Below are 54,826 nucleotides of genomic sequence, written 5' to 3'. Positions count from 1 at the left end.
CCCGCGCATGGCGCCTGGTGAAGTTCGTCGACGCGCAGATGCTGACCCGCACCCAGTGCACGGTGTGCAAGGGCCAGTTCGTGACCGAGCCCTACGAGAACGAGCGCCACTACCAGTGCGGCCTGTGCAATCCGCCCGCACGCGCCGGCAAGAGCAAGAGCGCCGGCTCGCTGATGCTGCACTGATGATCTGCACTGCGCATCGCACCCGCGATGCCGCCACAGGAATCCAGGAATCTAGACCGTCCCGCCGCCTGCCCTGGCGGCGCAGTCCCTGGCGAACTGCGGCAGTTTCTCGCCCGGCAGGGCGCGGCTGAAGTACCAGCCCTGCACCAGCAGATCGCCCTCGAAGCCCAGGGACTGCAACTGCGCCTCGGTCTCCACGCCCTCGGCCACCACGTTCAGCTGCAGCGCCTCGCAAAAGCGCAGCAGGCCGTCCAGCACCAGCTCGCCCTTGGCATGGCCGCTGGCCACGACGAAGCTGCGGTCGATCTTGATGGCATCCACATCGAACTGGTGCAGGTAGCTCATGGACGAGAAGCCGGTGCCGAAGTCATCGATGGACACCTTGGCGCCCAGCGCATGGATCTGCCCTATGGCGCGGCGGATCGCCTCCACGTCGCCCACCATTTCTTCCTCCGTGATCTCCACGCCGACCTGCCCCCTGGCCTGGGCCAGCAGCAGCATCAGGCGTGAGCAGTGCTCGGGCGAGGTCAACGTGGCACCCGACACATTGATGCTGATCGGCATGGCAAAGCCCTCCTGGCGCCAGTGCCGGCTCTGGCGCACGGCAGCGCCCGCCACCCACAGGTCCACCTCGCGCATCAGCCCCGCATCGGCCAGCCAGCGCAGGAAACTGCCGGGCTGCTGCAAGCGGCCCTGCGCGTCCCGCGCGCGCAGCAGGGCCTCGCAGCCCAGGCACAGGCCGCTGCGGTGCGAGACCTGGGGCTGGAATTCCAGGTGGAACTCGTACTCGCTGATGCGCCGGATATGCGCCAGCATGGTCTCGCGCCGGGCCTGCGCCTGGTGCGCCTGCACCAGCGGATCGCGCACGATCAGGCCGGCCTCTTCGGGCAGGCGCGAGAACGTGGTGTCCAGCGCGTGCAGCACGATGGCACCGTCGTCCTGGCCCAGCCGGTCGATGGCCCGCACGTAGGGCGCATAGATCAGCGCTCCCAGGGCCGTCAATGCCAGTTGCAGCACCACGGCCGCCATGTCCCCGCCCGTGCTCACATAGGCATTGAAGACCACGGGCGCAGTCAGCGGCAGCACCATGGAGGCCGGAGCCACCCAGCCGGCCTGCACCACCGTGACGGCCACGACCAGGTTGATGGCGGGTACCGCGAGAAACGGCACGAGCAGGCGCAGGTTCAGGATGATCGGCAGCCCGAACAGCAGGATCTCGTTGACGTTGAGCAAGGAGATGGGCAGCGCCGCCAGCGCCAGCACGCGAAGGCCCCGCCCCCGGCAAAACAGCAGCACGGCCAGCGCCAGCGACAGCGTTGCACCGGAGCCGCCGATGAAGACGAAGGAGCCCATCAGCCCGCCGCTGAGCGCCCAGGGCGCCTGCAGCCCCTGCGCCACGGCGGCGGCATTGGCCACCACCGCCTGGTCCAGCACCTGGAAGAAGGGCTGCATGGCGTAGTACCCCTGGACGCCGAAGAACCAGAGCACGGAATTGAGCAGTGCCAGCGTCAGCCCGCTGCGGTAGGGGTTCTCTGGGCCCGCGATGGCCAGCGGCAGTTCGGCCCGCGTGATATCCGGCAGCACCTGTTGCAGGCCCAGCAGCAGCAGCACGAGCAGCACGGCGACAAGGGCGCCGGGAACGACGAGGTTCATGACCTCGCGCACGTTCTCGCTCACGAAGCCGGTGCGCGCGATGCGCGTCCAGCGCAGCCGGCTCAGGCGCGCCATCAGGGGCACGGTGATCAGGGGGGAGGCGATGGAGATGAACAGCACCAGGGTGGCCGCCGCGCGCGGATGCTCGCTCAGCAGATAGATGGCCATCTGCACATGCGCGAAGCACAGAAAGGTCACCGGCAGGCGCGGCAGCCGGTGGCGTATGGAGAGCATGTAGCCGATGGACGCGGCCACCAGCAGTGGCAGGATGCTGCCGATCTCCGCGTGCAGGCCCGCAAGCACCCGCACCACGGGTTCGGGCTGGCCGGACATCTGCGCCAGCGCCGACAGGATGAGGAACAGGGCCGAGACCAGCAGACAGGGAACCAGCCAGAGCAGACCCTCGCGTATGGCCCGCATGGAGTTGGCACCGGCCAGCCTGGCCAGGCGCTGTGTCAGGAACAGTTGCACGTCCGGAAAGCCGGCCCGTGACCTCTTGTTGCCCATGGCTCCCACCCTTTTCTTCCCGGCAGAAGTCAGGCGCTCCTGTCCGGAGCACATCGTACAACGCCGGCCGCAAAGGGCTGTTGCGGCCTCCAGAGAGCAGGATCAGCCCGTGTTGCGCACCCCGGCCGCGATGCCGTTGATGGACAGGTGGATGCCGGTCTTGATGCGCTCATCGGTCTGGCCTGCGCGCCAGCGGCGCACCAGCTCCACCTGCAGATGGTGCAGCGGATCGATGTAGGGGAAGCGATGGCGTATGGAGCGCGCCAGCGCTTCGTTGTGGGCCAGGCGCTGCTTGTCGCCCGTGATGCGCGCCAGCGCATCGACGGTGCTGTGCCACTCGGCCTCGATGGCGCTGAAGATGCGCCGGCGCAGGCGCGCGTCCGGCACCAGGTCGGCATAGCGCGAGGCCAGGTTCAGGTCGCTCTTGGCCAGCACCATGTCCATGTTGGACAGCAGGGTACGGAAGAACGGCCACTGGCGGTACATCTTCTGCAGCAGGGCCAGCTGGGCCTTGCCATCCTTGCCCGGCTGGTCGATGAAGGCCTTGACCGCGGCGCCAAAGCCGTACCAGCCCGGCAGCGTGAGCCGGCACTGGCCCCAGCTGAAGCCCCAGGGAATGGCGCGCAGGTCCTCGATCTTCTGCGAGGGCTTGCGCGAGGCCGGGCGCGAGCCGATGTTCAGCTCGGCAATCTCGCGGATGGGCGTGCTGCTGAAGAAGTAGCTGGTGAAGCCGGGGGTCTCGTACACCAGGGCGCGGTAGGCGCCCATGCTGGCGTCGGACAGGAAGGCCGCCGCATCCAGGAAGGCGCGCGTGGCCGGCTTGGTCGGCTGCAGCAGCGTGGCCTCCAGCGTGGCGGCCACCAGGGTCTCCAGATTGCGCCGGCCGATCTCGGGGTTGGCGTACTTGGAGGCGATGACCTCGCCCTGCTCGGTCAGCCGGATCTGGCCGCGCACCGTGCCCGGGGGCTGGGCCAGGATGGCCTGGTAGCTGGGGCCACCGCCCCGGCCCACCGTGCCGCCGCGGCCATGGAACATGCGCAGGCTGATGCCATGGCTGTCGGCCAGCTCGTCGAACAGCTCGACCAGCGAGATCTCCGCGCGGTACAGCTCCCAGTTGCTGGTGAAGATGCCGCCGTCCTTGTTGCTGTCGCTGTAGCCCAGCATGATGTCCTGCTCGCCGCCGCTGCGCTGCACCATGGCCGCCACGCCGGGCAGCTGGAAGTAGCGGCGCATGATGGGCGAGGCGCTGCGCAGGTCGCCAATGGTCTCGAACAGCGGCACGACGATCACATCGCAGATGGCGCCGTCGTCCAGCGTGCCGCGCAGCAGCCCGGCCTCCTTTTGCAGCAGCAGCACTTCCAGCAGGTCGCTGACCGATTCGGTGTGGCTGATGATGCAGTGGCGTATGGCCTCGGCGCCCAGGGCCGCGCGCAGGCGGCGCGCGGTCTCGAAGATGGCCAGTTCGCCGCGCGCATGCTCGGAATAGTCGGCGCCCACCACGCGCAGCGGCCGCGCCTCTTCCAGCAGGCGCACCAGCAAGGCGCACTTGGCGTCTTCCTGCAGGCCCGAGTAGTCGGGCTCCAGGCGCGCGGCAGCCAGCAGCTCGGCCACCACTTCCTCATGCTTGTCCGAGCTTTGGCGCAGGTCCACCGTGGCCAGGTGGAAACCGAAGACCTGCACGGCGCGCATCAGCGGGCGCAGGCGCTGGGGCGCCAGCACCTCGCCGTGGTTGCGGCTCAGGGAATCATCGATGACGCGCAGGTCGGCCAGGAACTCCTCGGGCGAGGCATAGGCGTTCTGCGGCGCCACAGCATGGCGCGCAGCCTCGCCGCCCGTCAGCCCCTTGAGCGTGGCAGCCAGGCGCGCGTAGATGCCGGTGAGCGCGCGGCGGTAGGGCTCGTCGGAGCGGTGCTCGTTGGTGTCGGGCGAGCGCTCTGCCAGCGCCTGCATCTCGGGCGTGACATCGGCCAGGCGCTGGGACAGCGACAGCTCGCCGCCCAGGTAGTGCACCTCGCGCAGATAGTGGCGCAGCGCCACGTCGGCCTGGCGCGACAGCGCCAGCTCCAGGCTCTGGGCCGTGACATTGGGGTTGCCGTCACGGTCGCCGCCGATCCAGTGGCCCATGCGCAGGAAGCTGTGCACGGGCAGGGTGTTGCCCAGCTCCTGCTCCAGTTGCGCATACAGCTTGGGGATCTCGCGCAGGAAGGTGGCTTCGTAGTAGGACAGCGCGTTTTCGATCTCGTCGGCCACGGTGAGCTTGGAGTAGCGCAGCAGGCGCGTCTGCCACAGCTGGCTGACACGGGCGCGCAGCTGGGCCTCGTTGCGTTCCAGCTCGCGCGGGGTGAGCGCGTCCTTGGCGCTGTTGTACAGCTGGGCGCGGGCCACGATGTCCTCGCGTGCGGCCAGCAGTTGGGAGATGTCGCGCTCGGCCACCAGAATGCTCTGGCGCTGCACTTCCGTGGGGTGGGCCGTGAGCACGGGCGCCACATAGCTCTTGGCCAGCGTCTGCGCCACGGTACCGGCCGAGATGCCGGCCCAGCGCAGGCGCGCCAGCGCCACTTCGATGCTGCCTTCCTGGGTGTTGCCCGCGCGCTCGTGCACGGCGCGGCGGCGGATGTGGTGGCGATCCTCGGCCAGGTTGGCCAGATGGCTGAAATAGGTGAAGGCGCGGATCACGCTCACCGTCTGGTCCGTCGTCAGGCCCTTGAGCAGGCGCTTGAGAGCGCGGTCGGCGGTCTCGTCGGCATCGCGGCGGAAGGTCACCGACAGCTGGCGCACCTGCTCGATCAGCTCGAAGGCCGCCACGCCTTCCTGCTCGCGGATCACATCGCCCAGAATGCGCCCCAGCAGGCGTATGTCCTCGATCAGCGGCAGGTCCTTGTCCGTCTTGCGGACAGGCTTGTCATCACGCCTGTCATCTCGCGCATTGCTCTTGCGGGGGGCGGTGGCCATCAACGAATCTCCTGGAATCGGTCAGCGTATCGGTTTGCTTGGGCTTCGGTCCTGGTGCCGGGTTTACTGCGGCGCAGCATGCTAGCATCCCGCGCTCCCCCCGAGGCACCTGATGAACACCAAACCACTTCTCCCCCACTCCATCGTGATCGCCACGCGCGAGAGCCAGCTGGCACTGTGGCAGGCCGAGCATGTCCAGGCGCTGCTGCGCGCCCGGGGCATGAAGTGGAATTGCTGGGCATGACCACCAAGGGCGACCAGATCCTGGACCGCACGCTGTCCAAGGTCGGCGGCAAGGGCCTGTTCGTCAAGGAGCTGGAAGTGGCGCTGGAAGAAGGACGCGCCCACATCGCCGTGCACTCGCTCAAGGACGTGCCCATGGAGCTGCCCGAAGGCTTTGTGCTGGCCTGCGTGATGGAGCGCGAAGACCCGCGCGACGCTTTTGTCTCCAATCGCTACGCCACGCTGGCCGAGCTGCCGCAGGGCGCCGTCGTCGGCACATCGAGCCTGCGCCGCCAGGCACTGCTGCAGGCCCTGCGCCCGGACCTGAAGATAGAGCCGCTGCGCGGCAATGTGAACACCCGCCTGCGCAAGCTGGACGAAGGCCGCTACGACGCCATCGTGCTGGCCGCCGCAGGCCTGATGCGCCTGGGCCTGGCCGACCGCATCCGCGCCAGGTTCGAGCCCACCGGCATGCTGCCGGCCGCAGGCCAGGGCGCGCTGGGCATCGAGGTGCGCGCCGACCGCCAGGACCTGATCGACGCGCTGGCCCCGCTGGCCCACCAGACCACCTGGCTGACCGTGACCGCCGAGCGCGCCGTCAGCCGCTGCATGGGCGGCAGCTGCTCCATGCCGCTGGCGGCGCACGGCACATTCGACGGCCGGCAACTGCGCCTGGACGCAGCCTGGGGAGACCCGCAAGGCCGGCTGCCGCTGGTGCAGGTGCACGCCGATGCCACCGTCACCGACTTCGCCAGCGCAGACGCGCTGGGCCAGCACGTGGCTGCGCTGCTGCAGGCGGCGGGCGCCCAACCGGCCCCCAAGCTCTAGACGGCACGCCCACATGCCACCGCGCATACTCGTCACCCGCCCGGCCCATGACGCAGCCGCGTGGGTGGATGCGCTGCAGGCCCGGGGCCTTCCGGCCCAGCCGCTGGCGCTGATGGCCATAGGCCCCTGCCGCGATGCGGCCACGCAACAGGCCTTGCAGGCCGCCCGCAACGCGCTGCGCGAAGGCCCGGGCTACCGCGCCGTGATGTTCGTCAGCGGCAATGCCGTCCAGCATTTCTTCGGCACCGACCCCGCACGGCTTGCGGCCTCCACCCGCGCCTGGACGCCCGGCCCCGGCACGGCCCAGGCGCTGCTGGCCCTGGGCATTGCGCCAGCACAGATCGACGGCCCGCCACCGGACGCCGCCCAGTTCGAATCCGAAACGCTATGGCAGCGCGTGCATGACCAGATCCATGCGGGCGACCGCGTGCTCATCGTGCGCGGCGACAGCCAGACAGGAGCGCCCAGGACCGTGCCGGCCACGGCAGGCGCCGGCCGCGATTGGCTGGCCGCCCGACTGCGCGAGGCCGGTGCCCAGGTCGAAATGCTGGCCGTCTACCAGCGCGAACTGCCTGCCTGGGATGCAGCCCAGACGGCACTGGCACGCCTGGCGGCCGAAGATGGCTCGCTCTGGCTGCTCAGCAGCGCCGAATCCGTTGCCAACCTGCAACAGCTCTTGCCGGGCCAATCGTGGCAAAAGGCGCGAGCGCTTGCTACGCACGAGCGAATCGCCGCCCAGGCCAAACAACTGGGATTCGGATATGTCAAGCAATGTCGGCCGGCTCTGGAGGACGTGGTTGCGTCGATAGAATCGACGCCATGAGTTCCGACGCAGCGCAAGACCGCCCCACCCCGCAGGACCTGACGCCCCCAGCCTCCGCCGCAGCATTCGCTGCCGGCTCCGCCCAAAGCAGCCCCGCTGCAGACCTGCGCAGCGGCTCCTCTGCCCTGGTCCTGGGCGTGGGCGCCGTGGCCGTGGCGGCGCTCATTGCCTGCGGCATGCTCTGGCAGCGCCTGGGCAATATCCAGGAACAGTTGGCCCGCCAGTCCGCGCAGTCCGGCTCCCAGTCGGTCGAGGCCCGCACCCTGGCGCGCGACGCCCAGGACCTGGCCCGCGACAGCGCGGCGCGCACCTCGGTCATGGAAGCGCGCATTGCCGAGCTGTCGCTGCAGCGCACGCAGCTCGACGAACTCCTGCAAAGCATGTCGCGCTCGCGCGACGAGAACCTGGTGGTGGACATAGATTCCTCCATCCGCCTGGCCCAGCAGCAGGCCGAGCTGTCCGGCAGCCTGCAGCCGCTGGTGGCCACGCTCAAGAACGCCCGCCAGCGCATAGAGCGCGCCGCACAGCCCCGTCTGGCTCCCGTGATGCGGGCGCTGGACCGCGACCTGGAGCGGCTGGCCCGCATGAGCGTGACCGACACCGCCGGCCTGCTCACCCGCATCGAAGACCTGGTGCGCCTGGTCGACGAGATGCCCCTGCTCAACGCCGTGGCCCAGCCACGCGCCAGCCGCCATCGCGGCGTGGCCGGCCAGACGGCCCGCCAGCCCGAGCCCGCCGCCATCGAGGGCAGCCCCACCGAGTGGAGCTGGTGGCAGTCCTGGGGCGAGCGCGGCTGGACGGCCGTGCGCGAAGAGGCCCAGGACCTGCTGCGCGTCAGCCGCATCGACCACCCGGACGCCATCTTGCTGGCGCCCGAGCAGGCCTATTTCCTGCGCGAGAACCTCAAGCTCAAGCTGCTGAACTCGCGCCTGGCCCTGCTGTCGCGCCAGTGGGATGCGGCGCGTGCCGACCTGGCCGCCTCGGGCATGGCCGTGAACAAGTACTTCGATCCTGCCGCGCGCCGCACCCAGATCGTGCAGGCCCAGCTGCAGCAGATCCAGGCCAATCTGCGCACCACCGAACAGCCTGCGCTGCAGGAAACCCTGGCGGCGCTGGCAACAGCCGCCGCAGGCCGCTGAGCAGCCGGGAGACAGACGAATGCGCGCTGCACTGTGGTTGATCGGTTTGTTCGGCATGGCCGTTGCGGCCGCCTTGTTCGCGGGCTCCAACCAGGGCACGGTGACCCTGTTCTGGGCGCCCTACCGGCTGGACCTGTCCCTGAACCTGGCCATTGCCATCATCGTGCTGGCCTTCGTGCTGCTGTATGCCGCGCTGCGCGCCCTGGCCGCGCTGCTGCAGATGCCGCACCAGGCGCGGCGCTGGCGCAGCCAGCAAAAAGAGCGCGCCATGCACCACAGCCTGCTGGAAGCCCTGTCGCACCAGCAGGCCGGCCGCTTCCTGCGCGCACGCAAGTCGGCACTGGCAGCGCTGGCGATGGAGGAGTCCCTGGCCGAGGCCCATGCCGCCGTGCCACACGGCACGCGGCTGCGTGCGGCCGCCCACATGGTGGCCGCCGATGCCTCCCACGCCCTGCAGGACAGCCCGCAGCGCGACCACCACTGGCGCGAAGTCCTGGCCAATGCACCGGCCCAGGGCAATGCCCAGGAGCAGGAAATGCGCGAAGGTGCCCAGATGCGCGCCGCGCGCTGGGCCCTGGATGACCGCGACGCAGCTGATGCGCTGCGCCGCCTGGCCGAACTGCCCCAGGGCGCGGCACGCCGCACGATTGCGCTGCGCATCCGCCTGAAGGCCTCGCGCCTGGCCGGCCAGACATCGACGGCGCTGGACACGGCGCGCCTGCTGGCCAAGCACCGCGCCTTCTCGCCAGCGGCTGCCGCCAGCGTGGTGCGCGGCCTGGTGCTGGAGAGCATCAACGAGGCGCGCGACACCACGCAGCTGCAGCACTTCTGGCTGTCGCTGGACGGTGAGGAACGTGCCATGCCCGAGATCGCGCTGCCGGCCGCATCGCGCCTCATGGCCCTGGGCGGCGAGGCCGCGCAGGCCCGCGCCTGGCTGCTGCCCGTGTGGGAACGCCTGCTGTCCCATGCCGGCCCGCGCAGCGAATCGCATCTGCCGCGCCTGGTCCAGGTGCTGGAGCCCTGCCTGGACGGCCTGGACGGCACCTGGCTGGCACGCATCGAGGCGGCCACCAACAGCCACCCACGCGAACCCCGCCTGCAATACCTGGCCGGCATGGCCTGCGTGCAGCGCCAGCTCTGGGGCAAGGCCCAGCAACTGCTGCTGCGCGCTGCGCCCCATCTGCAGGAAAGCGCACTGCGCACCCGTGCCTGGCAGCGCCTGGCCCTGATGGCCGAGCACCGGGGTGATGCCGACGCAGCCGCCGCCGCCTGGAAGCAGGCGGCGCAGGCCGTGGTCATGCTGCCCGCCGATCCCGCCCGGCCCTGAACTCCTGCAGTCCGCGCGTAACGCTGGTACTGCGGGCACGGGTGCTGCGGCCTTCATCTTTTTTGAATTGAGCCGTCAATACCGCTGAACTCTTTTGGATTTGCCGCTTCCTACACTGCACGTTGTCCGCAGTGCACGAAGTTCTCGCAGAGCGCACCGCACCCTTTTTGCCATCCAGGGCCCCTTCACAGGGGCCCTGAACGGTTCCAAAGCCTGCCGCCATCCATGACAGAGTCCTCAGCCCGCGCCAACGCGCCAGCAAAATCCTCCTCCAGAGCCACGCGCTATACCGGCGTGGCCATGGCCGCCCACTGGGTGCTGGCACTGGGCCTGATCGCCGCCCTGGGCCTGGGCTGGTACATGACCGGCCTGCCGTTCTCCCCTTCGCGCCTGAAGCTGTACAACTGGCACAAGTGGCTGGGCGTCACGCTTTTGTCGCTGAGCCTGCTGCGCCTGCTCTGGCGCGTCACCCACCGCCCGCCCGAGCTGCCGCCCGCCGTGGCCCGTGCCATGCCGCAATGGCAGCACTGGGCCCACAACGGCACCCACCACGCCATGTACCTGCTGTTCTTCGCCGTGCCCCTGCTGGGCTGGGCCTACAGCTCGGCGGCCGGCTTTCCCATCGTCTTCCTCGGCATGCTGCCCCTGCCTGACTTCGTGAGCGCCAACCCCGAACTGGCGGAAACCCTCAAGCCCCTGCACGGCTGGGCGGCCTGGGCCCTGGTCGTGCTGATTGCCATGCATGTGGGCGCCGCCCTCAAGCACCAGTTCATCGACCGCGACGGACTGATCTCCCGCATGCTGCCGGGCCGCGCCTGAACCTTTCGCCAACCTCTCGCCAGCCAGGGCCGGTGTCCATCCGGCCCCAGCCACCCCCTGACCGGACCTTCCCGACCCCTAGGAGTCTCGCCATGCGCTTTTCCTCCACGCTGACCACCATCGCCCTGGCCGCTGCGGCCCTGGCTTCCCAAGCGGCACTGGCCGAGCAAAAGCTCGTGCCCGCCCAGAGCGCCGTGAACTTCACGGCCAAGCAGATGGGCGTGCCCCTGCAGGGCCACTTCAAGAAGTTCGATGCCCAGGTCCAGTTCGACACGGCCAAGCCCGACACCAGCAAGATCCGCTTCACCGTGGACACCGGCAGCGCCACCATGGGCGCCAAGGAAACCGACGCCGAACTGCCCAAGGCGGATTGGTTCAACGTCGCCAAATTCCCGCAGGCCGTGTTCGACTCCACCGCCGTCAAGGCGCTGGGCGGCGGCAAGTACCAGGTGGACGGCAAGCTCAGCATCAAGGGCCAGGTCCAGAACGTGAGCATTCCCGTGCAACTGGCCCAGTCCGGCACCACGACCACGGCCACCGGCACGCTGCCGCTCAAGCGCCTGCAATTCAAGATCGGCGAAGGCGAATGGGGCGATACCTCCATGGTGGCCGACGAGGTGCAGGTGCAGTTCAAGCTGGCACTGACCGGCGTGGGCAAGCTGTAAGCCGCGTCCCTGCCCAAGATCGGCCATTTTCTTTCCCGTTTCGTGCAACCCCAACCTAGGAGTTCTTTCATGCGCACTTCCGTGTTTGCCCTGGCCATTGCCGGCCTGTTCGCCACCGCTGTCCAGGCTGCTCCCGCAACCTACGCCATCGACCCGACGCACACCTTCGCCACGTTCGAGATCGACCACAACGGCGCCTCGACCAACCGCGTGCGCTTCGACAAGAAGAGCGGCACCGTGGAATTCGACCGTGACGCCAAGGCCGGCAAGGTCGAAGTCGTGCTGGAAATGGAATCGCTGAGCTCGGGCACTGCCGCCTTCGACAAGCACCTCAAGAGCGCCGACATCTTCAACGTGGCCAAGTTCCCCCAGGCCAAGTTCGTCTCCGACAAGTTCGTCTTCGACGGCGACAAGCTCAAGGAAGTCACCGGCCACCTGACCATCCTGGACAAGACCCAGCCCGTGACCATCAAGGCCAACAAGTTCACCTGCTACCCCAACGCCATGCTGCAAAAGCGTGAGACCTGCGGTGGCGACTTCGAAGCCGTGATCGACCGCACCGCCTTCGGCGTGAACTACGGCGTGGACTATGGCTTCCCCAAGCAAGTGCGCCTGGTGATGTCCATCGAAGCGGTCAAGCAGCAGTAAACCCGTATTCGCCGCAGTGCCTTTCAGGGCGCTGCCGCCCAAAGCCCGTGATCCGCAAGCCGGTCACGGGTTTTTTTTTGCCTTTTCTGAATTCCCGGAAAAGACCTTGCCAATGCCCTTCATTCGCACCTGCTCCACAGAGGCACAGCGAGCACATTGGCGGCCTTTGCAAATGCATCAAATTGATAGCGATTTCACGGTCATTGAGAAGTCGCAGCATAACGATTCCTCGATATCGATAGATACAAATAGACATACTCCAAAAAACTTACTTTAAATTTCATTTTCCGATCACTCCCTGGCATTCACCCATGAAGCAGATCTCCATTGCCCCCGCCGTTGTCGCCGCCATTGCCGCCCATTCATTCCCAATGGCCGCCAATGCCCAGAGCATCACGGTCGCTCCGGCTGCCGCCGTCGCGGCAACCGCGATTCCGGTGGACAACCCTTGGAGTCTGTTGGCCCTTGCCGTAGGGCTGGCCATGGCTGCCTGGCTGGTGCTGCGCAACCGGCAGCACCGGGCGCTCTTCATGGCGCTGTGCACCAGCGCCATCGTGTGCGCCACGCTGTGGCACAGCCCCGATCTGCGTGCCCAATTGACGGGCAGCTTTACCAACCCGGCGGGTGAGACACGGCCATTGCTCGTTGCGCAAATTGTCAATGGCGGCAATATCAATGGATTTTCTGCAGAAGATTTCACCAATGATTCCGGTGTGGCACTCAAAATCACCGCCATTCAGCCACCGAATTTGAATCAGTGTTTTCCCTCGGGCTTCACCCATCTCATGCCGCCAGGGGCACCGCCCGCATCGCCCCCGCCTCTTTGCGCCGTGGGCAACACCATTGCGCCCAATGGCACATGCCGGGTGAATGTGGAAACCATTTGCCGCGCCGAGGCAGCCCAGGCCACGGCCGGCGCCAGCCCCACCACGCTCAGCGTTCCCGGCGCGGGCCTGTCATTTGCCGCAGGCAGCGCCGGCACGGTGAACGTCAGCAACAGCGGCGGCTCGGCAGCGCTCAATGTGCAGGCCACCATTCCCGCAGGCAGCGGCATCACCATCTCCTCCAACAGCTGCGCGGCAACGCTGCCTGCGGGCTCCAGCTGCGCCATCACTTTGACGGCACCCGCGGCGGAAGGCCCGACCACGGTCAGCATTGCCGGCAGCAACGCCGCAGCCACCACCACCCCGGTCACCGTGACAGGTGGCCCGGCCCCGACCACCACGCTGAGCATTCCCGCCACGCCGCTGTCGTTTGCGGCGGGCAGCACGGGATCGGTGACCATCACCAACAGCGGCGGCGCAAATGCGCTCAATGTGCAGGCCAGCATTCCTGCAGGCAGTGGCATCACGGTGTCCAACACCACCTGCCCTGCCGCCCTGGCACCCTCTGCCAACTGCACGATCACGTTGACCGCGCCCTCGGCGGAAGGCCCGACCGCCATCGGCTTCGGCGGCAGCAATACGGCGTCCACTTCCGTGCCGGTCACGGTGTCGGCAACCGGCACGCCCACCACGCTGAACATTCCGGCGACGTCCGTGTCCTTCGGAGCGGGCGGCGCCGGCTCGGTGAGCATCACCAACAGCGGCAGCGCACCTGCGCTCAATGTGCAGGCCGGCATTCCAGGGGGCAGTGGCATCACGGTGTCCAACACCACCTGCTCCGCCATCCTGGCTCCCTCGGCCAGCTGCACGATCACGCTGACAGCCCCCTCGGCGGAAGGCCCGACCTCCATCGGCTTCGGCGGCAGCAACACGGCTTCCACGTCCGTGCCCGTCACGGTGACGACGGCCGTCCTGCCCGCCACGCTGACCATTCCCTCGGCGTCCCTGTCCTTCGGAGCGAACGGTGCTGGCTCGGTGACCATCACCAACAGCGGCAGCGCACCTGCGTTCAATGTGCAGGCCAGCATTCCGGCGGGCAGTGGCATCACGGTGTCCAGCACCACCTGCGCCGCCATCCTGGCTCCCTCGGCCAATTGCACGATCACGTTGACTGCCCCTTCGGCCGAGGGCCCGACCAACATCGGCTTCGGCGGCAGCAATGCGCCCGCCGCTACCGCACAGGTCACGGTCACCGCACCCGTCGCGCCAACCGCGCCTACCGTTCCCCCGGCACCCGTGCTGTTCGGCGCCTACGGCGCAGGCTCGGTGACCATCACCAACAACGGAACGGCGCCTGCGTTCAATCTGCGGGCCATCATTCCGGTCGGCAGCGGCATCACGGTGGCCTCCTCCACCTGCCCGGCGTCACTGCCGGTGGGCGCAAGCTGCACCATCACACTGACGGCGGCAGGACCGGAAGGCCCCACGAACATCGGCGTTGGCGGCAGCAACACGCCGGCCACGACGGTGCCTGTCACGGTAACGACCCCTGTCACGCCGACTACGTTGAACATTCCCACCGCCCCCGTGTCCTTCGGCACCGGCGGTGCAGGTTCGGTCACCATCACCAACAGCGGGAGCGCACCTGCGTTCAACGTACAGGCCACCATTCCGGCTGGCAGCGGCATCACGGTGTCCAACACCACCTGCGCCGCCATCCTGGCCCCCGCTGCCAGCTGCACGATCACGCTGACGGCCGCTGCGGCCGAAGGGCCGACCGCCATCAGCTTCGGCGGCAGCAACACGCCAGCCACGAACGTGCCTGTGACAGTGACAGCCCCCGTCGCGCCGACTACGCTGGACATTCCCACCGCCCCCGTGTCCTTCGGCACCGGCGGTGCAGGTTCGGTGACCATCACCAACAGCGGAAGCGCACCCGCGTTCAACGTACAGGCCACCATCCCGGCCGGCAGCGGTATCACGGTGTCCAACACCACCTGCCCCGCCATCCTGGCCCCCGCTGCCAGCTGCACGATCACGCTGACGGCCGCTGCGGCCGAAGGGCCAACCGCCATCAGCTTCGGCGGCACCAACACACCGGCGACGACGGTGCCGGTCACGGTGACGGTCCCCGTCACGCCGACCACGCTGGACATTCCCGCCGCACCCGTGTCGTTTGGCACCAGCGGAGCGGGCACGGTGACCATCACCAACAACGGGCCCGCACCGGCGTTCAACGTGCAAGCCACCATTCCGGTCGGCAGCGGCATCACGGTGGCGTCCAGCACCTGCCCCATCTCCCTGGCCCCCGGGGCCGACTGCACGATCACGCTGACGGCTGCGGCCGCAGAAGGCCCGACCGCGGTCATCTTTGGCGGCAGCAATACGCCCACCACGACCGTGCAGGTCACGGTGACGGTGCCCGTTCCCACGGCCACGCTTTCGATACCCAGCGCTCCGCTGTCGTTCGCTGCGGGCGGCTCGACAACGGTCCTCATCAGCAACACCGGCGCTTCTGCAGCCTTCAACGTGACCGCCACGGCGCCAGCCGGTAGCGGAATCACCGTGCAGTCGAACACGTGCGGTGCCGCACTCGCCTCTTTGGCCAGCTGCGGCATCACCCTGACTGCGGCCGCCGCCGAAGGCCCCACGGCCATCAGCTTCGGCGGCAGCAACACGCTGGCCACGACCGTGCCGGTCACGGTGACGGCGCCCGTCACGCCGACCACGCTGGGCATGTCCACCACGCCCGTGTCGTTCAACACAGGAACAACGGGCTCGGTGACCATCACCAACGACGGTGGGGCCCCTGCGCTCGACGTTCAGGCCACGATTCCGGCAGGCAGCGGCATCACGGTGTCGGCCAACACCTGTGGTTCATCGCTGGCAACGGGGGCCAATTGCACGATCACGCTGACTGGAGCCACGCCGGAAGGTCCGACGGCCATCAGCTTCGCTGGCAGCAACACCACGGCAACGTCAGTGCAGTTCACCGTGACGGCGCCCAGCACCACGACCACGCTGGGGATCTCCGCATCGACCCTGACGATTGCTACTGGCGGCACGGGCTTCGTGACCATCACCAACACGGGATCGAATGCCGCCGCCAATATCGGCGCCACCATCCCCGGCGGCAGTGGGCTGTCCGTTTCCGGCAACACCTGCGGGCTGTCGCTGCCGGCCGGGGGGACTTGCACGGTGACCTTCACCGCAGGTTCGGACGAGGGGCCGACCAATGTCACCATCCAGGGCAGCAACACCGACACCGCAGCCTTGTCGATCACGGTCTCGAGCATCATCGAAGTTGGCGCCTACCACCTCGATGGCAGCTGTGGTGTGCTTGGCGTCCTTGGCCCCGGCTTCACCCTCACGGCAGGCTCTGCGCCGCTTCCCGTCGGCACCACGGTGACCATCATCGGTTCGGGAGTTGCCAACATCGGTGTGTTCAGTGTGACAGGAGGCACAGCCAACGTGTCGGTACTTTCCGCAACCTCCCGCCAGGTCACCCTGACCTCGGCACTGCCGGCAGGGGCCACGATCGCGTTCAGAACCACGCTGTCCATCAGCGTCGCCTTCACGCTGAATGGCTCGACGACGCTGCCCAACGGCTATGCGGGCACAGGCGGGAAGCCCGCTGGCAGCGTGAGTTCCACGCTCATTCTCTGCAGCGCCACCTGATTGCAGGCGCTGCGGCAACACCCGGAAACCTCAGCGTCGGCAAGGCGGGGCCTCGAAGGCCCCGCCTTTTTTCTGTCCATCCCGCACCACGCCTGCCAGCCTGCGCACCCCTTGCTCTATGGCCTGCGGCTGCAGGCTCGCATAACCCAGGACCAGCCCGGCGCAGGACTGGCGGCGATGGGCATCACCGGCCGCATAGAGCGGCGAGATGGGGCGAACGCCCACGCCACGCTCTCTCGCCAACCGCACCAGGGCAATCTCATCGCGCTGATGCACGGCAGGCACCCAGGCCACCACATGCAGGCCGGAGGCCGAGCCTTCGACCTGCACCGCGCCCGGCAGGTGCCGCTCCAGCGCCTGCAGCAATGCCGCCCGCCGGCCTTCGTTGCGACGGCGGGCGGCGCGCACATGGCGCTCGTAGCTGCCGTCCTCGATCAGCGCGGCCAGCACCAGCTGGTCCAGGCGCGGCGCATGCCGGTCGGCCAGCCGCCGGGCTTCCCGGAACACGGGCACCAGGGACGGCGGCAGCACCAGGTAGCCCATGCGCATTTGCGGCGATAAGGCCTTGGAGAAAGTGCCGACATGGATGACGCAACCCACCTCGTCAATGGACTGCAGGGCGTCGATGGGGCGCAGCCCGTAGCGGAATTCGCCGTCGTAGTCGTCCTCCAGAATCCAGGCACCCGTGGCGCGCGCCCAGGCCAGCAGTTGCTGCCTGCGGCCTATGGGCAGCACGCCGCCCAGCGGAAACTGGTGCGAGGGCGTGACATAGGCCAGCCGCGCCTGGCGCCCGGCCAGCGCCGAGGTATCCAGGCCCTGTTCATCGACGGCCATTTCCTGCAGGCATGCGCCCTGGGCCTCGAACACGCGGCGCGCCATCAGGTAGCAGGGCTCTTCCATCAGCACGGTCTCGCCCGGATCAACCAGCACGCGCGCACACAGGTCGATGGCCTGCTGCGAGCCCTGCACCACCACGATCTGTTCGGCCGAACAGACAAGCCCCCGCGCCCTGCGCAGATAGCCTTGCAGCGCCATGCGCAGCGCCGGCTCGCCTTCGGGCGCGTCGTAGGACAGGGAAGACTGGCGCTGCACGATGGCGCGGTTGTAGGCGCGCCGCCAGGCCAGCGTAGGAAAGTCGTCAAAGGCCAGGGCGCCGTAGAGAAAGTCGATCGGGGCCGGCCCACCATCGCCTGCTGCCGGCGGCAGGGCTGACGCCAGCGCATCCACCCGCTGCCCATAGGAAGACAGCCGGGGACGGCCATGCTGCTGGGCCGCTGCCGGCATGCTGCGCGCACGGCTGCGCTGCGCCGCGCCAGCCGCCACGCGCGCCCTGCTGCCTGGAGCGGTCTCCAGATAGCCTTCGGCCGCAAGCTGCTCATAGGCGGCTGTGACGGTGGTGCGCGACACGCCCAGGTCCAGCGCCAGGGCGCGGGTGGAGGGCAGGCGTGCGCCCACGGCCAGGCTGCCGTCGGCCACCTGTGATTTCAGCCATTCGTGGAGGGTGCGGGCGCCGGGCGCTGCACCGGCATGGCGGGTGAAAGCGGATTTCAACTGGTCTGCCAAAAAATCACAAAACTGGATTTTTCATTGTGCCAGGGATGGTGGATAGTCCGGTTTCCCCCGATGCCGGCACACCAGCCCAGGAAGCGCCCATGTACACGCCCGCCCATTTCTCCCTCACCGATTCCGACAGCCTGCACGGCCTGATCCGCAGCCACCCCCTGGGCACGCTCGTCACCCAGGCCAACGGCGTGCTGGACGCCAACCACCTGCCGTTCCTGCTGGATGCGGACCCAGGGGAGATGGGCACGCTGAGCGCCCATGTGGCCCGCGCCAATCCGCTGTGGCAGCAGTGCCGCGACGGCGCCGAGGTGCTGGTCGTCTTCCGTGGTGCCGAAGGCTATATCTCGCCCAGCTGGTATCCGAGCAAGCACGAGACGCACCGCCTGGTGCCCACCTGGAACTACGAGGCCGTGCATGTGCACGGGCAAATCAGCATCCATGACGACGAGAAATTCGTGCGCGGCCTGGTCGGGCGGCTCACGCGGGTCCATGAGGCATCGCAGGCCCAGCCCTGGAAGATGTCCGACTCGCCGCGTGAATTCATCGACGGCATGCTGCAGGCCATCGTCGGCCTGCAGATCCGCATCACCCGCCTGGAGGGCAAGGCCAAGCTCAGCCAGAACCGGCAGGCCCGCGACCTGGACGGCGCCATCGGCGCGCTGCGCGAGCGCGGACAGCAGCCGCTGGCCGGTGCCATGGATGCGGCGCCGCGCATCTAGCGCCAGCCACCCTCACACAGATTGCCAACCGCCGATGTACACATCCACCTTCACCTTCGCACCGGGCGAATACGACGCGCCATTCCATGCCCTTGACGGCCGGATCGCCGAGATCGCCCGCGCCATCCCCGGCTACCTGGGCGAAGAGGCCTGGGAGAACCCCGCCACGGGCCAGGTCTCCAACGTCTACTACTGGCAGACCTGGGAGGCGCTGCAGCAACTGATGCGCCACCCTGCGCATATCGAGGCCAAGCAGCAGCAGGCGCGCTGGCTCAAGGGCTACCAGGTGGTGATCGCCCAGGTGGTGGGCAGCTACGGCGACGGCGGCATAGCGCACCCGCTGGCGACCACTGCGCAAGGCACTGCGCACCCGGCTCGCTGACCGGACCCGCTTTTGGCCCGATGATGGCGGCCATGCGATGGCGTTTTGATCCTGTTTCCCTGGCGTGGGCGGTGGCCCTGTTTGTCTTGCTCGTGCTGCTGGCCACCGTCGGCGCGCACTGGGGCTGGGTGCGCAGCTTCTTCGGCGACGTGATGGCCGTGGCCTGGGTCTATGCCGTGTTCAAGACCGTGATCGCCGCGCGCGTGCTGCCGCTGGCGTCGGCCGCGCTGGGCGTGGGCCTGCTGGTGGAGCTGGGCCAGGTCCTGGCATCGACCTTCCAGTTGCACATTCCCAACCGAGCGCTGCGCATCGTGCTGGGCAGCACGGCCGACTGGTGGGATGTGCTGGCCTATGTGATGGGTTTTGCAGCCGTGCTGGCGGTGGAGGCTGCGTTCCGTGGCCGCAGGCGCCCCGTCTTCACGGCATAAACCCGCAGCGGTCCGCTACGGCTCTGGAACAAGCTCCTCGACAACGGATTCGCAGTGGATTTTCAGCCGCCCATAGTGGGACAGCTGCAAGAACAGATGCTGCGCTCTTGCTGACGAAGGCCTCTTCGTATCCCGCTGCAGCACTTCGCAGCGGTCCAGGCAGTCATCCATCTCTGCGGCTGCGTCGCGCTGGACGTTGGCAAAGTACGCCTGCACGGCAGGAAAGTTGACGATCCGCTCCAAGCGAATGGCTACCCTGGCCTGCGGCCTGTCGAGCACGGCATAGAGAAAGAAGCACAGTTCCACCCTCCGGGCCGCCACATCCAGGCGCACCTGCTCCAGCAATCCATCGTGGTACTGGTACTGCAATCGATGGCTCCGTGCCGGATCAGGCCCGTACAGCGCAACCGCCGGCCTTGAGCACCCGCTTCGTCGAGGCCGGATACCGCTCCAGCTTGTCCGCCGGCCGACGCGGCCTGGCCACCAGCTCGCCACCGCAGTTGGGGCAGGCGCCGTGCAGCACATGATCCGCACAGCCGGCACAGAACGTGCACTCGAAGGTGCAGATACGAGCCTCGGCAGACTCTGGCGGCAGGTCCTTGTCGCAGCATTCGCAGTTGGGTCGAAGCTCAAGCATCGGTGCACTCCGGGTGGGGTCCATGAAGACTAGGCATCCTAGTGGATGTGCTCTGACGGGGAGCGGTCCTCGCGCTCCATCTGCAGCGTCGTATGGTGCAGGTCGAAGCCGGCCTGCAGCCTGTCTTCGATATCGCGGCGCACCTGCTCGCCGTCCGCGCCGGGCAGCAGCACCACATGGCCGGTCAGCATGGGCTTGCTCTGCGTGACCGCCCAGAGGTGGACATCGTGGATCGCTGCCACGCCCGCCGTGCCCGCAATCGTCTCGCGCACGGCCTGCAGGCTCATTCCTGAGGGCACGCCTTCCAGCAGGATGTTGATGCACTCGCGCAGCAGGGTCCAGGTCCGCGGGAACACCATGAAGCCGATGCCCACGGCCACCGCCGAGTCGATCCACCGCCAGCCCGTCAGCCAGATCAGCGCGGCACCGGCGAGCACGCCGACCGAGCCCAGCATGTCCGCCCACACCTCCAGGTACGCGCCCTTCACGTTCAGGCTCTCGTCCTTGCCGCCAGACAGCAGGCGCATGGAGAGCAGGTTGATCACCAGGCCCACGGCCGCCACCGCCATCATGCCCAGGGACTGGATTTCTGCAGGTGCCGACAGCCGGCGGTAGGCCTCATACAGGATGTAGAAGGCCACGCCCAGCAGCACCAGCGCATTGATGGCGGCAGCCAGGATCTCGAAGCGCGCATAGCCGTAGGTGCGCAGCAGGTCGGCTGCCTTGCGGCCGGCGCGTATGGCCACCAGGGCCAGCAGCAGCGCCATCGCGTCGGTCAGCATGTGCATGGCGTCGGAGATCAGGGCCAGGCTGCCCGTGACCATGCCGCCGATGATTTCCACCACCATGAAGGTGCCGGTCAATCCGAAGGCAAACCAGAGGCGGGATTCCGGCAGGGCACGCACGTCGCCGTGCTGATGGCTGTCGCTCATGAGATTCCTTGACTTGAAAACGGTTGTGAACAGAGGGCCGCTGCATCGATGGCGTCCATGGCAGGCAGGGGCACGGACCTCCATGAGAAAGCGTGAAGTGACTTGAAGGTCAAGTGCTGCCGACAACTGGCACCGCAGGTGGCCCAAACACCGCAGCGCGCATATCCCTGCATCCATCGCAACATTTCATTTAGGTAAATTGATTACGAATAGTAGAATCACATCATCCACCAAGGAGACATTCGATGAACACAAGCGCCCGTCCCGACCTGTCCACACTGCCACCGCCCGCCGCCGTGCAGCAGCTGCACCACTACGCCTACAAGGCCCGCGATGCCGAGGAGACCCGCCACTTCTACGAGGACATCCTGGGCCTGCCGCTCTATCACATCATCCAGAGCGACTACGTGCCCAGCACGGGCGAGTACTGCCCCTACACGCACTTCTTCTTCCGCCTGAAGGATGGTTCGTTCATCGCCTTCTTCGACATCGGCGACGACGAAAAGGCCCTGCCCTCGCCCAACACGCCGCTGTGGATCAACCACATCGCCTTCCGCGTGGACACCGTCGAGGAACTGGAGAACACCAAGGCCCGCCTGGTGGCGCATGGCATCGAGGTGCTGGGCGTGACCGACCACCACATCTTCAAGAGCATCTATTTCTTCGATCCCAACGGCATCCGCCTGGAGCTGTCGGCCCAGCTGGCCGACGAAGTGCAGATGGCGCGCGAAAGCACCACCGCCCACGCCCGCCTGAACGAGTGGACGGCACGCAAGGAGCAATGGCGCAAGGAACGCGCCGAAGGCAAGGCCGCCCAGCCGCTCAAGCCCCAGAGCAACGACCGGCCCGAGTTCGTGCCCGATGCAGCGGCCTGAATAAAACCCGGCGAACAGGCAGGCGGACGGGGTCGGTAGAATCCCCGTCAAACCGTCATCCATTTCGCATATGCAGACGGCATCCCTTCAACGGATGCCGTTTTCATTTGCCAAACGCCATTCGCACAATTCCCCGCAAGCAAGCCATGAGCGACACCATTGCCCAGCCAGGCCTCGACAGCCTGTCCAAATCGTTTGAACCCGCAGCCATCGAGGCCCAATGGGGTCCTGAATGGGAAAAGCGCGGCTACGGCGCAGCCGGCGTGCGCGGCACGGGCCAGGCAGATGCATCCCAGCCATCGTTCTCCGTCCAGCTGCCGCCGCCCAATGTGACGGGCACGCTGCACATGGGCCATGCGTTCAACCAGACCATCATGGACAGCCTCACGCGCTACCACCGCATGAAGGGCCACAACACGGTCTGGGTTCCCGGCACCGACCACGCGGGCATCGCCACCCAGATCGTGGTGGAGCGCCAGCTGCAGGAGCAGGGCATCGCCAGCCGCCACGACATGGGAGCGACGCCTCCCGAGGCGCGCAAGAACTTCGTGAGCAAGGTCTGGGAGTGGAAGAACCAGAGCGGCAACACCATCACCGGCCAGATGCGCCGCATGGGCGACAGCGTGGACTGGAGCCGCGAGTACTTCACCATGGACGACAAGCTGTCGTCCATCGTCAACGAGACCTTCGTGCGCCTGTACCAGCAGGGCCTGATCTACCGTGGCAAGCGCCTGGTGAACTGGGACCCCAAGCTGATGTCCGCCGTCTCCGACCTCGAGGTCGAGAACGAGGAAAAGGACGGCTCGCTGTGGCACATCGCCTACCCGCTGGCCGACGGCTCGGGCCAGCTCGTGGTGGCCACCACGCGCCCGGAAACCATGCTCGGCGACGCGGCCCTGATGGTCCACCCCGAGGACGAGCGCTACCAGGCGCTGATCGGCAAGACCGTGATCCTGCCCCTGGTGGGCCGCGAGATCCCCATCATTGCCGACGACTACGTGGACCGCGAGTTCGGCACCGGCGTGGTCAAGGTCACGCCTGCGCATGACAACAACGACTACGCCGTGGGCCAGCGCCACGGCCTGCCGATGATCTGCGTGCTGACGCTGACGGCCACCATCAACGACGAGGCGCCCGAGAAGTACCGCGGCATGGACCGCTTCGTGGCGCGCAAGGCCATCGTGGCCGACCTGGACGCGGCCGGCCTGCTGGTCGAGACCAAGAAGCACAAGCTCATGGTGCCCATCTGCACGCGCACGGGCCAGGTGATCGAGCCCATGCTGACCGACCAGTGGTTCGTGGCCATGAACAAGGTGGGCGAAGGCGATGCCACGGGCAAGTCCATCGCGCAGAAGGCCATCGATGCCGTCTCCAGCGGCCAGGTGCAGTTCGTGCCCGAGAACTGGGTCAACACCTACAACCAGTGGATGAACAACATCCAGGACTGGTGCATCTCGCGCCAGCTGTGGTGGGGCCACCAGATTCCCGCCTGGTACGACGAGGACGGCAAGGTCTACGTGGCCCGCACCGAGGAAGAAGCCCGCGCCCAGGCCCCCGGCAAGACGCTCACGCGCGACGAGGACGTGCTGGACACCTGGTACTCCTCGGCCCTGGTGCCGTTCTCCACCATGGGCTGGCCGAACCAGACCGAGGCGGCCGACGATGACTACAACCTCTACCTGCCCAGCTCGGTGCTGGTCACGGGCTACGACATCATCTTCTTCTGGGTCGCCCGGATGATCATGATGACCACGCACTTCACGGGCCGCGTGCCCTTCCGCCATGTCTACATGCATGGCCTGGTGCGTGACGCCCAGGGCAAGAAGATGAGCAAGTCCGAGGGCAACGTGCTCGACCCCGTGGACCTGATCGACGGCATCGACCTGGACACCCTGCTGGACAAGCGCACGCAGGGCCTGCGCCGCCCCGAGACCGCGCCCCAGGTGCGCAAGAACACGCAAAAGGAATTCCCCGAGGGCATTCCCGCCTACGGCGCCGACGCGCTGCGCTTCACCTTCGCGGCCCTGGCCTCGCTGGGCCGCTCCATCAACTTCGACAGCAAGCGCTGCGAGGGCTACCGCAACTTCTGCAACAAGCTGTGGAACGCCAGCCGCTTCGTGCTGATGAACTGCGAAGGCCATGACTGCGGCCTGCTGCCCCACACCAAGGAGCAATGCCAGGCCGGCGGCGAGTTCGCGGGCTACATGCAGTTCAGCCAGCCGGACCGCTGGATCGCCTCGCAGCTGCAGAAGGTCGAGGCCGAAGTGGCCAAGGGCTTTGCCGAATTCCGCCTGGACAACGTGGCCAACGCGCTGTACGACTTCGTCTGGAACGAGTTCTGCGACTGGTACCTGGAAATCGCCAAGGTGCAGATCCAGACCGGCAACGAGGCCCAGCAGCGCGCCACGCGCCGCACGCTGATCCGCACGCTGGAGGCCATCCTGCGCCTGGCCCACCCCATCATCCCGTTCGTGACCGAAGCCCTGTGGCAGAAGGTCGCCCCGGTCGCCGGCCTGCCCGGCGAGTCCGTGGCCGTGGCCCGCTACCCCGAGGCCCAGCCCGAGAAGATCGACGAGGCCGCCATCGCCTACGTGGGCCGCATCAAGCAGATGATCGACGCCTGCCGCACGCTGCGCGGCGAGATGGGCGTGTCGCCCGCACAGCGCCTGCCGCTGCTGGCCGTGGCCAGCTCGGCCGATGAGTCGCAGTTCCTGCGCACCAATGCCGCCGTGCTGCAAAACCTGGCCAAGCTCAGCGAGGTCAAGGTGTTCGACGACGAGGCCGCCTGGGCCGAGGCCGCCCAGGCCGCCCCGGTCTGCGTGGTGGGCGAGGCGCGCCTGGCGCTGTTCGTGGAGATCGACGTGGCCGCCGAAAAGGCCCGCCTGTCCAAGGAAGCCGCACGCCTGGAAGGCGAGATCACCAAGGCCAATGCCAAGCTGGGCAACGAGGCCTTCGTGGCCAAGGCGCCCCCGGCCGTCATCGACCAGGAAAAGAAGCGCGTGGCCGACTTCGGCGCCACGCTGATCCGCATCCAGGAACAACTCGCCCGCCTGGGTTGAAAGATCCGTTTATGAGCACCCAGACCCGTGTCCGCAAAGCCGTGTTTCCCGTTGCCGGGCTCGGCACGCGCTTTCTGCCCGCCACCAAGGCCTCTCCCAAGGAGATGCTGCCCGTGGTGGACAAGCCGCTGATCCAGTACGCCGTGGAAGAGGCCTACGAGGCCGGCATCCGCGACATGATCTTCGTCACCGGCCGCAGCAAGCGTGCCATCGAGGACCATTTCGACACCGCCTACGAGCTGGAAAACGAGCTGGAGAACGCCGGCAAGCAGGCCATGCTGGAGCTGGTGCGCAGCATCAGCCCCGCCGACATGAACTGCCTGTTCGTGCGCCAGCCGCGCTCGCTGGGCCTGGGCCATGCCGTGCTGTGCGCCGAGCCGCTGGTGGGCAACGAGCCCTTTGCCGTGCTGCTGGCCGACGACCTGATGGTGGGCGAGCCTGGCGGCCCCGGCGTGATGGCGCAGATGACATCGGCCTTCCACAAGCAGGGCCGCTCCCTGCTGGCCGTGCAGGAAGTGCCGCTGGAGCAGACCAAGCGCTACGGCATCGTGGCTGGCGAGCCGGCCGGCGGTTCGCTGATGCGCATCGAGAAGATCGTGGAAAAGCCCGCGCCCGAGAAGGCCCCCTCGCGCATGGGCGTGGCTGGCCGCTACGTGCTGACACCGACCATCTTCGAGGAGATCCGCAACCAGCCCAAGGGCGTGGGCGGCGAGATCCAGCTGACGGACGCCATCGAACGCCTGATGGCCCATGAAGCCGTCTACGCCTTCCAGTACCAGGGCAAGCGCTACGACTGCGGCAGCAAGGAAGGCTTTCTGCAGGCCACGGTGGAACTGGCGCTGCAGCACGAGGACGTGGGTGCGAGCTTCCGCGAATACCTGCAGGGCCTGAGCATCTGAGGCCGGGCCTCAGAGCCGCCCTGCCCCATGCAAAAGGCCTGCGAAAGCAGGCCTTTTTCTTTGGAGCGAACCGCGGGCAGCCGCTCAGCGCCGGCGCAGGATATGGATGAACTCCGCACCCACGGTCTGCTGCTCCACCAGTTCATTGCCGGTCTGCTTGGCAAAGGCCTGGAAGTCGCGCAGCGAGCCCGTGTCGGTGGCCACCACCTTGAGCAGCTGGCCGCTGTCCAGTTCGGCCAGCGCCTTCTTGGCCTTGAGAATGGGCAGCGGGCAGTTGAGCCCGCGCGTGTCGATTTCCTTGTGAATTTCCATCGGATGCACCTCTTGAGCCTGGGATTCTAGGCGGCATCGCGGCTGAGGCCGGCAGCAGTGTCTTCATCAGAGCGACTCGCTTCAGCCTCCTGGGCCTGCTCGGCACGCTTCCAGAAGTCACGGATCACAGGATCATGCCCCCGGCTGCGCAGCCACTTGGCCAGCGCCATGCCCGTGCCCGAAGGCCAGGCTTGGACTTTCTCGGGCTCCAGCAGGCGGTATTCCAGCAGCTCGGGCGACAGCCGCACTTGGCCGCTGGCGCGCACATGGAAGGCGATGATCACCTGGTTCATGCGCAGGAACTCATGCACGCTGATCAGCTCCAGCGACTCGGCCTGCAGGCCGGTTTCCTCCGCCACCTCGCGTGCCACGCCCTCCTCGGGCGACTCGCCGGCTTCCATGAAGCCCGTGATCAGGCCGAAGACCTTCTCGGGCCAGGCCGCATTGCGCGCCAGCAGCACCTTGCCGTCCAGCTCCACGATGGCGGCCAGCACCGGCGTGGGATTGTTCCAGTGCGTCCAGCCGCACTCGGGGCAGCGCAGGCGCGATACATCGCCGCCGTCCTCGGCCTGGATCACCCACTGCAGGGGCGTTGCGCAGTGCGTGCAATAGCGGGTTTCATAGTGCATGGGGCTGTTCCTGGTTTTTTGCTGTCCTGGCTCAATGCAAACAGGAAGGCCCGCCGGAAGGCGGGCCTGTCGCTGTGTCAGGCGGGGAAGACGCCCGTGGACAGATAGCGGTCGCCGCGGTCGCAGACCACGAAGACGATGGTGGCGTTGTTCTCGCGCTCGGCAATCTGCTGGGCCACCCAGCAGGCGCCCGCCGCAGAGATGCCGGCAAAGATGCCTTCCTCGCGCGCCAGGCGGCGCGCCATGTCCTCGGCATCGTCCTGGCCCACGAGCACGGTCTCGTCGATCAGCGAGGCGTCGTAGATCTTGGGCATGTACTCCTCGGGCCACTTGCGGATGCCGGGGATGCGCGAGCCCTCGGCCGGCTGGGCGCCCACGATGCGGATGGCCGGGTTCTTTTCCTTGAGGAACTTCGCCACGCCGGTGATCGTGCCCGTGGTGCCCATGGCGCTCACGAAATGCGTGATCTCGCCGCCGGTCTGCTCCCACAGCTCGGGGCCCGTGGTCTCGTAGTGGATGCGCGGATTGTCGGGGTTGCCGAACTGGTCGAGCACCACGCCCTTGCCCTGGGCCACCATCTGGTCGGCCAGGTCGCGCGCGTATTCCATGCCGCCGCTCTTGGGCGTGAGGATCAGCTCGGCGCCATAGGCCTTCATCGTCTGGGCACGCTCGATGGACAGGTCCTCGGGCATGATCAGCACCATCCGGTAGCCCTTGATCGTGGCGGCCATGGCCAGCGCAATGCCGGTATTGCCCGAGGTGGCCTCGATCAGCGTGTCGCCGGGCTTGATGTCGCCGCGCTCTTCGGCGCGGCGGATCATCGACAGGGCCGGCCTGTCCTTGACCGAACCGGCCGGGTTGTTGCCTTCCAGCTTGCCCAGCACCACGTTGCCACGTTCCTGGCGAGACTGCGCACCGATGCGCTGCAATGCCACCAGGGGCGTGCGGCCGATGGCGTCTTCGATGGTCGGATAAATTTTCATAGCCTCACACTGTGCCATAATTCGCCCCTGCGCTAAGTAGCCCGGGTGGTGAAATTGGTAGACGCAGGGGACTCAAAATCCCCCGCCGCAAGGCGTGCCGGTTCGATTCCGGCCCCGGGCACCAGAGATTACGTAGCCGAAAAAGCAGTCCCCTGCTTTTTCGGCTATTTCTTTTCCGGCCGCTGTCTTCACAGCGTCCGCACAAACCTCAAGCCCCTTTGCATCCAGCCGTGTTCAACGGCTGCACTGCATTTCAAGGCCTTCCAGCCTGCACCGATCCTGCGTCCTCATGCCTTGGGCGGGATGACGCCTGCGCGCTTTTCTCCGCACCGGGCCCAACCTGTGTACAACTTTGGCATCAACCGCCTCTCAAGGCCTGCCAGGCCTGGGCCTTGGCCCATGCTGAAGCCCGCTTGAAGCAGCACCATCCCAGCCCGCAGGCAGGGCTGCAGCCCTGCGTCAAATTCAGTACCTTCCCTCTGAAAACCGCCACTTGCACCACCGTCATGCAGCCCTTGCCCAGCGCGGGCACCAGCCCGGTGCGCCCACGGTTCGGGCCTGTGAAAGCCCATGAAAAAAGCCACCCTGAGGTGGCTTTCTTTCTCCACAGATCCATTGAACAACCCTGTGGATAATCAGTGAACAGCAAGTGAACGAGGCGTCCAAGTGCTTGCATTCACTGGCCGCAGGCTAAGCTGCCTGCAAATCAGGCAACCTCCAGATCCAAGGGAAAACCCTCGATTCGGAAGGCGCCTGACCCACCTCGCCTCAGGCATCCGTGCGGCGGATCTGCGCGCGCCCTGCCGCCGTGATGTGCCATTGATGGCTGCTGTCCACTTCGACCAGTCCACGCTCGCGCAGCCTCTTGGACAGATGCTCGCGCGCCGCGCTTTCCAGCGACACGGGCTCGCCCATCTCCAGCTTCTTGAGCACTTCGAGTTCATCCACCGTCGGCTCGTACACGGGTGCGTGATATGTGGTTTCGGCCATCGCTACTCCTTCGCTATTCAAAGTCTCATGCCCCAGGACTCTCGGGGGCACGGACCCAAACATAGCCTTGGCCCGGGAGCCGCGCAATCGGTGGCCGCACCTTTTTTCGAGTTGTGGGCGATGATTGCACGCTTTGCGGCGGCGTCCCACAGGCGCCAGGGCCAGGCCCCGGCCTGACAACGGGCGATCCACGCTCTTGCCGCACCCGCCCCATTGGCCGCTCCCTCACCATCTGACCCAGGAATTCAGGTTTTCATGCTGTACGCCATCACCGCCTTGTTCGCCTTCCAGTTGCTGGGGGAGGCCATCGTCCAGCTCACGGGGCTGCCGCTTCCGGGCGCGCTCGTGGGCACGCTGCTGCTGCTGGCGGCGCTGCTGCTGCACGGCCGCCTGCCCGAGTCGCTGGAGAAGGCCGCCGGCGTGCTGCTGCAGAACATGATGCTGCTGTTCATTCCCGTCATTGCAGGCGTGATGCTGGAGTTCGACCGGCTGTCGCGCGAATGGCAGCCCTTCGTGCTCGCCTGCGTGGCCGGTGCGGCCATCACCTTCCTGGCCACGGCCTTCACCTTCCGCTGGTGCCTGGAGCGCCAGCGCGCCCGTGAAGCGGCTGCCAGCCAGGGAGACAAGGCATGAGCGCGCTCACCCCCCACTGGCACAGCGCCTGGCAATCGCTGTCCGGCAATGCATCCACCGCCCATCTGCCCTGGCTGGTGCTGACCATGGCCGTCTACCTGGCGGCCATGGCGCTGTACCGCCGAAGCGGCAACCATCCGCTCCTGATTCCCGTGTTCACGGCTGTGGTCGTCATCGTGGGCGTGCTGCTGGCCACGGGCACCTCCTATGCCAGCTACCGCAGCGGCGTCTCGCTGCTGGGGCTGCTGATCGGCCCGGCCACCGTCGCGCTGGCAATTCCGCTGTACGCCCAGCGCGAGCGCATCCGCGCGCTGTGGCTGCCCATCAGCGTGGCGCTGGCCGTGGGCTGCGTGGTGGCGCTGCTGTCGGCACTGCTGATCGGCTGGAGCCTGGGTGCCACGGTGCAGACGCTGGTGGCGCTGGCGCCCAAGTCGGCCACCATTCCCATCGCCCTGCCCATGGCCGAGCGCTTTGGCGGGCCGGCCTCGCTGGCGGCCGTGGCCGTGGCCATCACCGGCATTGCGGGCACGATGATGGCGCCGCTGCTGATCCGCTTGGTGCGCAGCGATGACCCGGCCGTGCAGGGTTTTGCCCTGGGACTTACAGCCCACGCCATTGGCACGGCACGCGCGCTGCAGGTGAATCCGACCATGGGCGCCTTCTCGGCCCTGGCCATGGGCCTGAACGGCGTGGCCACGGCCGTGGTCATGCCGCTGTGCCTGGCCGTACTGCCCTGGTTTTGAGCGCGATTGCGGGTTTTCCCCAGAGACACCCCCACAAGCCTGTGGACAAGCGCCGCCAGCAGCAAGGATAAGTCAGTTAAGTGACTGTCATCGTTGAACAATCCAAAGCCTGCTTAATTTTCAGGCAGGCCGGTGCTCCCTGGCGCGCTGCTGCAGCCATGAAGAGAACACGCGCAGGGCGGGCGCGGGCTGCGCATCGGGCGCCAGGGCCGGCGTGACCAGGTAGTAGGCGCGGTTGCCGCGCAGCGGCTGCGGGCAGGCAATGATGAGGTCGCCGCGCGCCAGTTCCTGCTCGATCAGCATGGGTGGCATCAGCGCCACGCCCAGGCCCTGGCTGGCCGCCACGGCCAGCATGGAGAACAGCTCCAGCCGCATGCCATCCAGCGCGCGCGGCGCGGCCACGCCCATGGCATCGAACCACTGCTGCCAGCCGTAGGGCCGCGTGCTTTGCTGCAGCAGCGGCATCCGGGCCACGATGTCCGCCCCCACAGGCAGCCAGGCGCGGCCCGGCTCGCGTGCCTGGGCCGTGGCCAGCAGTTGCGGGCTGCACACGGGAACGACCTCTTCGTCCATCAGCCATTGCGCCTGCACGCCGGGCCAGCGTGCCACCTGCTCGGGCGTGCCTGCATAGAGCGCGGCGTCGAACACGGTATCGGCAAACAGGAAGGGCCGCGTCTGCACGTCGATGTGCACCGTGACCTCGGGATGCTCACGCGCCAGCTGCGGCAGGCGCGGCAGCAGCCAGCGCGTGGCGAAGGTGGGCACGGCAGCCAGGTTGAGCGGGCCGCCTTCGCCCTGGTGGGCCATGATGTCCAGCGTGTCGCGCTCCAGGCCGTGCAGCCAGCGCGAGACCTGCTGGGCGTACTGCGTGCCCGCCTCGGTCAGCAGCACGCCGTGGCGCGTGCGCCGGAACAGCTGCACCCCCAGGAACTCCTCCAGCGCAATGATCTGGCGCGATACCGCGCTTTGCGTGAGCGACAGTTCCTGCGCCGCACGCGTGTAGCTGATGTGCCGGGCGGCCGATTCGAAGCAGGCAAGGGCTTGGGTGGATGGCAGGGCTCTACGCATATCTCATAAATTCAATGCACTTCAGAGCCTCACATCATAGGGAATAACCCGCAACATGGAATCCATACATGCGCTTTACGCATTCATGGATGAACAAACATCGTTTGCGCCGGGCCCAGGCCCGCTTCTAAGATGCGTCGCAACAACGCTCCATGGCCACAGCCTGCCCGGCTTTGGCATATGGCAGCGACCCGCCTTTGACCTCTTTGTTTTTTGGAGAAACCACGCCATGGCCCGCAACAGCTTCCAATGGGATGACCCCTTCCAGCTCGACCAGCAACTGAGCGAAGACGAGCGCATGATCCGCGACGCGGCCCATGCCTACTGCCAGGAGAAGCTGGCTCCCCGCGTGCTGGAAATGTTCCGCCACGAAAAGTCCGACGTGAGCATCTTCCGCGAGATGGGCGAGCTGGGCCTGCTGGGCCCCACCATCCCCACGCAGTACGGCGGCGCGGGCCTGAACTATGTCAGCTACGGCCTGGTGGCGCGCGAGATCGAGCGCGTGGACTCGGGCTACCGCTCCATGGCCAGCGTGCAAAGCTCGCTGGTGATGGTGCCCATCAATGAATTCGGCACCGAAGACCAGAAGAACAGGTACCTGCCCAAGCTGGCCAGCGGCGAGTTCATCGGCTGCTTCGGCCTGACGGAACCCGACCACGGCTCCGACCCCGGCAGCATGTCCAGCCGCGCCTACAAGGTGGACGGCGGCTACCGCCTCAAGGGCAACAAGATGTGGATCACCAACAGCCCCGTGGCCGACGTGTTCGTGGTCTGGGCCAAGGAAGTGACCGAGGACGGCCATGTGGGCGAGATCCGCGGCTTCATCCTGGACAAGGGCATGAAGGGCCTGTCGGCCCCGGCCATCCACGGCAAGGTGGGCCTGCGCGCCTCCATCACGGGCGAGATCGTGATGGACGACGTCTTCGTTCCCGAGGAAAACGCCTTCCCCGAGGTGCGCGGCCTCAAGGGCCCCTTCACCTGCCTGAACAGCGCACGCTTCGGCATTGCCTGGGGCGCCCTGGGCGCAGCCGAGTTCTGCTGGCACACGGCGCGCCAGTACACGCTGGACCGCAAGCAGTTCGGCCGCCCCCTGGCTGCCAACCAGCTGATCCAGAAGAAGCTGGCCGACATGCAGACCGAGATCACCCTGGGCCTGCAGGCCGCGCTGCGCGTGGGCCGCATGAAGGACGAGCACCAGAACGTGATCGAGATCACCTCGCTGATCAAGCGCAACAACTGCGGCAAGTCGCTGGACATCGCCCGCATGGCGCGCGACATGATGGGCGGCAACGGCATCAGCGATGAGTTCGGCGTGGCCCGCCATCTGGTCAACCTGGAAGTGGTCAACACCTACGAGGGCACGCACGATGTGCATGCGCTGATCCTGGGCCGGGCTCAGACCGGCATCGCAGCGTTTTCGAACTGAAGCTCCCCCTGAGCCGCTGCGCGGCTTCCCCCTCTCTACTTGCTCCGCAAGGGAGGGGGACGACGCCCTCGCCGCGAGGCGGCTCTTGCTCGGCGTCTCTCGCTTGGGCAGCGTCCGTCTCGCACGCTATGGGGGATGGAAGCTCAAGCACTCAGCTGAACTACCAGCGGCATCGGGCGCGCTCATATTTCTTCCCTCTCATGTCCTCCACATCCTCCTCGCCGGCCGCATTGGCTGGTATCAAGGTGCTTGATCTTTCCCGCGTGCTGGCCGGGCCCTGGTGCACGCAGACGCTGGCCGACCTGGGTGCCGATGTGATCAAGGTCGAGCGGCCCGTGGCCGGCGATGACACGCGCCACTGGGGTCCTCCGTTCCTGGCGCGCGACGATGGCCAGGCCACGCAGGAGGCCAGTTATTTCACGGCCTGCAACCGCAACAAGCGCTCGGTCACCATCGACATGTCCACCCCCGATGGGCAGCAGCTGATTCGCCAGATGGCGGCAGGGGCCGATGTGCTGGTGGAGAACTTCAAGGTCGGTGGCCTGGCCCAGTACGGGCTGGACTACGAAAGCCTCAAGGCGCTCAACCCGCGCCTGATCTATTGCTCGGTCACGGGTTTCGGCCAGACCGGCCCGTATGCCGAACGCGCGGGCTACGACCTCATGGTGCAGGCCATGTGCGGGCTGATGAGCATCACCGGCCATGCCGATGAGGCGCCCGGAGGCGGCCCTCTCAAGGTGGGCGTGGCCGTGATCGACGTGTTCACGGGCCTGTATGCCAGCAATGCCATCCTGGCTGCGCTGCATGCGCGCCAGGCCTCGGGCCGGGGCCAGCACATCGACATGGCCCTGCTCGACGTGGGCATGGCCGTGCTGGCCAACCAGGCCGCCGGCTTTCTGGCCACGGGCGAATCGCCGGGCCGTGCCGGCAACATCCACCCCAGCCTGGCGCCCTACCAGGACTTCGCCACGGCCAACGGCAACGTGCTGCTGGCCATTGGCAATGACGGGCAGTTCGCGCGCTTTTGCGCCGCCGTCGGCGAAGCCGGCTGGGCGCAGGACGAGCGCTTTGCCACCAACACCGCCCGCGTGCGCAATCGCCAGGCGCTGCTGGAGCGGATGGTGCCCCTCATGAAGACACGCGGCACGGCCGAATGGATTGCGCTGCTGGAAGACAAGGCCGTGCCCTGCGGCCCCATCAACACCATCGCCCAGGCCTTCGACGACCCGCAGGTGCGCGCACGCGGCATACGCGTCGAGCTGCCGCGCGAGGCCGGCGACGGCATCTCGCGCATCGCCGGCGTGGCCAGCCCCATGCGGCTGAGCGATACCCCGCCCGTGCTGCGCAGCGCACCGCCCTCCCTGGGCCAGCACACCGATGAAGTGCTGGGCGAGCTGGGCATTGCGCCCATGGCCATCCAGGCGCTGCGCTCGCGCGGCGTGGTCTGATCGCCAGCGCCGCGCAACACCTCCTCCACATTTCTCAGCCCAAGCACCGCCATAAGAATGTCCTAAAGAATCACGCCCTCCCACCCGTCGGTGCCTCACAACAAACGTCCACAACATCCATTCAAGGAGACAACACCATGACTCACACCTCCCGCATCGCGCTCGCCGGCATCCTCGGCGCCCTCGCGCTTTCGGGCGCAGCCCATGCCCAGGGCTACCCCACCAAGCCCATCAAGCTGCTCGTGCCCTTCGCGGCCGGCGGCACCACCGACCTGATCGCGCGCATCGTGGCCGAACCGCTGGGCCGTGCCCTGGGCCAGCCCGTGGTGGTCGAGAACAAGGGCGGCGGCGGCGGCAGCATCGGCGCGGCCGAGACGGCGCGCTCCCAGCCCGATGGCTACAGCCTGGGCATCGCCACCGTGTCCACCACGGCCACCAACCCGGCGATCAACCCCAAGATCCCGTACAACGTGCTGACCGACTTCACGCCCATCGTGAACATCGCGGCCACGCCCAACATCATTGCGGCCAACCCCAAGTTCGCGGGCAAGAACTACCAGGAGTTCCTGGCCGAGGTGAAGAAGAACCCCGGCAAGTACTCCTACGCCTCGCCCGGCAACGGCAGCATCACCCATCTGATGATGGAGATGTTCAAGCTGTCCACGGGCACCGACATCACCCACGTGCCCTACCGTGGCAGCGGCCCCGCGCTGAACGACGCCGTGGCCGGCCAGGTTCCGCTGATCTTCGACAACCTGCCCTCCGCCCTGGGCTTCGTCAAGGAAAAGCGCCTGGTGCCCATCGTGGTGGCCGCCCCCCAGCGCCTTGCCGCCCTGCCCGATGTGCCCACCTTCAAGGAAGTGGGCCTGGCCCCCGTCAACCGCATGGCCTACTACGGCATCGTCGGCCCCAAGAACCTGCCGCGCGACATCGTGGACAAGGTCAACGCCGCCACGCGCAAGGTGCTGCAGGACCCGGCCATCAAGAAGCGCATCGAGGAAACCGGCTCGCTGATCGTGGCCGACACGCCCGAGCATTTCTTTGAAGAGATCAAGGCCGAACTGGCGGTCTACAAGGATGTGGTGCAAAAGCAGAACCTGACGATGGATTGAGCCTGCGCGTCACCCACTGACCATCCCCGCCACGGCGGGGATTTTTGTTGGAGGGCTCGAAGGCTGGAGCCGCCAAGCGACATCCCAGCAACCTGCCTCCTTACCTGTCTTTTACCCTGCGAGATACAATGTATCTCACCCCTTTTTGCAGAAGCACACCATGGCAACCACCACCATGATCCACGTGCGCGTGGATGAAGAGATCAAGGCACAGGCCGCCGAAACCCTGGCCGGCATGGGCTTGACGGTGTCGGATGCCGTACGTGTCTTTCTGATGCGCGTGGTGGCCGACCAGCAATTGCCCTTCGACCTAAGGGCACCCAACGCCGAGACGCGCGCAGCCATGCAGGAGGCACGCACCATGCGCAAGGCACGCTTTGCCACCGCGGACGATTTGCTCCATGACCTCGAAAAAGGCAGCGAGCAGTAAGCGCGCAGTCCTTCCCCGCGCATCGGACCGGACCAAGGCTTTCGCCAAGGACTGGGTCCGGCTGTCGCATTCCGGCCGCCATGACATGAAGCGGTTGAAGGAGGCCATGCTGCTGCTGATTGCCAACGATGCCCCCTGGAGCCTCAGTGGCTGGACCATGCCCTCACCGGCGACTGGGCCGATCACAGGGAGTGCCACGTGGGGGGCGATTTCCTGCTGATCTACCGGCTCGATGGCCAGGGCGCCAACGAATCAATCATTTTCGTGCGAGCCGGCACGCACGCCGAGCTGTTCGACTAAGACACACCCAGCAACGCCTCGCACACCTCACACAGGCGCTCAGCCAGGCGCCGCCCCGGCGCCGACAACTGGGCCCGCACATGCAGTGCCACCTCCACATCAGGCACGGGTGCGAAGCCGGCCATGCCGTCGAGCAGGCGGTGGCCGGGCCCGACCAGCCTGCGCGGCAGCAGGCTGATGCCCAGGCCCTGCTCCACGGCGGCTTCCAGGCTGGCCAGGCTGGCGCTCACATAGGCCAGGCGCCAGCGCCGGCCGGCGGCATCCAGCGCATGCGTCATCTCGCTGCGGTACAGGCCGCCCTGCGGAAATACCACCAGGGGCAAGGGATCCATCCCGTGGCAGGGATGCCGCGCACTGTCTATCCAGGCCAGCGGTTCGGGCCAGCGCGCCATGCCGGGCGTGCTGCCGCTGCGCTGCTTGACGATGGCCAGGTCCAGCTCGCCGGCCTGCAGTTGCTGCCATATCGCCTGCGACAGCCCGCTGGTCAGCTCCAGGCGCAACTGCGGCTGGCTGCGCGCCAGCGCGCCCAAGGCGGGCATCAAGGCATTGCCGGCAAAGTCCTCGGGAACACCGATGCGCAGCACGGCCTCGGTGGCGCCAGCCAACTGCTCCACGGCCTCGTCCATGAGGGCCAGGATGCGTTGCGCATAGGCCAGCAGGCGCTCTCCTTCCAGCGTGCATTCCACATGGCGCCCGCTGCGGTCCAGCAGCGTGCAGCCCATTTGCTCCTCCAGCCTGCGGATCTGCTGGCTGACCGTGGACTGGGTCAGGTGCACGCCCTGCGCCGCGCGCGTGAAGCTGCCGGTTTCGGCCACGGCGCAGAAGCTGCGCAGCAGGGTGGGGTCTATGGAAGAGGGTTGCATGGGGCTTGGGCGAGTTTCAGTGGCTTTGTCACTGCCCAGCATTTGATCATTTAATTTTCCAATTGATGGGCCCCGTCCTAGACTGCGGCCTCAGCTCCCGATTGCACAGCCATCCCCATGCAAGAACAAGAACACATTCGCCTTCTGCGCCATGCCGTGCAGCTGGCGCACGACAACCGCCTGCGGGGCGGCCGGCCCTTCGGCGCCCTGCTCGCGCGCGAGGGGCAGATCCTGTCCACGGGCGTCAACGAGATCGTGCAAAGCCATGACCCCAGTGCCCATGCCGAAATGCAGGCGCTGCGCGCCGGCACGCGCGCCCAGGCCAACCCCAGCCTGGCTGGCTGCACCATCTACGCCAGCGGCCACCCCTGCCCCATGTGCCTGGCGGCGCTGGTGATGGCCGGGGCCGGGCAGGTTTTCTTCGCCTTCGACAACGCGGACGCCCAGCCTTACGGCCTGTCCAGCGAAGGCGCCTACCAGCGGCTGCGCATGCCGCTGCAGCCGCCACCGCTGCCCCTGACGCGGCTGGACACGGGCATCACGGCGGCCCAGCTGTATGGCAACGCCCCCTGGGCCTGAAGCCATGTCGTCCATTGCGCCCACACGCACCGAGGCGCCTGCCGCAGCACACGCCATTCCAACGGCGCTGTGGCTGGCCACCGTGGTCCTGGTCACGCTGAACCTGCGCCCGTTTCTCACGGCCATCGGCCCGCTGGGCCCGCAGATCCAGTCCTCCACGGGCATGGATCTGTCCACGCTGTCCTGGCTGACGCTGCTGCCCATGGCGTTGATGGGCGTGGGCGCCTGGCTGGCCCCGGCCGCGCTGCGGCGCCTGGGTCCGCGCCGCGCCGTGGTCGGATCCTTGGCGGTGATTGCGCTGGGCTGCGCGCTGCGCGTGGCGGGCTCCAGTGCAGCCACCCTGCTGGCCACGGCCGCGCTGTGCGGCGCTGGCGTGGCCCTGGTGCAAGGCGTGCTGCCGGGCCTGATCAAGCGCCAGTCGCCCGCACACATGGCCCAGATGATGGGGCTGTACTCGGCCGCGCTCATGGGCGGCGGGGCGCTCGGTGCCCAGATTTCGCCGCTGGCCGTGCAATGGGGACTGGACTGGCGCTTTGCACTGGCGCTCTGGACTGCGCCCGCCCTGCTGGCCCTGGTGCTGGCGCGGCATGCGCTGAGCACATTGCCGGGTCCGGCGCCCATGGCGACCCATACCTCGCAAGACACCGGCTGGCTGCGTCAGCGCCCGCGCACCTGGCTGCTGATGGCCTGCTTCGGCCTCATCAATGGCGGCTATGCGGCCATGGTGGCCTGGCTTGCGCCCTTCTACCAGACGCACGGCTGGAGCCCCGCGCAAAGCGGCGGCCTGGTCGCCCTGCTTTCGGTGGCCCAGGCCAGCGCCGCGCTGGGACTGCCCGTGCTGGCTTCGCGCCATGCCGACCGGCGGCCGTGGCTGGGGTTCACGCTGCTGTGCCAGATCATCGGCCTGGCCGCCCTGGCCTGGTGGCCTGATGCGGCGCCGCTGCTCAACATCGTCATCCTCGGCATCGGCCTGGGTGGCTGCTTCGCGCTGATGATGGTGGTGGCGCTGGACCATCTTCCCCACCCCACGCAGGCCGGTGCGCTCAACGCGCTGATGCAGGGCGGCGGCTTTCTGATTGCGGCGCTGGCGCCCTATGTGATCGCCCGGCTGCACCAGTTCACGGGCGGATTCGGCGCCGGCTGGCTGGCACAGCTGGGCGCCGTGCTCATGGTCTGCGTGCTGGTGTCACGCCTGGCACCGCAGCGCTACGCCCAGGCCATGCGGGCACCCGGCGACTGACCCGCTTCAGTGCGCGGCCTGGAAGCCGGCCGACCAGCGCATGAAGGCCCAGATGCACCAGGCCAGGCCCAGCGCCACCAGGCCGCCGCCGATCCAGCCGATGTTCTGCATGCCCGCATGCATGCTGACCTGGCTGCCCAGCAGCGCACCGCCGCCAATGCCGATGTTGAAGATGCCCGAGAACATGGACATGCCCACATCGGTGGCGTCGGCCGCCAGCTTGAGCACCTGGGACTGCATGGCCAGGGCGAAGCAGATCATGGCGACACCCCAGACCGAGCTCATCACGTAGAGCGATGCCTCATGGCCCGAGGCCGGCACCAGCATCAGCAGGCTGGCCGACAGCACGCCAATGGCGGCCAGCAGAAAGCCGCGCGGATGGCGCAGGCCCCACCAGCTGAACATCACGCTGCCCACGATGCCCATGCCGCCGTACAGCAGCAGCACGGCCGTGGTCACCTTGCCCTCGAAGCCCGCGATGTCCTGCACGAAGGGCTCGATATAGCTGTAGGCCGTGAACTGCCCGGTGATCACGACCACCAGCAGGATGTAGATGGACAGCAGCGCCGGGCGGCGCAGCAGCATGGGCACGCTGGCCAGGTTTCCCGCGTTCTCGCTGGGCAGGAGCGGCAGCAGCCGGGCCAGGGCCACCATGACGATGGCGGCCACCCCGCCCACGGCCAGGAACGTCGTGCGCCAGCCCAGCCATTCGCCCACGATGCGGCCCAGCGGAATGCCCAGCACCATGGCCATGGAGGTGCCGGTGGCCAGCAGGCTCAGCGCCACGGCCTTCCTGCCGGGCGGCGCCACGCGCACGGCCAGCGAGGCGGTGATGGACCAGAACACCGCGTGCGACAGCGCAATGCCGATGCGGCTGACCATGAGCGAGGCAAAGCTCCAGGCCACGCCCGACAGCACATGGCTGGCCACGAACAGCGCGAACACGCCCATCAGCAGCTTGCGCCGCTCCACATTGCGCGTGAGCAGCATGAAGGGCAGCGAGGCCAGGGCCACGATCCAGGCATAGATGGTCAGCATCAGCCCGACCTGCTCGGTGGGCATGCCAAAGCTCGCGCCAATGCTGCTGAGCAGGCCCACGGGCACGAACTCGGTGGTATTGAAGACGAAGGCGCCCAGCGCCAGCGCGATCACGCTGAGCCAGGCCTGGGCGGCCGTGGGTGTGGATGACGCGGAAACGGAGCCGGCCGCAGCGGAGACGGAAGGGGGCATGGGGAACGTGGGGCCTTTTTGTTGCAGCGCAATATTGTGCTGTGCCATGCGACCGCCTGATGTCAGCTGCCGCGCAGGCCCCAGTGCCGCCAGGGGGACTCAGGCCGGCGGCAGGTGGCAGACGGCCTCGATGTTGTGGCCGTCGGGGTCGAGCACAAATGCTGCGTAATAGTCGTCATGGTAGTGCGGTCGCAGGCCGGGCTCGCCGTTGCAGCGCCCGCCTGCCGCCAGGGCCGCCGCATGGAAGTCGTCAACCATGTGACGGTTGTCCACGCGGAAGGCCACATGGATGGGAGGCTGATTGGGCGTGCCCCCGCTGATCCAGAAATCGGGCTTGGGCGGCTCGCCGAAGCCCGCAGTGTCCGTATGGCCCGTGACTTCGGCAGAAAGCTCCATGAGGATTTCATAGCCCAGCGGCGCCAGGGCGCGTGCATAGAAATCCTTGCTGCGCTCGAAGTCCGATACGAGGATTCCCGTGTGGTCGATCATGGCTGTGCTCCTGCCTGTTCATGACGGACACCAGCATGCCATGGAGACCGCTGCGGCACCAGTGGACTGGCGCAGGTGTTCAGTAAGCGACGGTGAAACGCTGGCGCAGGTGCAAGCCCTTGTCCAGCGCGTCGACCAGGGCCACGGCCAGGTCCGCTGCCGAAATCGTGCCGGGCTGGCCATCGGCCTGCATCAGCGGCTCATCCTTGCCCGTGCGGTATTGGCCCGTGCGTTCGCCATGGTCGCCCAGGTGCAGGGCAATGGGCGGGCTCAGCATCGTCCAGTCCAGGCCCTGCTCCTTTTGCAGATCGTTGAGGGCATCGCGGGCAGCCGAGGCGCCGGGCTTGATGGCGGCCGGGAACTCGGGCGTGTCCACCAGTTGCTTGCCGGGTGCGATGTAGAGGCTGCCTGCGCCGCCGACCACAAGGTAGCGCTTGATGCCGGCCGCCTTGGTGCCCGCCACGATGGCGCGCGAGCCGCGCATGAAGTCCTCATAGATGTCGGGATTGCCCCAGCCCGCGTTGTAGGCGCTGACCACGGCGTCCGCGCCCGCCACGGCGCGCTGCACGGCGGCGGCGTCCAGTACATCGGCCTGCACGGCCTGAACCCGCGGCTGGGGCGCCAGCTTGGCGGGGTCGCGCACCAGGGCCACGACCTCATGGCCGCGCTGCAGCAGCTCCTTCAATACCGCCGAACCCACAAAGCCGGTTGCGCCAATCAATGCCACTTTCATCTTCGGTCCTTTATGGCGCCAGGGCGCCTGTTCACGATGGCATTGAGATTACGCCGTTCACAATGCGTGCGGTAGACGGCAATTTTTACCAAGACCTTGAAGTGCAGCTTCACAATACAGCCCATGGATGACTACAAACGCATGGCCGTTTTCGCCGCCGTGGTGCAGCACGGCTCCATGAGCGCCGCCGCGCGTGCCCTGGGCATGAGCCCCTCGGCCGTGAGCCAGCAGGTTCGCCAGCTCGAACGCGATGGCGGCGTCACCCTGCTGCACCGCTCCACCCGGCAGATTGCGCTGACCGACACGGGCGAGCGCTACTACCAGCAGTGCGCCGCCATGGCCCAGGCCGCCAGCCAGGCGCGGGCCGAGCTGGCGGCCGCGCGCGACGAGCCAGGCGGCGAGCTGCGCCTGTCAGCCACCGTGGGCTTTGCCCGCCACATCGCGCCGGCCCTGGGCCACTGGCTGGCGCGGCACCCCGCACTGCGCCTGCACCTGGATGTGGACGACGCGCCCATCGACCTCATACAAAGCCGCATCGACCTGGCCTTGCGCTTCGGCCGGCTGGCCGATTCCGGCTGGGCCGCCCGGCGCCTGGGCGCCATGCGCAACTGGCTGTGCGCCTCGCCCGCATGGATACAGGCCCAGGGAGGCAGCGCGGCCTGGCGCCACCCGGCACCGCTGGCCAGCATGCGCTGGCTGGGCCTGGCGCGCGAGGGCCAGGGCCAGGCCCTGCGTGCCGAGGCGCGCCACCCTGACACGGGCGAGACCTACAGCCTGCAGGTGCTGCCGCATGTGGCCAGCAACAACCAGCTGTCCATCCAGCAGATGTGCGAGGCGGGCCTTGGCCTGGCCCTGCTGGGCAGCATGGACGTGGCCGACACGGTGGCCGAAGGCCGCCTGGTGCGCCTGCTGCCCGACTGGGACTTCGGCGGCCTGGACATCTGGGCCGTCACCCCGCAGCGCCAGGCCCAGCCCGCCAAGGTGCGCCAGGCCATCGCTGCCTTGCAGGCCTATCTGGCCCGGTTGCCGGGCGTGGTCGATGCGCCGGCCCCGGCCTGAGGATCATGGACAGTGCACGAAAAAAAGCCCGCACGGGGCGGGCATGAAAACGAAGGAAGGACGCTCGCTCAGTCGAGGGCTGTCTTCTGGCCGTTCTTGAACACGCTCAGCGTGTACGAGGGGTTCTTCATCTCGCCGTTCTTCTCGAAGGCGATCTTCGAGGTCACGCCCGAGTAGTCGGCCTTTTGCAGGAAGGGGATGTAGACCTTGGGGTCCCAGGAGTTGGCGCGCTTCATGGCGTCGGCCAGCATCATGGTGGCGTCGTAGAAGTACGGGCTGTAGACCTGGAACTGGCCGGGGTACTTGGCGTCGTAGCGCTTTTTCCATTCCGTGCCGCCGGGCATCTTGGCCAGCGAGGCGCCGCCATCGGCGCAGATCACGTTGTCCAGCGGCTTGGCACCGGCCGCCACCTTGGCCAGCTCGGGCACGCACAGGCCGTCGCCGCCGAAGTACTTGGCATCGTTCAGGCCCAGCTGGGCCATCTGGCGCAGCATGGGGCCGGCCTGGCCGTACATGCCGCCGTAGAAGATGCCATCGGGCTTCTTGGCCTTGATCGAGGTCAGGATGGCCATGAAGTCCGTGGCCTTGTCGTTCGTGAACTCCGAGGCCACGACCTTCACGCCCAGCTTTTCCGCATCCTTCTTGAACACATTGGCCAGGCCCTGGCCGTAGGCCGTGCGGTCATCGATGATGGCCACGGTCTTGAGCTTGAGCGTCTGCGCCGCGTACTTGGCCAGTGCCGCGCCCAGCGCGTTGTCATTGGCGATCACGCGGTAGGTGGTGTTCCAGCCGGGCTTGGTCAGGTCGGGGTTGGTGGCCGCGCCCGTGATCATGGGAATGCCGCAGTCCTGGAAGACCTTGGACGAGGGAATGGCCACGCCCGAGTTGAGGAAGGCCACGGCGCCGGCGACCTTGTCGTCGCACAGCTTCTGCGAGGCGGCCGTGCCCTGCTTGGGATCGGCCACATCGTCCTCGGCCACCAGCTGGAACTTGACCTTCTTGCCGGCGATCTCCATGCCCTTGGCATTGAGCTCGTCGATGGCCATGCGCACGCCGTTTTCGTTGTCCTTGCCGAAATTGGCCTGGGGACCGGACACCGGGCCGATGTGGCCGATGCGGATCACCTGCTCCTGGGCCATGGCCACGCCACCCATGCCGGCCACGACGGCCGCAATACACAACTTCCGGGACATCTTCATCGCGCACTCCTCAGTTGAAACAGGCCGTCACGTTATTCCCGTCATCGCGGCTTGGCAATGCCGCGTGACGGGGCCGCGACACTCGGCACCAACTCAGTGTTTACGAGCATCCGTCCCCACCCAAAGCTGTGCTGGGTGGCGCGCCGCAACCGGCGACGCAGGCGACGCTTGCAACTCAGGCCGCGCGGGCCTGGCCCAGCGCCTGCACCTGGGCCAGTTGGTCCAGGGCCGCCAGGCAGGCATGGGCCACCTCCACGCCCTTCTTCACGAAGTGGGCGCGGAAGAACTCCACATGGTCGCCGTGCTCGTGGAAGTCGCGCGGCGTGAGCACGGCGGAGAACACGGGCACCTCGGTGTCGAGCTGCACGCGCATCAGCCCGTCGATCACGGCCGAGGACACGAACTCATGGCGATAGATGCCGCCATTGACCACCAGAGCGCAGGCGATGATGGCGTCGAAGCGGCCAGTGTCGGCCAGCTTCTTGGCCAGCAGCGGGATCTCGAAGGCGCCGGGCACATTGAAGTGGCTGATGTTCTGCGCGGCCACGCCCTGGGCCTGCAGCTCGGCCGCCATGGAGTCGCGCGCCTGGTGCACGACATCGGTATGCCAGCTCGCGCAGATGACGGCCACGCGGCTGCGGCCCGCGACGGCCCTCCACGGCGTGCCCGAGGCCGTGCCGTGTGCGGAGAAATTCAAGGAGACAGGAGTCTGATTCATGGTGCTCTTTCAAGATGAGACAAATGAATCAGGGCGCGCGCCATGGCGCCGCATGGCGCGGCGCAGCCCATGGGACAACCATGGGCATGGCGCCTGCCATGCAGGTGCTGCGCGATCTCTTTCATCCGGACTGTGACCGTCGGCTCTGGCATCTCACCAGATCTGCTGACCCCGGCCGGCCTTGCGGCTTGCCGGGCGCTCGCGGGCTCCTGGACACATGCCTAAAGACAGATCCAGATACCGCCGGTGGGGAATTTCGCCCCGCCCTGAGAACGCTGCTTTGCGGCGCACGGACTGCGCACCGCCAAAGACAGAGGCCATTCTAGCCGCGCCCGCAAGCCATTGCCGCGATCGGGGCGGCAGGCGCCCTTGCGCACCACGCCTGCGCAATTCATCTGGCAACACCTACAGAATATGGGCGAATTGCTATCAAAATAGAAGCTCCGCTGTCGCCCTTGTTGCCTTGCAAGGACGACCCAGGTCAACCAATACGGCCTGTCAAACGTCATAGGAAGAGATCCAGACAGGAAACACGCCTTTGCCCGGACCCCATACCATGCCCCGTTCCAACGCCCCCACCGCGCAGTCACACCAGCAGCGTGACCTGCGCCCCCTGCGCACGCTGCGCCTGCTGGCCGGCCTTGGCCTCGCCGCCCTGGTCACCGCCTGCGCCGTGCCGCCCGATGGCTACTCGGACATGGGCTCCGGCTACCCCAGCTATCCGACCTACCCCAGCTACCCCTCTGGCGGCGGCGTCATCTACCCCTCCTATCCCACGCAGCCCGCCTATCCCGACAACGGCTGGTACGAGCGCCAGCGCCTGCAGCGTGAGCGCGATCGCCTGCAGTACGAGCGCGAGCGCATTCAGCAGGAGCGCAACCGCGACGCCTGGCGCGACCGCCAGGAGCGCGAGCGTGAAATGCGCGAGCGCGACCGGGACCGTGACCGCCAGGCACAGGACCGCGACCGCCAGTTGCGCGAACGCATGCAGGAGCAGCAGCGCCGCGAAGCCGAGCGCCAGCAGCGGGACCGCGAGCGCGACCAGGGCCAGCAGCAACGCGATCGTGAACGCCAGCAACGCGACCGGGAACAGCAGCAGCGTGACCGCGAGCAGCAGCAACGCGCCATCGAGCGCATGCAGCGCGAAAGCCAGGGCGGCGGCAACCCCTACCCCACGCAGGATCCGCGCCACTGGCGTTGAACGGCTGACCAGCGGCATATCCAGCCCCCTGCGCTGCGCACCATAATCGGCAATGCACCACATCCCTGTGCCGTTTGTGATGGGAAAGGAAACCGCCATGCACCGCACCCAAGACCTTTGCCAGCGCCGGGCACTGGCGGCGCTTGTACCGATGCTTGCAACGCTGGTGGTGGCGCTCACCGCAGGCCCGGCCTCGGCCCAGGTCATCCGCTGCACGGACGCCAAGACCGGCCGCGTCACCTACACCAACAGCAGTTGCAAGGACGGTGAAAACCGCGTGCAGGTGCAGGAAGCCCCCAGCCCCGAAGAGCTGGAACGCGAGCGCGCGCAGTCCGCCGCCGCCATAGAGCGCAAGAACCAGCAACTGACCCGCGAAGAGGCCGAGCGCCGCGCGCGCGCCCAACAGCAGGAGCGCGAGGCGCGCAGCCGGCGCGAGCGCGAGAACTCGGCCCAGCGCGACAGCGGCGACTCACCCGCCTGCCAGCAGGCGCGCCGCCGTCTGGACACCATCCTGGCCGAGTCCAATCCCGATCCCGCCACCTGGGGCCCGCGCAGCCAGGCCGCCCAGCAGCAAATGGAAATGGCCTGCCTGGGCCCCAAGGCCTATGAGCAGCTGCAGCAATCGCGCGCACTGCAGCCCAATGCCATCAACCGGCCGTGGATCGTCGGGCGCCCCGTGCCACCGCAGCCGCTGCCGCCTTCGGCGCCCATCTCGCACTGCAACGTGTTCCGCTGCTACGACACCAACGGCGGCATCCATCCGCGCTGATTCACGCGCGCAGGCCCTGCTCTACGGTGGGGTAGCGCAAGAGCAGGCCCAGCTCGGCCTTCAGGCGCTGGTTGCGCAGGCGGCGTGACTCCCCCATGAAGCTCAGCAGGCTGGCCGGCAGCTCGCGCTGTGCCTGCTCGCGCGTGATGCGCGCGGGGCGCGGCAGGCCGTAGAGATCGGCCGCAAAGTCGAAATAGTCCCCCATGCGCAGCTGCGTATCGTCGCTGGCGTTGTAGATGCGCTGCGGCCGGCCGCGCCACAGCGCCCGCACGCAGGCGCGGGCCAGGTCGTCGGCATGGATGTGGTTGGTGTAGACATCCTCTGCGGCGCACAGCAGGGGCGTGCCGCGCAGCAGGCGCCCGCGCGGCGTACCGTTTTCCCGGTCCGGCGCATAGATGCCCGGGATGCGCAAAATGCTGGCGCGCAGCCCGCCGCGCCCGGCAAAGCGCACGGCACGCTCGGCGTTCACGCGGCGCTGGGCACGCGCCGTGGCCGGTGCGGGCGGGCGGCTTTCGTCGATCCAGGCACCCTCGCAGTTGCCGTAGACACCGGAGGTCGAGCCATAGACCAGGCTCGCCGGCCGGCCGCGACGGCGCAGCACGCGCAGCAGGGCCGTGGTGCGCGGGTCCAGCCACCAGCCCTCTTCGCCAGCGGGCGGATTGGGCGGCGGCGCCAGGTGGACGACGCGCGTGGCCAGGCCGGCCAGACGGCGCAGCGTGGCAGGTGCGTCCAGATCGCCCAGCAGCGGCGTGATGCCGCGCCCGCGCAGATCCTGCAGGCGCTCGGCGCCACGCGTCAGGGCCAGCACGCGCGGGCCCCGTCGTGCGACGCCGGAGCGCGCGCCGGGCGCGCCCGCCAATGCACCAGCCACGCGCAGCCCCACGTCGCCGCAGCCGACGATGAGCACGCGTTCGCGTCGAAAGCGCGCCGGCAGCGCGCCCAATGGGTTTTGGTTTGAGGGCAAAATCCTGGCCTGTTGCGAGGGCGGCCACCCGCGCGCCGCCGGTCGCGGCAGCGGCATGTCCGTCCGGGAAAGAAGATCGCCGGCGCGCTCCACGCGCCCGCCGGCGCCCCCGAGGATACCGAGAACATGACCGAGATAGCCAACGCTTCCCACGAAATCACCGTACAGCCCAGCGGCCGCGCCTTCGCCACGCAGGACAGCGAGACCATCCTGGCCGCCGCCATCCGCTCCGGCGTGGGCCTGCCCTATGGCTGCAAGGACGGTGCCTGCGGTTCCTGCAAGTGCAAGAAGCTCAGTGGCGATGTCACCCATGGCCCGCATGCCGACAAGGCGCTGACCGCCCAGGAAGAGGCCGACGGCTATGTGCTCACCTGCTGCGCCCGGCCAGCCACCTCGGTGGTGCTGGAGTCGCGCCAGGTCACCGATGCCAGCGCCTTTCCCATCAAGAAAATGCCCGTGCGCGTGGCCACGCTGGAGAAGAAGTCGCACGACGTGATGCAGGTGCGCCTGCAACTGCCCGCCGCAGACAAGTTCCGCTACCACGCAGGCCAATACGTGGAGTTCATCCTGCGCGACGGCGCCCGCCGCGCCTACTCCATGGCCACGGCCCCCCACGTGCAGGACACGGCGCCGGGGCTGGAGCTGCACATCCGCCACATGCCGGGCGGCAAGTTCACCGACCATGTGTTCGGCGCCATGAAGGAAAAGGAAATCCTGCGCGTGGAAGGACCGTTCGGCAGCTTCTTCCTGCGCGAGGACAGCGACAAGCCCGTCATCCTGCTGGCCTCGGGCACGGGCTTCGCCCCCATCAAGGCGCTGCTGGAGCACATCCGCCACAAGGACATCCACCGCTCCGTCACCCTGTATTGGGGCGGCCGCCGCCCCGAAGACCTCTACATGGACGCCTGGGTGCGCGAACAGGCCGAAGCCATGCCGCAGCTGTGCTACGTGCCCGTGGTCTCGGATGCCCTGCCCGAAGACGCCTGGACCGGCCGCACGGGCTTCGTGCACCAGGCCGTGCTGGACGACTTTGCCGACCTCTCGGGCCACCAGGTCTATGCCTGCGGCGCGCCCATCGTGGTCGATTCCGCGCACCAGGCCTATGTGCACCAGCGTGGCCTGCCCGACGAAGAGTTCTACGCCGACGCCTTCACCACGGAAGCCGACAAGGCAGCCTGAAGCCAGGGCAGATCAATCAATACGCAGAAAAACTGCTCTGCATACCTGCGTACCGCCAGGTGTCGCAATTTTTTTGCACAATAGCGCCCCTATGAACCGTAGAAACAGCCTTCTCTCGGTCATGGCGGCCGCTGCTGCCCTGGCCTCCCCGCTTGCCCTGGCGCAAGAGCCCATCCGCCTGATCGTGCCCTATGCGCCCGGCGGTCCGCTGGACATCACCTCGCGCGCGTTGGCCGAGCGGGTGCGTGACTCCCTGGGAGTGGTGATCATCGACAACAAGGCCGGCGCCGGCGGCAACATCGGCGCCGACGCCATTGCCCGTGCCACGCCGGACGGCATGACCATCGGCCTGGCCGCCACGGCCACCCATGCCGTCAATCCCTGGCTGTACGCCAAGATGCCCTATGACGCGGGCAAGGACTTCGCCGGCATCACCCAGATGGTGCGCGTGCCCAATGTGCTGGTGATGAACGCGGCCCGTGCCGAGCAGCTCAAGATCCACAGCGTGGCCGACCTGATCGCCTACGCCAAGGCCAACCCCGGCAAGCTCAACTACGGCAGCGGCGGCAACGGCAGCGCGGGCCACCTGGCCGGCGAAATGCTCAAGCAAAAGGCTGGTATCTTCGCCCTTCACGTGCCCTATCGCGGCGCCAACCCGGCCCAGCTGGCCCTGCTGTCGGGCGAGGTGGACTTCAACATCGACAACCTGGCCGCCGCAGCGCCCAACATCCGCTCCGGCAAGCTCAAGGCGCTGGCCGTGACCTCGCTGAACCCCACCACGCTGCTGCCCGGCGTGCCCGCATTGTCCAAGACCTTCCCCGGCTTTGCCATCGACACCTGGTGGGGCCTGGTGGCCCCGGCCGGCACGCCCAAGCCCGTGCTGGACAAGCTGAGCCGGGCCTTTGGCGATGCACTGGCCGCGCCCGAGACCAAGACCCGCTTCGAGACCCTGATGGCCGAGCCCGTGTCCTCCACACCCGCCGAATTCGACAGGTTCATGGCCGCCGAGCGCGCCAAGTACCAGCCCATCGTCAAGGCCTCCGGAGCGAAGGTGGACTGAGCCGATCCACTGCGTCCCGCCTGGCAAAAAGCCGCAGCCGCCCTCAGGGCGCTGCGGCTTTTTCATTCAGGCCACTTTCGGGATTCAGGCTTGTCGGAGATGCCAGCCAGGCTTGTGCGCCAGGCGGATGCCCTGCCCCGCCACGGCCTGCAGTTGCGCGGGCGTTACGCGCTCAGGCGCGATCTCGGCCAGCGGCACCAGCACGAAGGCGCGCTCGTGCATGCGCGGGTGCGGCACGCTCAGGCGCGGCAGCGCGATGCGCTCGTCGTCCCACAGTTCGATGTCCAGGTCCAGCGTGCGCGGCGCGTTGCGGTAGGGACGCTCACGGCCGGCCGCCAGTTCGATGGCCTGCAGCGCATCGAGCAGCGCCAGCGGCTGCAGCGTGGTGTGCACGGCGGCCACGGCGTTCAGGTAGTCCGGGCCGCTGGAATCGACGGGCGCCGTGCTGTAGAGGGAGGACACGGCCACAAGGCGCGTGCCCGGCAGGCCGCCAATGGCCTGCAGCGCCTGGGCCAGCGCCTGGCCCCGGTCGCCCAGATTGGCGCCCAGGCCAATGGCGACCCAGTGCGCCGGCTCAGTCATCCCCGCCCACGGCGCCATCACCACCGCCCTGTGGCTTGCGGCGACGGCGGCGGCGCTTCTTGGGCGCTGACCCTTCCTCACCCTCCACCTGGGGCAAGGCGGCGGCAGGTGCGTCGGCCTGCTGCGCTTCGCCAGCGCCGGCGTCCTCGCGCGCAGGGCGGGCCTTGGCCACGCGGTGCACCTTGGGCTCGGCGCTGCGCTGGCGGGCGCGCTGCTCGTCGCGGGCCTGGGCGATCAGGTCGTCGCGGCGCGCGTCGTCGGCGTTCTGGAATTCCTGCCACCAGCTGGCCAGGCTTTCATCGACCTCGCCGATGTCGGCGCGCAGGCGCATGAAGTCGAAGCCCGCGCGAAAGCGCGGCTGGGCCACCAGGCTGAACGGCGTGGCGCCCGTGCGCTTGTCAAAGCGCGGCTGCATGACCCAGATCTCGCGCATGTCGGCGGCCAGCTTGCCGCGGCCCGACACATCGCCGATGCGCTGGTCGAACACTTCGTCGATGGATTCCTGCAGCGCGGGGAAGGGGTGCTGGCGCTGGTTCAGGCGGCGCTCCCAGCCGGTCTTGACGTCATGCCACAGCACGCAGGCCAGCAGGAAGCTGGGCGCCACGGGCTTGCCTTCCTCGACACGGCGGTCGGTGTCGGTCAGCGCGGCGCGCACAAAGGGCTGCTCCGCGCGCTCGACCACCACATCCAGCAGCGAGTAGATGCCGCGTGCCAGGCCCAGGCCACGCAACTGCTCCACCGAGGCCAGCGCGTGGCCGGTCTGCAGCAGCTTGAGCATTTCATCGAACAGGCGGCTTTGCGGCACATCGGCCAGCAAGGGCTCGCATTCCACCAGGGGCTTGGCGGTCTTGGGCTCGATCTTGAAGCCCTTGCCCGCCAGCTTGGCCGCGAAGCGCACGGCGCGGATGATGCGCACCGGGTCTTCGCGGTAGCGCGTGGCCGGGTCGCCGATCATGCGCAGCATGCGCTTCTTGGCGTCGTCGATGCCCTTGTGATAGTCCACCACGATCTGCGTGCGCGGGTCGTAGTACATGGCGTTGATGGTGAAGTCGCGGCGCGTGGCGTCCTGGTCCTGCGGGCCCCAGACGTTGTCGCGCAGCACGCGGCCGCTGGCGTCCACCGCATGGTGCATGCCGGCGAGCTGGGCCTTGCTGGTGCGCTCGTTGCCGCTCACGGCCTCGGCCGCGCTGTTGTCCAGGAAGGCGCGGAAGGTGGAGACTTCGATGACCTCGTTCTCGCGCCCGCGGCCATAGACCACGTGCACGATGCGAAAGCGCTTGCCGATGATGAAGGCGCGGCGGAACAGGCCCTTGACCTGCTCGGGCGTGGCATTGGTGGCCACGTCGAAGTCCTTGGGGCGCAGGCCCAGCAGCAGGTCGCGCACGGCGCCGCCGACGATGTAGGCCTCGTAGCCGGCATCCTGCAGCGTCTCGACCACGTCGATGGCACGCCGGTCCACCAGGTTGGGGTCGATGCCGTGCACCTGCACGGGCACTTCCTGGCGCTTGCCGAAGGGGGACTTGCGGGCGCGGGGGGCAGCCGAGGTCTTGCCCAGCAGCTTGTCGATGATGTTCTTGATCATGGTGCTTCGCCAAACAGGTCCAGAATGCGCCAGCCACGTTCCTGGGCCAGGGCGCGCAGCCGTGCGTCGGGGTTGGTGGCCACGGGGTGGTCCACGCGTTCGAGCAGGGGCACGTCGTTCCAGGAGTCGCTGTAGAAGAAGCTCTCCACGCCGCCCCAGTCCAGGCCACGCGCATCCAGCCACTGCTGCATGCGCCGGACCTTGCCGTCGCGCATGCTGGGCGTTCCACGGATCTCGCCCGTGAACCAGCCCTGGGCGTCGCGCTCCAGTTCCACGGCAATCAGCTCCTGCACGCCCAGCGCGGCGGCGATGGGGCGCGTCACGAACTCGTTGGTGGCCGTGACGATGATGATCTGGTCGCCCGCCTGCTGGTGCGTGCGCAGCAGCTCCAGTGCCTGGGGGCGGATCGCGGGGGTGATCACCTCGCGCATGAAGCGCTCGTGCGCCTCGCCGGCCTGTTGCGCGCCACGGCCGCAGAAGGCCTCGGTGGCAAAGCGCACATAGTCGTGCACGTCGAGCGTGCCGGCCTGGTAGTGCGCGAAGAACTCGGCGTTGCGGCGGCCGAACTCGGCCGGATCGGTCCAGCCGATGCGCGTCGTGAACTCGCCCCACTCGTAGTCCGAATCGAGCGGCAGCAGCGTATGGTCCAGGTCGAACAACGCCAGCCGGGGCCGGAGTTGCTTCTGATCAGAGGTCATGCATATCCTAAAAAAATGGGTCCCGCGCTGCCCTTGCAACGCAGGCTCCGCCGGCTCCCGCAGTCCCTGCCCACACGAGAATGTGGGCTCATTCGGTTTCCAGCATCGTCTTGAGCAACGGGATGGTGATGGCGCGCTTGTTGCGAAGCGCAAAGCCGTCGAGCATGTCGAGCAGCTGCATCAGGCTGCCCAGGTCGCGTGAGAAGCGCTTGAGCATGTAGTCCATCACATCGTCGCCCAGAAAAACGCCACGGGCATCGGCCTCCTGGCGCAGCACCGCGCGGCGCGCGGTTTCATCGAGCAGTTGCAGCTGGAACACATGGCCCCAGCCCAGCCGCGTGCGCAGATCCTCGCGCAGCTTGAGGTCGGCCGGCGGCAGGGGGCCGGCTCCCAGCACCCAGCGCGGCGAGCCCGTGGCCGGGCTCGTCGCATTCACGAACCAGTTGAAGGCCCGCGCCTGCTGCAGCGGAGTGTAGATGTCCACGTCGTCCATCAGCACCGCCGCCCAGCGCTCGTCGAACGGCGGCGGGAACAGGGTGGATGCATCCATCCAGCCCACCATGGCGCCCTGCTCGCGCAGCGCCTCGCGCACGGCCTTGAGCAGGTGGGTCTTGCCCGAGCCCGACTCGCCCCAAAGATAGGTGGGCACCGGCGTGCGGGCAGTCTGCATGCGGCCGTCGCCCACCCAGTGGCGCAGATGATCGATCACTGCGGCATTGGGACCGACGAAAAAGCGCGACAGCGTCGGACTCGACGCCATGCTGATATCCAGAGCCAGCTGCTTCATCTGCGACATACGCGCAGCGCCCCCTTTCCTGTGTCCAGGCGGGTCCATGCGGCAAAAGCAGGCAGAGGAATCGGCAACGGCATTGGGTTGAGAGCAAAGACAGGCCCGCCTCGGCGCAGCGCTGCGGCAAGGCGGACAACGCCCGGGAGCTCCCGGGCGGACGAGGGATTTTAGTCTGCGCGGCGCCCGGCACGGCGGCAGCCGGCCCGCATGTGCAACGAAAGCCCCTCGAAGCCCACTGGCGCGCGCGCCTGCCGGCGGCCGGCGCCGTAGAATCCCGGGGTTCCAGCCCGGCATCGGGCCTACCGCACCGTACCCATCCATGAGCTCTTCTGCCCCCTCCTCTACCCCGATTTCCTACAAAGACGCCGGCGTCGACATCGTCGCTGGCGATGCGCTGGTCGAGCGCATCAAGCCGCTGGCCAAGAAGACCATGCGCGAAGGCGTGATGGCCGGCATCGGAGGCTTCGGCGCGCTGTTCGAGGTGCCCAAGCGCTACAAGGAACCCGTGCTGGTCTCGGGCACCGATGGCGTGGGCACCAAGCTCAAGCTGGCCTTCGAGTGGAACATGCACGACACCGTGGGCATCGACCTGGTGGCCATGAGCGTCAACGACGTGCTGGTCCAGGGCGCCGAGCCCCTGTTCTTCCTCGACTATTTCGCCTGCGGCAAGCTGGACGTGGACACGGCCGCTGCCGTGGTCGGCGGCATTGCACGCGGCTGCGAGCTGTCGGGCTGCGCACTGATCGGCGGCGAAACCGCCGAAATGCCCGGCATGTACCCGGCCGGTGAATACGACCTGGCGGGCTTTGCCGTCGGCGCCGTCGAAAAATCCAAGATCCTCACGGGCCAGAGCGTGGCCGCAGGCGACGTGGTGCTGGGTCTGGCCTCGGCCGGCGTGCACTCGAATGGCTTTTCCCTGGTGCGCAAGTGCATCGAGCGCGCCGAAGCCCAGGGCAGCCTGCCCGAATCGCTGGACGGCAAGCCGTTCAAGCAGGCCATCATGGAACCCACGCGCCTGTACGTGAAGAACGTGCTGGCGGCGCTGGAGCAGCACCCCATCAAGGCGCTGGCCCACATCACCGGCGGCGGCCTGCTGGAGAACATCCCCCGCGTGCTGCCCGAAGGCCTGGCCGCCCACCTGGATGCCGGCAGCTGGCCCCAGACCGAGCTGTTCGCCTGGCTGCAGAAGACGGCGGGCATCGACGCCGTGGAAATGAACCGCACCTTCAACAACGGCATCGGCATGGTCGTTGTCGTGCCTGCAGAGGCTGCCGAAGCCACGGCCGCCACGCTCAAGCAGCTGGGCGAGACGGTCTACACCATCGGACGCATCGCCGCACGCGGCGAGGGCGAGCCTGTCGAGGTCCGCTGACCACGGGCCCGCAGCGCATGACCCAGCACCTGCCCTCGCCCATCATCTCCCCGCAGCCCGCGCCCACGCGCGGCGTGACGCTTTCCAGCTATGTGCTGATGGCAGGCGCCCTGCTGCTGATCATGTGGCAGGGCCTGTTGCCGGGCATGCTTTGTGTCTGCGTGGGCTTTCTGGTCACGCGCGCCCTTGCCGGGCTGCTGGCAAGGGCCCAGCCCAAGGCCCGGCGCGGCTCGCTGCCGCGCTGGACCCAATTGGTGGCAGCCACCATCGTCATTCTTGCGCCGCTGGCCCTGCTGAGCGGCGCGCTCTCGCATACACGCACCTACATCACCGACGCGCCGCAGCAGTACCGCGAGCTGCTCGACTATCTGGCCCACACGGTGCTGGAGCTGCGTGACAAGCTGCCCGCCGACATGGCCGACCAGTTGCCGGACGGCGCGCAGGAAATCCAGCACCTGCTGGCCAGCTACCTGGCGGCCAAGGCCGGCGCCCTGGCCCATGCGGGCCGCGCCTGGCTTACCGGCCTGCTGTACGCCTATGTGGGCCTGATCATCGGCGCGCTGGCCGCCGTGCGCCCCATCACCACGCGCCGCCCGCCCCTGGTGGCTGCGCTGCGCGAACGCATCCGGCTCATGGGGCTGGCCTTCCGCCAGATCGTGGCGGCGCAGTTCTGGATTGCGG

54 protein-coding genes, 1 tRNA gene, 2 pseudogenes and 1 riboswitch (2 of these 58 running past the window's edge) are annotated in these 54,826 nt (G+C 67.6%); of the genes and pseudogenes, 34 read left to right on the top strand and 23 right to left on the bottom strand.

The window, feature by feature from the left end:
* Positions 1-185 carry the final stretch of a flagellar transcriptional regulator FlhC gene (gene flhC, locus CLV01_RS10565; RefSeq protein ID WP_012204158.1) on the top strand. It extends 358 nt beyond the left edge of the window, so the window shows 185 of its 543 coding nt (coding positions 359-543); its start codon lies beyond the left edge, outside the window; it ends in the stop codon at positions 183-185.
* A 51-nt stretch (positions 186-236) separates the two neighbouring features.
* Here flhC and CLV01_RS10560 read toward each other — a convergent pair whose 3' ends face one another.
* Positions 237-2,345, bottom strand: coding sequence for a PTS sugar transporter subunit IIC/EAL domain-containing protein (locus CLV01_RS10560; protein ID WP_099734352.1), 2,109 nt, complete (start codon positions 2,343-2,345; stop codon positions 237-239).
* A 102-nt stretch (positions 2,346-2,447) separates the two neighbouring features.
* Positions 2,448-5,297 carry a phosphoenolpyruvate carboxylase gene (ppc, locus tag CLV01_RS10555; protein ID WP_099734353.1) on the bottom strand — a complete coding sequence of 950 codons (2,850 nt, stop codon included), beginning with the start codon at positions 5,295-5,297 and terminating at the stop codon, positions 2,448-2,450.
* A gap of 112 nt (positions 5,298-5,409) precedes the next feature.
* Here ppc and hemC point away from each other — a divergent pair.
* From hemC to CLV01_RS10520, 7 genes and pseudogenes are all read left to right on the top strand, one after another.
* Positions 5,410-6,347, top strand: a pseudogene (gene hemC / locus CLV01_RS10550) (hydroxymethylbilane synthase).
* Positions 6,348-6,360: 13 nt separating this feature from the next.
* Complete coding sequence (locus tag CLV01_RS10545) at positions 6,361-7,170, top strand: uroporphyrinogen-III synthase (protein WP_099734355.1); 810 nt, start codon at positions 6,361-6,363, stop codon at positions 7,168-7,170.
* Positions 7,167-8,309, top strand: coding sequence for a uroporphyrinogen-III C-methyltransferase (locus CLV01_RS10540; protein ID WP_180288374.1), 1,143 nt, complete (start codon positions 7,167-7,169; stop codon positions 8,307-8,309). The genes CLV01_RS10545 and CLV01_RS10540 overlap by 4 nt, the downstream gene beginning before the upstream one ends.
* 19 nt (positions 8,310-8,328) lie before the next feature.
* Entirely contained in the window at positions 8,329-9,636 is a 1,308-nt protein-coding gene (locus CLV01_RS10535; RefSeq protein WP_012204152.1) for a heme biosynthesis HemY N-terminal domain-containing protein, read from the top strand.
* Between the two features lie 225 nt (positions 9,637-9,861).
* The gene (locus tag CLV01_RS10530) at positions 9,862-10,455 is read left to right on the top strand and encodes a cytochrome b (protein WP_099734356.1); all 594 of its coding nucleotides are present in this window, start codon (positions 9,862-9,864) and stop codon (positions 10,453-10,455) included.
* Positions 10,456-10,547: 92 nt separating this feature from the next.
* Positions 10,548-11,120, top strand: coding sequence for a YceI family protein (locus CLV01_RS10525; RefSeq protein WP_034391259.1), 573 nt, complete (start codon positions 10,548-10,550; stop codon positions 11,118-11,120).
* A gap of 69 nt (positions 11,121-11,189) precedes the next feature.
* Entirely contained in the window at positions 11,190-11,768 is a 579-nt protein-coding gene (locus tag CLV01_RS10520) for a YceI family protein (RefSeq protein ID WP_012204149.1), read from the top strand.
* Here the strand turns inward: CLV01_RS10520 and CLV01_RS28650 are convergent.
* The gene (locus CLV01_RS28650) at positions 11,755-11,988 is read right to left on the bottom strand and encodes a hypothetical protein (protein ID WP_143290082.1); all 234 of its coding nucleotides are present in this window, start codon (positions 11,986-11,988) and stop codon (positions 11,755-11,757) included. The two genes, CLV01_RS10520 and CLV01_RS28650, sit on opposite strands and share 14 nt — an antisense overlap.
* 91 nt (positions 11,989-12,079) lie before the next feature.
* Between CLV01_RS28650 and CLV01_RS29890 the strand changes: the two are divergent.
* Positions 12,080-12,583: pseudogene (locus tag CLV01_RS29890) on the top strand (midcut-by-XrtH protein); the annotation flags it as partial.
* 57 nt (positions 12,584-12,640) lie between these two features.
* Positions 12,641-16,270: a beta strand repeat-containing protein gene (locus tag CLV01_RS10515; RefSeq protein ID WP_257221256.1), complete on the top strand. Its 3,630-nt coding sequence runs from the start codon at positions 12,641-12,643 to the stop codon at positions 16,268-16,270.
* Positions 16,271-16,300: 30 nt separating this feature from the next.
* Here the strand turns inward: CLV01_RS10515 and pdxR are convergent, their stop codons facing one another.
* A complete protein-coding gene (pdxR, locus tag CLV01_RS10510; protein ID WP_099734358.1) occupies positions 16,301-17,821 on the bottom strand; it encodes a MocR-like pyridoxine biosynthesis transcription factor PdxR in 1,521 nt (506 codons plus the stop codon).
* 101 nt (positions 17,822-17,922) lie between these two features.
* On the opposite strand from pdxR, the gene CLV01_RS10505 reads away from it, so the two are divergent.
* From CLV01_RS10505 to CLV01_RS10495, 3 genes are read left to right on the top strand one after another with little or no spacing between them, the layout of a single operon-like run.
* The gene (locus CLV01_RS10505) at positions 17,923-18,552 is read left to right on the top strand and encodes an FMN-binding negative transcriptional regulator (protein ID WP_099734359.1); all 630 of its coding nucleotides are present in this window, start codon (positions 17,923-17,925) and stop codon (positions 18,550-18,552) included.
* Positions 18,553-18,586: 34 nt separating this feature from the next.
* Positions 18,587-18,934 carry an antibiotic biosynthesis monooxygenase family protein gene (locus CLV01_RS10500; protein ID WP_099734360.1) on the top strand — a complete coding sequence of 116 codons (348 nt, stop codon included), beginning with the start codon at positions 18,587-18,589 and terminating at the stop codon, positions 18,932-18,934.
* 20 nt (positions 18,935-18,954) lie between these two features.
* Positions 18,955-19,362 carry a ribosomal maturation YjgA family protein gene (locus CLV01_RS10495; RefSeq protein WP_099734361.1) on the top strand — a complete coding sequence of 136 codons (408 nt, stop codon included), beginning with the start codon at positions 18,955-18,957 and terminating at the stop codon, positions 19,360-19,362.
* Between the two features lie 15 nt (positions 19,363-19,377).
* Here CLV01_RS10495 and CLV01_RS10490 read toward each other — a convergent pair whose 3' ends face one another.
* The 3 genes from CLV01_RS10490 to CLV01_RS10480 are packed head-to-tail and all read right to left on the bottom strand — an operon-like array spanning position 19,378 to position 20,931.
* Positions 19,378-19,731, bottom strand: a complete 354-nt coding sequence (locus CLV01_RS10490; protein WP_099734362.1) for a hypothetical protein — start codon at positions 19,729-19,731, stop codon at positions 19,378-19,380.
* 19 nt (positions 19,732-19,750) lie between these two features.
* Positions 19,751-19,999 carry a DUF1272 domain-containing protein gene (locus CLV01_RS10485; protein WP_012204142.1) on the bottom strand — a complete coding sequence of 83 codons (249 nt, stop codon included), beginning with the start codon at positions 19,997-19,999 and terminating at the stop codon, positions 19,751-19,753.
* A 38-nt stretch (positions 20,000-20,037) separates the two neighbouring features.
* The gene (locus CLV01_RS10480; RefSeq protein ID WP_099734363.1) at positions 20,038-20,931 is read right to left on the bottom strand and encodes a cation diffusion facilitator family transporter; all 894 of its coding nucleotides are present in this window, start codon (positions 20,929-20,931) and stop codon (positions 20,038-20,040) included.
* 245 nt (positions 20,932-21,176) lie between these two features.
* Here CLV01_RS10480 and CLV01_RS10475 point away from each other — a divergent pair, with 245 nt between their 5' ends.
* From CLV01_RS10475 to galU, 3 genes are all read left to right on the top strand, one after another.
* On the top strand, positions 21,177-21,806 hold the full coding sequence (locus tag CLV01_RS10475; protein ID WP_012204140.1) for a VOC family protein: 630 nt from the start codon (positions 21,177-21,179) through the stop codon (positions 21,804-21,806).
* Between the two features lie 146 nt (positions 21,807-21,952).
* On the top strand, positions 21,953-24,865 hold the full coding sequence (locus CLV01_RS10470; protein WP_063326887.1) for a valine--tRNA ligase: 2,913 nt from the start codon (positions 21,953-21,955) through the stop codon (positions 24,863-24,865).
* An 11-nt stretch (positions 24,866-24,876) separates the two neighbouring features.
* Complete coding sequence (galU, locus tag CLV01_RS10465) at positions 24,877-25,764, top strand: UTP--glucose-1-phosphate uridylyltransferase GalU (RefSeq protein ID WP_099734364.1); 888 nt, start codon at positions 24,877-24,879, stop codon at positions 25,762-25,764.
* Positions 25,765-25,848: 84 nt separating this feature from the next.
* On the opposite strand, the gene CLV01_RS10460 is transcribed toward galU, so the two are convergent.
* The 3 genes from CLV01_RS10460 to cysM all read right to left on the bottom strand — a co-directional run bounded on the left by CLV01_RS10460 (position 25,849) and on the right by cysM (position 27,688).
* Positions 25,849-26,076, bottom strand: a complete 228-nt coding sequence (locus tag CLV01_RS10460; protein WP_012204137.1) for a sulfurtransferase TusA family protein — start codon at positions 26,074-26,076, stop codon at positions 25,849-25,851.
* Between the two features lie 26 nt (positions 26,077-26,102).
* Complete coding sequence (locus CLV01_RS10455) at positions 26,103-26,705, bottom strand: NUDIX hydrolase (RefSeq protein WP_088166760.1); 603 nt, start codon at positions 26,703-26,705, stop codon at positions 26,103-26,105.
* Positions 26,706-26,782: 77 nt separating this feature from the next.
* Positions 26,783-27,688: a cysteine synthase CysM gene (cysM, locus tag CLV01_RS10450; protein WP_017407070.1), complete on the bottom strand. Its 906-nt coding sequence runs from the start codon at positions 27,686-27,688 to the stop codon at positions 26,783-26,785.
* Between the two features lie 39 nt (positions 27,689-27,727).
* On the opposite strand from cysM, the gene CLV01_RS10445 reads away from it, so the two are divergent.
* Positions 27,728-27,812, top strand: a tRNA-Leu gene (locus CLV01_RS10445).
* 644 nt (positions 27,813-28,456) lie between these two features.
* On the opposite strand, the gene CLV01_RS10440 is transcribed toward CLV01_RS10445, so the two are convergent.
* Positions 28,457-28,678, bottom strand: a complete 222-nt coding sequence (locus tag CLV01_RS10440) for a hypothetical protein (protein ID WP_012204134.1) — start codon at positions 28,676-28,678, stop codon at positions 28,457-28,459.
* A gap of 255 nt (positions 28,679-28,933) precedes the next feature.
* Between CLV01_RS10440 and CLV01_RS10435 the strand changes: the two genes are divergently transcribed.
* Positions 28,934-29,311: a CidA/LrgA family protein gene (locus CLV01_RS10435; RefSeq protein ID WP_097203152.1), complete on the top strand. Its 378-nt coding sequence runs from the start codon at positions 28,934-28,936 to the stop codon at positions 29,309-29,311.
* Positions 29,308-30,054: an LrgB family protein gene (locus CLV01_RS10430; protein WP_097203153.1), complete on the top strand. Its 747-nt coding sequence runs from the start codon at positions 29,308-29,310 to the stop codon at positions 30,052-30,054. Before CLV01_RS10435 ends, CLV01_RS10430 begins: the two co-directional genes overlap by 4 nt.
* Positions 30,055-30,174: 120 nt before the next feature.
* On the opposite strand, the gene CLV01_RS10425 is transcribed toward CLV01_RS10430, so the two are convergent.
* Positions 30,175-31,122 carry a LysR substrate-binding domain-containing protein gene (locus tag CLV01_RS10425; protein ID WP_012204131.1) on the bottom strand — a complete coding sequence of 316 codons (948 nt, stop codon included), beginning with the start codon at positions 31,120-31,122 and terminating at the stop codon, positions 30,175-30,177.
* A 229-nt stretch (positions 31,123-31,351) separates the two neighbouring features.
* Here CLV01_RS10425 and CLV01_RS10420 point away from each other — a divergent pair, with 229 nt between their 5' ends.
* The 6 genes from CLV01_RS10420 (at position 31,352) to CLV01_RS29955 (ending at position 35,838) form a co-directional block, all read left to right on the top strand.
* Positions 31,352-32,548 carry an acyl-CoA dehydrogenase gene (locus tag CLV01_RS10420; RefSeq protein ID WP_013803645.1) on the top strand — a complete coding sequence of 399 codons (1,197 nt, stop codon included), beginning with the start codon at positions 31,352-31,354 and terminating at the stop codon, positions 32,546-32,548.
* A gap of 200 nt (positions 32,549-32,748) precedes the next feature.
* Entirely contained in the window at positions 32,749-33,996 is a 1,248-nt protein-coding gene (locus tag CLV01_RS10415; protein WP_099734365.1) for a CaiB/BaiF CoA transferase family protein, read from the top strand.
* Positions 33,997-34,133: 137 nt separating this feature from the next.
* A complete protein-coding gene (locus CLV01_RS10410) occupies positions 34,134-35,108 on the top strand; it encodes a tripartite tricarboxylate transporter substrate binding protein BugE (RefSeq protein ID WP_012204128.1) in 975 nt (324 codons plus the stop codon).
* A gap of 160 nt (positions 35,109-35,268) precedes the next feature.
* Positions 35,269-35,538 carry a type II toxin-antitoxin system RelB/DinJ family antitoxin gene (locus CLV01_RS10405; RefSeq protein ID WP_099735190.1) on the top strand — a complete coding sequence of 90 codons (270 nt, stop codon included), beginning with the start codon at positions 35,269-35,271 and terminating at the stop codon, positions 35,536-35,538.
* Complete coding sequence (locus CLV01_RS10400) at positions 35,510-35,758, top strand: hypothetical protein (RefSeq protein ID WP_441306983.1); 249 nt, start codon at positions 35,510-35,512, stop codon at positions 35,756-35,758. The genes CLV01_RS10405 and CLV01_RS10400 overlap by 29 nt, the downstream gene beginning before the upstream one ends.
* Positions 35,689-35,838 carry a type II toxin-antitoxin system YafQ family toxin gene (locus CLV01_RS29955; protein ID WP_441306981.1) on the top strand — a complete coding sequence of 50 codons (150 nt, stop codon included), beginning with the start codon at positions 35,689-35,691 and terminating at the stop codon, positions 35,836-35,838. The genes CLV01_RS10400 and CLV01_RS29955 overlap by 70 nt, the downstream gene beginning before the upstream one ends.
* Here the strand turns inward: CLV01_RS29955 and CLV01_RS10395 are convergent.
* Positions 35,835-36,701, bottom strand: a complete 867-nt coding sequence (locus CLV01_RS10395; RefSeq protein ID WP_099734366.1) for a LysR family transcriptional regulator — start codon at positions 36,699-36,701, stop codon at positions 35,835-35,837. The two genes, CLV01_RS29955 and CLV01_RS10395, sit on opposite strands and share 4 nt — an antisense overlap.
* Before the next feature lie 117 nt (positions 36,702-36,818).
* Between CLV01_RS10395 and CLV01_RS10390 the strand changes: the two genes are divergently transcribed.
* Positions 36,819-37,280: a nucleoside deaminase gene (locus tag CLV01_RS10390; protein WP_099734367.1), complete on the top strand. Its 462-nt coding sequence runs from the start codon at positions 36,819-36,821 to the stop codon at positions 37,278-37,280.
* A gap of 4 nt (positions 37,281-37,284) precedes the next feature.
* A complete protein-coding gene (locus CLV01_RS10385) occupies positions 37,285-38,520 on the top strand; it encodes a cyanate transporter (RefSeq protein ID WP_099734368.1) in 1,236 nt (411 codons plus the stop codon).
* A gap of 6 nt (positions 38,521-38,526) precedes the next feature.
* Here CLV01_RS10385 and CLV01_RS10380 read toward each other — a convergent pair whose 3' ends face one another.
* The 3 genes from CLV01_RS10380 to CLV01_RS10370 all read right to left on the bottom strand — a co-directional run bounded on the left by CLV01_RS10380 (position 38,527) and on the right by CLV01_RS10370 (position 40,972).
* Entirely contained in the window at positions 38,527-39,750 is a 1,224-nt protein-coding gene (locus CLV01_RS10380; RefSeq protein WP_099734369.1) for a sugar transporter, read from the bottom strand.
* 99 nt (positions 39,751-39,849) lie between these two features.
* Positions 39,850-40,239, bottom strand: coding sequence for a VOC family protein (locus CLV01_RS10375; RefSeq protein ID WP_012204123.1), 390 nt, complete (start codon positions 40,237-40,239; stop codon positions 39,850-39,852).
* A 79-nt stretch (positions 40,240-40,318) separates the two neighbouring features.
* The gene (locus CLV01_RS10370; protein ID WP_099734370.1) at positions 40,319-40,972 is read right to left on the bottom strand and encodes an NAD(P)-dependent oxidoreductase; all 654 of its coding nucleotides are present in this window, start codon (positions 40,970-40,972) and stop codon (positions 40,319-40,321) included.
* Between the two features lie 123 nt (positions 40,973-41,095).
* Here CLV01_RS10370 and CLV01_RS10365 point away from each other — a divergent pair, with 123 nt between their 5' ends.
* Positions 41,096-42,031: a LysR family transcriptional regulator gene (locus CLV01_RS10365; protein WP_012204121.1), complete on the top strand. Its 936-nt coding sequence runs from the start codon at positions 41,096-41,098 to the stop codon at positions 42,029-42,031.
* 68 nt (positions 42,032-42,099) lie between these two features.
* Here the strand turns inward: CLV01_RS10365 and CLV01_RS10360 are convergent, their stop codons facing one another.
* Together CLV01_RS10360 and CLV01_RS10355 are read right to left on the bottom strand one after the other, a co-directional pair.
* A complete protein-coding gene (locus CLV01_RS10360; RefSeq protein WP_013803650.1) occupies positions 42,100-43,230 on the bottom strand; it encodes a branched-chain amino acid ABC transporter substrate-binding protein in 1,131 nt (376 codons plus the stop codon).
* Positions 43,231-43,405: 175 nt separating this feature from the next.
* The gene (locus CLV01_RS10355) at positions 43,406-43,948 is read right to left on the bottom strand and encodes a 6,7-dimethyl-8-ribityllumazine synthase (protein ID WP_012204119.1); all 543 of its coding nucleotides are present in this window, start codon (positions 43,946-43,948) and stop codon (positions 43,406-43,408) included.
* 109 nt (positions 43,949-44,057) lie between these two features.
* A riboswitch (FMN riboswitch) is annotated at positions 44,058-44,226 on the bottom strand.
* Between the two features lie 278 nt (positions 44,227-44,504).
* On the opposite strand from CLV01_RS10355, the gene CLV01_RS10350 reads away from it, so the two are divergent.
* Both CLV01_RS10350 and CLV01_RS10345 read left to right on the top strand, forming a co-directional pair.
* Positions 44,505-45,149, top strand: a complete 645-nt coding sequence (locus CLV01_RS10350) for a hypothetical protein (RefSeq protein ID WP_099734371.1) — start codon at positions 44,505-44,507, stop codon at positions 45,147-45,149.
* Between the two features lie 97 nt (positions 45,150-45,246).
* Positions 45,247-45,918 carry a DUF4124 domain-containing protein gene (locus tag CLV01_RS10345; RefSeq protein ID WP_013803653.1) on the top strand — a complete coding sequence of 224 codons (672 nt, stop codon included), beginning with the start codon at positions 45,247-45,249 and terminating at the stop codon, positions 45,916-45,918.
* Position 45,919: 1 nt separating this feature from the next.
* On the opposite strand, the gene CLV01_RS10340 is transcribed toward CLV01_RS10345, so the two are convergent.
* On the bottom strand, positions 45,920-46,939 hold the full coding sequence (locus CLV01_RS10340) for an SDR family oxidoreductase (protein WP_180288372.1): 1,020 nt from the start codon (positions 46,937-46,939) through the stop codon (positions 45,920-45,922).
* Positions 46,940-47,008: 69 nt separating this feature from the next.
* Between CLV01_RS10340 and CLV01_RS10335 the strand changes: the two genes are divergently transcribed.
* Together CLV01_RS10335 and CLV01_RS10330 are read left to right on the top strand one after the other, a co-directional pair.
* A complete protein-coding gene (locus CLV01_RS10335; RefSeq protein ID WP_099735191.1) occupies positions 47,009-48,061 on the top strand; it encodes a CDP-6-deoxy-delta-3,4-glucoseen reductase in 1,053 nt (350 codons plus the stop codon).
* 91 nt (positions 48,062-48,152) lie between these two features.
* The gene (locus tag CLV01_RS10330; RefSeq protein WP_180288371.1) at positions 48,153-49,121 is read left to right on the top strand and encodes a Bug family tripartite tricarboxylate transporter substrate binding protein; all 969 of its coding nucleotides are present in this window, start codon (positions 48,153-48,155) and stop codon (positions 49,119-49,121) included.
* A gap of 84 nt (positions 49,122-49,205) precedes the next feature.
* Here the strand turns inward: CLV01_RS10330 and folK are convergent, their stop codons facing one another.
* The 4 genes from folK to hda form a co-directional block, all read right to left on the bottom strand.
* The gene (gene folK, locus CLV01_RS10325) at positions 49,206-49,721 is read right to left on the bottom strand and encodes a 2-amino-4-hydroxy-6-hydroxymethyldihydropteridine diphosphokinase (protein WP_099734374.1); all 516 of its coding nucleotides are present in this window, start codon (positions 49,719-49,721) and stop codon (positions 49,206-49,208) included.
* Positions 49,696-51,285, bottom strand: coding sequence for a polynucleotide adenylyltransferase PcnB (gene pcnB / locus CLV01_RS10320; protein ID WP_012204111.1), 1,590 nt, complete (start codon positions 51,283-51,285; stop codon positions 49,696-49,698). The genes folK and pcnB overlap by 26 nt, the downstream gene beginning before the upstream one ends.
* The gene (locus CLV01_RS10315; protein ID WP_043824060.1) at positions 51,282-51,983 is read right to left on the bottom strand and encodes an HAD family hydrolase; all 702 of its coding nucleotides are present in this window, start codon (positions 51,981-51,983) and stop codon (positions 51,282-51,284) included. Before CLV01_RS10315 ends, pcnB begins: the two co-directional genes overlap by 4 nt.
* An 88-nt stretch (positions 51,984-52,071) precedes the next feature.
* On the bottom strand, positions 52,072-52,770 hold the full coding sequence (hda, locus tag CLV01_RS10310; RefSeq protein ID WP_026062235.1) for a DnaA regulatory inactivator Hda: 699 nt from the start codon (positions 52,768-52,770) through the stop codon (positions 52,072-52,074).
* Positions 52,771-53,092: 322 nt separating this feature from the next.
* Here hda and purM point away from each other — a divergent pair, with 322 nt between their 5' ends.
* Positions 53,093-54,145 (top strand): phosphoribosylformylglycinamidine cyclo-ligase, encoded by a 1,053-nt coding sequence (gene purM / locus CLV01_RS10305; protein WP_012204108.1) that lies wholly within the window; start codon positions 53,093-53,095, stop codon positions 54,143-54,145.
* Positions 54,146-54,162: 17 nt separating this feature from the next.
* A protein-coding gene (locus tag CLV01_RS10300; RefSeq protein ID WP_012204107.1) for an AI-2E family transporter crosses the window boundary here: on the top strand, positions 54,163-54,826 show its 5' portion. The gene runs 395 nt beyond the window's last position; only the first 664 of its 1,059 coding nucleotides appear in the window; its start codon is at positions 54,163-54,165; the stop codon falls past the right edge of the window.

The organism is Delftia sp. 60 (assembly GCF_002754395.1).
Taxonomy (GTDB): Bacteria; Pseudomonadota; Gammaproteobacteria; order Burkholderiales; family Burkholderiaceae_C; genus Comamonas; species Comamonas acidovorans.
Note: the sequence above shows the minus strand (reverse complement) of the source record. Positions and strands in the feature narration are given on the sequence as shown.

Excerpts from the sequence above, each read along its gene's own strand:
- CLV01_RS10560 (WP_099734352.1), bottom strand. The coding sequence starts at position 2,345 with ATGGGCAACAAGAGGTCACGGGCCGGCTTTCCGGACGTGCAACTGTTC.
- ppc (WP_099734353.1), bottom strand. The coding sequence starts at position 5,297 with ATGGCCACCGCCCCCCGCAAGAGCAATGCGCGAGATGACAGGCGTGAT.
- CLV01_RS10545 (WP_099734355.1), top strand. The coding sequence starts at position 6,361 with ATGCCACCGCGCATACTCGTCACCCGCCCGGCCCATGACGCAGCCGCG.
- CLV01_RS10540 (WP_180288374.1), top strand. The coding sequence starts at position 7,167 with ATGAGTTCCGACGCAGCGCAAGACCGCCCCACCCCGCAGGACCTGACG.
- CLV01_RS10535 (WP_012204152.1), top strand. The coding sequence starts at position 8,329 with ATGCGCGCTGCACTGTGGTTGATCGGTTTGTTCGGCATGGCCGTTGCG.
- CLV01_RS10530 (WP_099734356.1), top strand. The coding sequence starts at position 9,862 with ATGACAGAGTCCTCAGCCCGCGCCAACGCGCCAGCAAAATCCTCCTCC.
- CLV01_RS10525 (WP_034391259.1), top strand. The coding sequence starts at position 10,548 with ATGCGCTTTTCCTCCACGCTGACCACCATCGCCCTGGCCGCTGCGGCC.
- CLV01_RS10520 (WP_012204149.1), top strand. The coding sequence starts at position 11,190 with ATGCGCACTTCCGTGTTTGCCCTGGCCATTGCCGGCCTGTTCGCCACC.
- CLV01_RS28650 (WP_143290082.1), bottom strand. The coding sequence starts at position 11,988 with ATGCTGCGACTTCTCAATGACCGTGAAATCGCTATCAATTTGATGCAT.
- CLV01_RS10505 (WP_099734359.1), top strand. The coding sequence starts at position 17,923 with ATGTACACGCCCGCCCATTTCTCCCTCACCGATTCCGACAGCCTGCAC.
- CLV01_RS10500 (WP_099734360.1), top strand. The coding sequence starts at position 18,587 with ATGTACACATCCACCTTCACCTTCGCACCGGGCGAATACGACGCGCCA.
- CLV01_RS10495 (WP_099734361.1), top strand. The coding sequence starts at position 18,955 with ATGATGGCGGCCATGCGATGGCGTTTTGATCCTGTTTCCCTGGCGTGG.
- CLV01_RS10485 (WP_012204142.1), bottom strand. The coding sequence starts at position 19,999 with ATGCTTGAGCTTCGACCCAACTGCGAATGCTGCGACAAGGACCTGCCG.
- CLV01_RS10480 (WP_099734363.1), bottom strand. The coding sequence starts at position 20,931 with ATGAGCGACAGCCATCAGCACGGCGACGTGCGTGCCCTGCCGGAATCC.
- CLV01_RS10475 (WP_012204140.1), top strand. The coding sequence starts at position 21,177 with ATGAACACAAGCGCCCGTCCCGACCTGTCCACACTGCCACCGCCCGCC.
- CLV01_RS10470 (WP_063326887.1), top strand. The coding sequence starts at position 21,953 with ATGAGCGACACCATTGCCCAGCCAGGCCTCGACAGCCTGTCCAAATCG.
- galU (WP_099734364.1), top strand. The coding sequence starts at position 24,877 with ATGAGCACCCAGACCCGTGTCCGCAAAGCCGTGTTTCCCGTTGCCGGG.
- CLV01_RS10460 (WP_012204137.1), bottom strand. The coding sequence starts at position 26,076 with ATGGAAATTCACAAGGAAATCGACACGCGCGGGCTCAACTGCCCGCTG.
- CLV01_RS10455 (WP_088166760.1), bottom strand. The coding sequence starts at position 26,705 with ATGCACTATGAAACCCGCTATTGCACGCACTGCGCAACGCCCCTGCAG.
- cysM (WP_017407070.1), bottom strand. The coding sequence starts at position 27,688 with ATGAAAATTTATCCGACCATCGAAGACGCCATCGGCCGCACGCCCCTG.
- CLV01_RS10440 (WP_012204134.1), bottom strand. The coding sequence starts at position 28,678 with ATGGCCGAAACCACATATCACGCACCCGTGTACGAGCCGACGGTGGAT.
- CLV01_RS10435 (WP_097203152.1), top strand. The coding sequence starts at position 28,934 with ATGCTGTACGCCATCACCGCCTTGTTCGCCTTCCAGTTGCTGGGGGAG.
- CLV01_RS10430 (WP_097203153.1), top strand. The coding sequence starts at position 29,308 with ATGAGCGCGCTCACCCCCCACTGGCACAGCGCCTGGCAATCGCTGTCC.
- CLV01_RS10425 (WP_012204131.1), bottom strand. The coding sequence starts at position 31,122 with ATGCGTAGAGCCCTGCCATCCACCCAAGCCCTTGCCTGCTTCGAATCG.
- CLV01_RS10420 (WP_013803645.1), top strand. The coding sequence starts at position 31,352 with ATGGCCCGCAACAGCTTCCAATGGGATGACCCCTTCCAGCTCGACCAG.
- CLV01_RS10415 (WP_099734365.1), top strand. The coding sequence starts at position 32,749 with ATGTCCTCCACATCCTCCTCGCCGGCCGCATTGGCTGGTATCAAGGTG.
- CLV01_RS10410 (WP_012204128.1), top strand. The coding sequence starts at position 34,134 with ATGACTCACACCTCCCGCATCGCGCTCGCCGGCATCCTCGGCGCCCTC.
- CLV01_RS10405 (WP_099735190.1), top strand. The coding sequence starts at position 35,269 with ATGGCAACCACCACCATGATCCACGTGCGCGTGGATGAAGAGATCAAG.
- CLV01_RS10400 (WP_441306983.1), top strand. The coding sequence starts at position 35,510 with ATGACCTCGAAAAAGGCAGCGAGCAGTAAGCGCGCAGTCCTTCCCCGC.
- CLV01_RS10395 (WP_099734366.1), bottom strand. The coding sequence starts at position 36,701 with ATGCAACCCTCTTCCATAGACCCCACCCTGCTGCGCAGCTTCTGCGCC.
- CLV01_RS10390 (WP_099734367.1), top strand. The coding sequence starts at position 36,819 with ATGCAAGAACAAGAACACATTCGCCTTCTGCGCCATGCCGTGCAGCTG.
- CLV01_RS10385 (WP_099734368.1), top strand. The coding sequence starts at position 37,285 with ATGTCGTCCATTGCGCCCACACGCACCGAGGCGCCTGCCGCAGCACAC.
- CLV01_RS10380 (WP_099734369.1), bottom strand. The coding sequence starts at position 39,750 with ATGCCCCCTTCCGTCTCCGCTGCGGCCGGCTCCGTTTCCGCGTCATCC.
- CLV01_RS10375 (WP_012204123.1), bottom strand. The coding sequence starts at position 40,239 with ATGATCGACCACACGGGAATCCTCGTATCGGACTTCGAGCGCAGCAAG.
- CLV01_RS10370 (WP_099734370.1), bottom strand. The coding sequence starts at position 40,972 with ATGAAAGTGGCATTGATTGGCGCAACCGGCTTTGTGGGTTCGGCGGTA.
- CLV01_RS10365 (WP_012204121.1), top strand. The coding sequence starts at position 41,096 with ATGGATGACTACAAACGCATGGCCGTTTTCGCCGCCGTGGTGCAGCAC.
- CLV01_RS10360 (WP_013803650.1), bottom strand. The coding sequence starts at position 43,230 with ATGAAGATGTCCCGGAAGTTGTGTATTGCGGCCGTCGTGGCCGGCATG.
- CLV01_RS10355 (WP_012204119.1), bottom strand. The coding sequence starts at position 43,948 with ATGAATCAGACTCCTGTCTCCTTGAATTTCTCCGCACACGGCACGGCC.
- CLV01_RS10350 (WP_099734371.1), top strand. The coding sequence starts at position 44,505 with ATGCCCCGTTCCAACGCCCCCACCGCGCAGTCACACCAGCAGCGTGAC.
- CLV01_RS10345 (WP_013803653.1), top strand. The coding sequence starts at position 45,247 with ATGCACCGCACCCAAGACCTTTGCCAGCGCCGGGCACTGGCGGCGCTT.
- CLV01_RS10340 (WP_180288372.1), bottom strand. The coding sequence starts at position 46,939 with ATGCCGCTGCCGCGACCGGCGGCGCGCGGGTGGCCGCCCTCGCAACAG.
- CLV01_RS10335 (WP_099735191.1), top strand. The coding sequence starts at position 47,009 with ATGACCGAGATAGCCAACGCTTCCCACGAAATCACCGTACAGCCCAGC.
- CLV01_RS10330 (WP_180288371.1), top strand. The coding sequence starts at position 48,153 with ATGAACCGTAGAAACAGCCTTCTCTCGGTCATGGCGGCCGCTGCTGCC.
- folK (WP_099734374.1), bottom strand. The coding sequence starts at position 49,721 with ATGGCGCCGTGGGCGGGGATGACTGAGCCGGCGCACTGGGTCGCCATT.
- pcnB (WP_012204111.1), bottom strand. The coding sequence starts at position 51,285 with ATGATCAAGAACATCATCGACAAGCTGCTGGGCAAGACCTCGGCTGCC.
- CLV01_RS10315 (WP_043824060.1), bottom strand. The coding sequence starts at position 51,983 with ATGACCTCTGATCAGAAGCAACTCCGGCCCCGGCTGGCGTTGTTCGAC.
- hda (WP_026062235.1), bottom strand. The coding sequence starts at position 52,770 with ATGAAGCAGCTGGCTCTGGATATCAGCATGGCGTCGAGTCCGACGCTG.
- purM (WP_012204108.1), top strand. The coding sequence starts at position 53,093 with ATGAGCTCTTCTGCCCCCTCCTCTACCCCGATTTCCTACAAAGACGCC.